Raw genomic sequence first — 44,971 nt, forward strand, 5'->3', positions numbered from 1 at the left:
TTTCCGTCCACGTCGCTCTTCGGATCTTTGGTTGCGTCTGACGCACCCAAGGCGGCCTTCGGTGCGTTGAACGCACCGAAGGCCACCTTGGGGCGCTTGCCTGGCCGGCCGAGGAGCGGTCAGGAACCGCCGGCGAGCAGGTCGCCGAGCCCGCCGCGGGCGTCTTCGAGCACAAGCGCTTCGGCCTGCGCCGAATCGCCGGCCCGCAGCGCGCGCACGAGCGCGCGGTGGGTCGTGTAGCGGTCCAGGCCGAACGTCTCGTCCACGCTGACGCGTTCGATCACCCGCGAGCGCCGTTCCGGGTAGGAGAACACCCGGGTCTGGTCGAGCAGGCGGACGAGCACGGGGTTGCCGGCGCACAACTCGACGAGCCCGTTGAACCGCTGCATCGCGTCGAAGAGCCGGCCGACGTGCTTCGCCACGTCCTGGCCGGACTCGTGGCGCTGCTTGATGAGGATCAGCAGGTCGTCGGCCTCGTCGAGGATCAGGTCGAGCCCGTCGAGCTGCTCGGGCGTCGCATGCCGGGCGGCGAAGCGGGCCACCATGCCGCGCAGGCCCACTTCGACCTCGGCGAGGTCCTGGATGGCGACGCCGCCGAACATCGCCACCTTGACCGTCCGCGGGCCGGACCGCTCGATGAGGCCGTCCTGTTCGAGGCGCCGGATGGCCTCGCGCACCGGCGTCGGGCTGACCGACAGCTGCTCGGCGAACCCGCGTTCGGTGACCTTCTGACCCGGGCGCAGCTCGCCGGTCGTGATCGCGTCGCGCATCGCGCGGTACACGCGGTCGGCCAGCGTGTCGGTCTGCAGTGCTTCGCCCATCATGGGCCCAGCCTACTGGCCAGGGCAAAACCAATTTGCAACTATTGACCATCTTGCTATAGCAAAAGTACGATAGCCGTCACCATGGAGGGAAGGTGCCGACGATGACGTTGACCACCCCGCGCGTCCGGACCGGACGCATCACGTTCTTCGTGGCTCTGGCGGTCTTCGCGCAGGAGTCGACGTGGAACCTCTACGACTCCCAGGTCCCGCCGCTGCTGCGCGAGCACGTCGGCAGCGCCGCGCTCATCGGCGCGCTGATGGGCATGGACAACCTGCTCGGCATCTTCATCCAGCCGTGGATGGGCAACCGCTCGGACGGCACCCGCACGGCGTGGGGCCGCCGCATCCCGTACCTCGTCGTCGGCATGCCGGTGGCGGCGCTGCTGTTCGTCCTCATCCCGCACGCCGCGGTCTCGCTGCCACTGCTCGTCCTGGTGATGTTCGGCTACGCGCTCGTCGCGAACTCGTTCAAGCCGATCGCCGAGTCGCTGCTCCCGGACTTCATCGCCCCCGAACGCCGCAGCCGGGCCAACGCGGCGGTCAAGATCGCCTCCAGCATCACGGTGATCGTCGCCGCGCTGATCAGCCTCTTCCTGATCGACGACTTCCCGAAGCTGTCCTTCGCGATCCCGGCGGTGCTGATGCTGGTGTCCGTGGGCGTCCTCGCCTGGCGGGTGCGCGACAGCAAGTCCCCGGCCTACCAGGCCGCGCTCGAAGAGGACCGCTCCGAACCGGACGCTCAACCCCGCGTGCGGATGCGGGACGTGCTGATCGACATCGGGCGCGACGCCGACCGCAGCCGGCTGCTGGTCATCGCGGCCGTCTTCGCTTTCGGCGGCGCGTGGTTCGCGTCGCGCTCGCTCGTCACCAACTACGGGATCGAGACGCTCGGCATGTCCCGCGGCGACGCCGGCGGCCTCACCCTGCCCAGTGGCCTGGCGTTCCTCGTGGCCGCCTACCCGGTCGCGCTGCTCGCCGAACGCTTCGGGCGGCTGCGGCTGATTTTGATCGGGATGGCCGTGTTCGCCGCGGCCATGGTGCTCGGCACGATCGTGCGGACGCCCACCGGCACGGTCGTCGCCATGTGCGTGGCGGCCGCGGGCGCGGCGGCGTTCATGGTCAACATGGCGGTCGTCCTCTGGAACCTCGCGCCCTCGGCCCGCGTGCTCGGCACCTACACCGGCCTCTACACCGTCGGCTGGTCGGGCGGCGGGTTCCTCGGACCGGCGCTGGTCGGCGGCATGGTCGACGTGACCGGGTGGCCGTTCATGCTCCTCGACGTCGGGGTCGTCACGGCGATCGCGGTGCTCCTGGTGGCCCGCGTCGCCGTGCTGCAGCGGCGCCGGACCGACGGGCGGGTGCTGTGAGCCGCGTCCTGATCACCACCGACTACCCGCGCCCCGGCGACGAGGTGGACGAGTACCTGCGCGGCGCGGAGCCGAAGAACTGGTCGCGGCCCTCGAAGGCCGGCCCCGATTCGTGGTGAACGGAGAGAAATGAGGGACATGGACAAGGTGCGAGTACTGGCGCCGAGCGGGATGCTCGGCGCGGGCTGGGACCACGCGACGGTCGAGCGCGGCATCGCCCTGGGCGCCGACGTCATCAGCATCGACGGCGGGTCGACCGACTCCGGCCCGTTTTACCTCGGCGCAGCGAAGGCCAAGACGACCGCCAAAGCCGTGGCGCGCGACCTGCGCAGCCTGTTCACCGCCGCCGCGGGCGCCGGGATCCCGGTGATCGTGGGCTCGTGCGGGACGAGCGGGACCGACACCGGCGTCGACTGGGTCGCCGGGATCGCCGCCGAGGTCCTCGCGGAGGAGGGTTTGGACCTGAAGGTCGCGAAGATCTACAGCGAGCAGGACGCGGCCGAGCTGAAGGAACACCTCGACGCGGGCCGGGTGCATCCGTTGCCTCCCTTGGGGGAACTCGACGCCGAGACCCTGGAGAGCTGCACGCACATCGTCGGCGCGATGGGGCACGAGCCGATCGTCGAGGCGTTGCGCGCGGGGGCCCAGGTCGTGCTCGCCGGCCGCGCGACGGACACGGCGGTGGCGGCCGCCTACCCGCTGATGAGGGGGATGCCGGCCGGACCGACGTGGCACGCGGCCAAGATCGTCGAGTGCGGCGGCCAGTGCACCGACAACCCACGCACGGGTGGCGTCCTGGCGACGATCGACGCCGCCGGCTTCACGATCGAGCCGCTCGACCCGAGCGCGGCGTGCACGCCGATCCTGGTGGCGGCGCACATGCTGTACGAGACGGCGAACCCGTTCGAGATGCGCGAACCCGACGGCACGCTCGACGTCCGTGAAGCGGAGTACACGGCCGTCGACGACCGGATCGTCCGGGTCACCGGATCGAAGTTCCACGTCGCGGACCAGTACACGATCAAGCTCGAAGGCGCGCGGATCACCGGGTACGAGACGATGTCGTTCTCGGCGATCCGCGACCCGCTGGTGCTCGCCGACATCGAAGAGTGGGCCGCGCTGATGCGCGCGCTGATCACGCAGCGGGTGGGCCAGACGCTGGGCCTGGCCGACGACGAGTACGCGTTCGACCTGCGGCTGTACGGCCACAACGCGGTGCTGGGCGCGCTCGAACCGGAGAGCGGGCCGCCGCGCGAGGTGGGCGTGATGCTGCTGGTCAACGCCCCCGACCAGGCGACGGCGACGGCGGTGGCGAAGATCGCCAACCCGCTGATGCTGCACCTGCCGACCCCGGCGATGGACTACCTGCCGAGCTTCGCGTTCGCGTCGTCCCCGGCCGAGGTCGAGCGCGGCGCGGCGTACGAGTTCGTGCTGAACCACGTCGTCGACTGCGCGCCGGCGGATCTGTTCCGGCTCGAGTTCGAGGAGAAGACCCATGCCTGACACGACTTTGGCGGAGCTGGCCCACGAGGTCCGGTCGAAGAACGCGGGCCCGTTCTGGGTGACGATGGAACTGTTCCTGCGCGATGCCGACGGCTATCGGGTGGCGGCGGATGAGACGTTCCTGAACGAGCGCGTGGTGGCTTCGCTCTACCGGGTGGACGAAGAGACGATCCAGATCTTCCGGATCCCTTCGCTGAACGTCGTCAAGATCTCGTTCCCGCGGCCGGTGAGCCAGGGATCGCTGCGGGACCGGGACATGCACGCGGGGCAGCACCACGTGCCGCTGGCGCGGATGGTGGTCCCGCTCAGCTGACGAGGCGGGGCAGCAGCTTGCGAACACCGCGCCGCAGGTCGTCGAGCGCGTCCTCGGCGCCGACGAGGTGCCGCTGCAACGCCTGCTGGAACAGCCCGTCGAAGAGGGCGTACGCCTCCGGCGGCGTGCACGTCGGCTCGACCCCGCTCAAGTCCGCGTAGGCGCGGACGTTGCGCCAGATCATGTCCTGCAGGCTCTCGTCGATCTCGGCGACGTCGTCGCGGAAGGCTTCCTCGAACAGGGACTGCGAGCGCAGGTCGTACCAGAGCCGGTGCATGAGCGGCGCCTCTTCGAGCGCCGCCGCCAGCCCGTCCGCGCACGCTTCAGCCAGCGCGGGCGGGGTGGCCGCCTCGCCCACTCCGCCCTCGTAGCGCTTCACGCACGCTTCCTTGTAGCGGCGCACGCAGTACGTGATCAGCTCGACCTTGTCGGCGAAGTAGTAGTGCAGCAGCCCGTGCGAGAACTTGGTGTGCTCGGCGATCGTGCGCAGGCTCGTGCGGGCGTAGCCGAGGTCGGCGAGGGCGAGCAGGGCCGCGTCGGCGAGTTCGCGGCGGCGGTCCTCGAACTTGTCGACCTTGGTCCGGCGCCGCACGGCGGCTGGGCTGGTCACCGGCCGAAGATACCACCGAGCGGTTCTCTGACCAATCGTCCAAGAAAATCTTGACATTCGTCCAAACGGCGGCCAAGGTCGTGTCCAGCGACCGACGCGGCTCGGGAGGGACGACGATGTCTCTGTACTTCTACCTGGAAAAAGGCGCCTCCCTGGACCCGGACGCGCCCTGCCTGACCCTTGACGGGAGTTCCGTCTCCTACGGCCAAGTGGTCGAACTCGCCGAGACCGTCGCCCGCGCGCTGCGACGCTCCGGCGTGCGGCCCGGGGACAAGGTCGGCATCCTCTCGGCCAACGACCCGACCGCCTTCACGTGCGTCTTCGGCATCGCCCGCGCGGGTGCCGTGTGGTGCCCGATCAACCCGCGCAACGCCGCCGGCGAGAACGCCGAACTCCTGGACCTCTTCGACTGCGCCACGCTGATCTTCCAGCCCGGCTTCGAGGAGCTGGTCCGCCAGATCGCGCCGAAGCTGCCCAAGCTGATCACCCTCGTCCGGCTCGGCGACGGCGACGACTTCGCGCCCGGCTTCCCGGAATGGCTCGACGCCGCCCGCGACGATCCCCCGGCGGAAGCGGCGCAGCCCGAAGACGTCGTCGCCCTCGTCGGCACCGGGGGCACCACCGGGCGCCCCAAGGGCGTCATGCTCACCGGCCGCAACCTCGAAGCGATGTCGGCCATCACGCTGATGAGCTACCCCTTCGACGGCCGCCCGGTCTACCTCGCCCTGGCGCCGCTGACCCACGCGGCGGGCGTCCTCTGCTTCCCGATCCTCGCCCGCGGCGGCGAGATCGTGATCATGGCCAAGCCCGACGTCGGCCGGTTCCTGGAGCTGATCGAACGCCACCGCGTCACCCACACGTTCCTGCCCCCGACGCTGATCTACATGGTGCTCGGCCACGACGCGCTCGATCGCACGGACCTGTCGTCCCTGCAGTGCTTCTGGTACGGCGCGGCCCCGATGTCGACGGCCCGGCTCACCGAAGCCCTCGCCCGCATCGGCCCGATGGCGCAGCTGTTCGGCCAGTCCGAAGCCCCGATGATGATCTCGACGATGTCGCCCGCCGAGCACCGCCGACCCGACGGCACCGTCCACACGGGACGGCTGGCGTCCGCCGGGCGGCCCTCGCCGCTGGTCACGGTGGCGATCCTCGACGAGGACGGGCGGGCCGTCCCGCAGGGGGAGCGCGGGGAGATCTGCGTGCGCGGCTCGCTGGTGATGGCCGGCTACTACCGCGACCCCGAGGCGACGGCGGAGGCGTCCGCCCACGGCTGGCACCACACCGGCGACATCGGCTTCCTCGACGACGAGGGCTTCCTCCACATCGTCGACCGCGCCAAGGACATGGTCATCACCGGCGGCTTCAACGTCTACTCCGCCGAGGTCGAGCAGGCGGTGATGGCCCACGACGCCGTCCGCGACTGCGCGGTCATCGGGCTGCCCGACGACAAGTGGGGCGAACGCGTCACCGCCGTCGTCCAGCTACAGCCCGGCCGGGAGCTGGACACCGGCGAGCTGATCGCGTTCGTCAAGGACCGCATCGGCAGCGTCAAGGCACCGAAGCAGATCGAGATCTGGCCGGAGCTGCCGCGCTCAGGAGTCGGCAAAGTGCTCAAAGCCGACATCCGTTCCACCTTCACTCACCGAAGCAAGGAGGCTATCCGACCATGAAACTCGCGCTCTACCTGCCGAACTTCCGGGACAAGGTGACCGTCCGGGAGCTCGAAGACCTCACCGCGCTGGCCGAAGACCTCGACTTCGACTCCGTCTGGACGCTCGACCGGATCATCGTCCCCGAGACGTCGGACACCGAAGAGATGCAGCACGCCTTCGGCATGATCGAGGGGTTCCCCAAGGGCCTCCCGGTGAGCTCGCGGGGCGAGTTCCTGCAGGGCATGCCGCTGATCCCGTGGCTCGCGGCGAAGACGTCGAAGGTGCGGATCGGCATGAGCATCATCGACACGCCCTACCGCTCGCCCGGCGTTCTCGCCGCGGAACTGGCCACGATCGACCACCTCTCGGGCGGCCGGCTCAACGTCGCCGTCGGCTCCGGCTGGATGCCCGAGGAGTTCGCCGCCGCGAGCGCGTCGCACATCTATCCCAAGCGGCACAAGCACGTCCGCGAAACCCTGGAGATCATGCAGGGCATCTGGACCAACGACCTCTTCGAGTACCACGGCGAATTCGCCGACTTCGACCGCGCCGGGTTCGGGGCCAAGCCGGTCCAGAAGCCGCACCCGCCGATCTTCTTCAGCGGGCTCAAGGACGCGAAGCGCTCGGCGAGCCGCATCGCCAAGTACAACCTGTCCGGCTGGATCGGGATCCAGGACTCGCCCGACGACATCGCGCGGTGGCGCACCGAGATCCAGCGCGAGCTCGAACAACTCGACACCCCGCGTTCGGTCGACGACCTCGAGATCTCCAGCATGATCTGGTTCGTCCTCACCGACCAGGACATGGACCAGTCGTTCATGGGCAAGGGCACCAACCTGCTCGTCGGGTCGGAAGCGCAGATCACCGACCAGCTGAAGCGGTACCGGGAAGCCGGGCTGACGATGCCGTTCCTGTGGCCGCCGTTCCAGGACGTCCCGGTTGCGAAGACGCTCGACGACATGAAGCGTCTCAAGGAAGAGATCCTGCCCAAGATCGAAGCGATGTGAGAGGAACCAGCATGTCCGAACTCGAGGGAAAGCGCGTCTTCGTCACCGGGTCCGGCGCCGGCATCGGCAAGGCGATCGCGGCGCTGTTCACCGAACGCGGCGCCCGGGTCGTGATCAGCGACCGAGATGCCGACGCGGCCAAGCAGGCGGCCGAGGAGATCGGCGCCGCCGGCGTCGCCAACTGCGACGTCACCGACGAGGCCCAGGTCCAGTCGGCCATCCAGCAGGCCGTCGACCTCCTCGGCGGCCTCGACGTCCTGGTCAACAACGCCGGGATCGAGGTGGCGTCGCCGCTGCTGCAGCAGTCCACGGAGAGCTTCGACAAGATCTTCGCGGTCAACGTGCGCGGCACGTTCGTGACGATGAAGGCGGCGACGCCGCACCTGATGGAGTCCAAGGGGAACATCGTCAACATCGCGTCGATCGCCGGCATCGGCGGCAGCCCGCTGCTCGGCTCCTACTGCGCGACGAAGGCGGCGGTCATCCAGCTGACCCGGGTCGCCGCGGTGGAGATGCGCCCGGCCGGCATCCGCGTCAACGCGGTCTGCCCGGGCTTCGCCGACACGGCGATGGTCGAGCGCCTGGTCCCCGACTTCGAGGCGGCGACCCAGGTCCCGTTCGGCGACCTCGTCGCGGCGAAGCAGGGCCGGCTCGGCACGCCGCGGGACATCGCGGAGGTGGCGGCGTTCCTGGCGTCCGACCGGGCGACGTGGATCACCGGCAGCCACTACGTCCTCGACGGCGGGCTGACCGCTTCGCTGGTGTGACTTCGCGGCCGGTGGGCCCGCGTTCGGGCCCGCCGGTCAGAAGCGGCAGAGCAGCGCGTCGGGCGTGCGGTTCGAGCCGACGCGGCCCGTGTACGCCACGCCGGCGACGTACTCGCCCGGCGCGCACTGTCCCTTGTAGTTGCCCGCAGCGAAGTCTCCACCCGGGTCGCCGGCCGGGCGGTTGTCGCCGCGGTCGAACCAGACCGTCCGGCCGTGGTGGCCGAGCGGCGTGGGGGAGCGGCCGCACAACACGGCCGAGACCGCCGCGCCTCGAACGCTGTAGCCGACCACCGCGTGGTCGGGCGGGCACTGCGCCTTCGTGTAGCCGGACGCCCAGTCTGTGTCCACATAGGACTCGTCGCGGACCACCGGGTAGGAGGCCGGCGTCGGCAGCGTGCCGGTGCAGAGCCCCCGGCCGCCGGTGTGCGCCAGGCCGATGAGGCGCTGGCCGTCGGGGCACGCACCCTTGCGCGCGCCCGAATCCCAGTCGCCGAGTGCGCGGATCGTGCGTGACTCCTGGAAGTCGGCGTAGTCGAGGTCGAGCATCGACCAGTGCTCGGCCGGCGCGCTCGGCCCGGTGCGCGACGGCGCGTTCACCAGCCGCTGCCAGGCCGGGCCACGCCAGTCGGTCCCGTCGAGGACGTCGATGCGGTGGCCGGCCGCGTCCCAGGCGAGCAGCGACCACCCGTCGCCCGAGCCGTTCGTCTGGAAGCCCACCGCGGGCCAGTAGGCGAAGTCGGTGTCGGTCTGGGCCAAGTAATCCACGAAGTTCTCGAACCAGGCGCGGGAAGCGGCGTCGGTCGTGCCACGGCCCTCGCCGAACTCGCTGATCCACAGCGGCGCGGTGTAGTGCTTCCCGGTGTCCTGCTCGACGAAGAACGCCTGCCGATACAGGGTGTCGCGCAGCTCCTGGGGCGAGAGGTCGCGGTAGCGCGGGTCGTGGGTCTCGCCGATGCCGGTCGCGCCGGAGTGGTTCGGGCCGGTGTACCCGTAGAAGTGCGCGGAGTAGACGAGCTTCCCGGAGTCGACGAGCGTGTGCGACAGCGTGCGGGCCGGTTCCAGGGTGGGCCGTCCGTGGGCGAAGCCGTCGACGGGCAGGCCGGTCCAGTTGATGCCCTCGACGATGATCAGCAGGTCGCGGTTCGCCTCGGTGAGGATGCGGTCGGCGACCTGCCGGCTCGCGCGCTGCCAGTCCGTGCCGTTGCCCCAGCCCCAGTTCGGGTCGTCGAAGGTGTTCCGGCGGACTTCGTTGTACAGGTCGGCGCCGACGACGCGCTTGTTCGCGGCGTAGCGGCGGGCCATGAACAGCCAGTCGTCCTGCCACTGCTGCTCGGACTGCGCGGTGTTCCAGCGTTCGTTGCCGTCGAGCCCGCAGCACCAGCGCGACGTCGTGGTGTGGTTGTTGAGGATCACCGCGAAGCCGCGCGCGGTGAGCCGCTCGACGACGCGGTCGTACACCTGCAGCGGCGTCAAGCCGTGCAGGCCGGGGTTGGCCGGCAGGTCGGGCACCGGGTTCGGGTCGTGGATCATCGCGTTGGAGAACTGCAGCCGCACGCTGTTGAGGCCGAGCTGCGCGAGCCCGTCGATGACCGTGTCGATCGACGCGCGGTCCAGCCCGAGCGGGGTCTGGTAGGCGATCTCGCCGGCGTGGTGGTTCGCCGGGTCGTTCCCGTCGCCCGACCCGGTCCACGTGCCGCTCGCGCCGTGCCAGTTGGCGGCCTTCAGCTTGAAGCGGTCGCCGTTCGCGTCGACGATGTAGCGGCCGCGGGTGCTGAGCGGTCCCACGAAGGCCGGCGGGTCGGTCGCGGCCGACGCGGAGGGGGCGGGAACGACCACGAAACCGATGGTGGACAGCACGGTGAGCACAGCACCCAGGAACCTCACGGGCGGAGGTTAACCACCCCACCCACGAGTTGCATACGGCCAGGTGGATCAACCCGGCGGTGGACAGGACCACGCGGACGTGTTGGGCTGGGGGTGACTTTCCGCCCTGCGACGCCCGAGGAGCGCGGCTCTGAGCCTGTTCGAGTACCTCCGCGAGAACTGGATCGACGTCGTCAACGACGCGATCCTCCACGTGGACCTCACCCTCGCGGCGGTGGCGCTGGCGGTGCTGGTCGGCATGAGCATCGGCCTGCTCACCTACCGGCGGCGGTGGCTCGGCTCCCTGGCGACCACCACGACCGCGGCGTTCCTCACCATCCCCTCGATCGCGCTGCTGGGCATCCTGATCGGCCCGTTCGGACTCGGGCTGACGAACGTCCTGTTCGCACTCGTGCTCTACGCGCTCCTGCCGATCACGCGCAACACGATCGTCGGCCTGCGCGGCGTCGACCCGGCCGTGGTGGACGCCGCGCACGGCATGGGCCTCGGCCGCGCGCGGGTGCTGTGGCGCGTGCGCGTCCCGCTGGCCTGGCCGGTGATCCTCTCCGGCATCCGCGTCTCGACGCAGATCACGATCGGGATCGCCGCCATCGGCGCGTACGTCAAGGGCCCCGGGCTCGGCAACGAGATCTTCGACGGGCTCGGCCGGTTCGGCGCGGTCAACTCGCTGAACCAGGTGCTGACCGGGACGCTGGGGATCGTCGTGCTGGCGCTGCTGTTCGACCTGGCCTTCGTGGTGGTCGGCCAGCTCACCACCCGACGGCGCCCACGCTCCCTGCCCGACGTCGCGGCGGAGCGGGCCGTCGGCACCGCGGGCGAGACGATCGAGCTCGAGAACGTCAGCAAGCACTATCCCGGGCAGGCGTTGCCCGCGGTCGACCGCCTGACGATGCGGATCCCCGCCGGCGAGATCGTCGTGCTGACCGGCCCGTCCGGCTGCGGCAAGACGACGACCATGCGGATGATCAACCGGCTCGTCGAACCCACCTCAGGTGCCGTCACGATCGGCGGCACCGACGTGACGGCGCTCGACGTCGACGAGCACCGGCGCCACACGGGGTACGTCATCCAGCAGGTCGGGCTGTTCCCGCACCTGCGCGTGGACGCCAACATCGGCGTGGTGCCGCGAGTGCTCGGCTGGACCCGGCGCCGGGTCGCCGGCCGCGTGCGGGAGCTGCTCGACGTCGTCGGCCTGACCCGCGAGCACGGCCTGCGCTACCCGCGGGAGCTGTCCGGCGGCCAGCAGCAGCGCGTCGGCGTGGCGCGGGCGATGGCCGCGGACCCGCCGGTGATGCTGATGGACGAGCCGTTCGGCTCCACCGACCCGATCACCCGCGCCCGGCTGCAGGACGAATTCCTGCGCCTGCAACGGGAAGTGCGCAAGACGATCGTCTTCGTCACGCACGACTTCGACGAGGCGCTGAAGATGGGCGACCGGATCGCCGTGCTGCGCCCGCGTTCGGAGATCGCGCAGTACGACACGCCTCAGGCGATCCTCGCGGCGCCGGCCGACGACTACGTCGCTTCCTTCGTCGGCTCGCAGCGAAACTTGAAGCGGCTCGCGCTGATCCCGGTGGCCGATCTCGACCTCGGGCCGGCGGCCGACGGGCTGCCGTCGATCCCGCGCGAGGCCACTTTGCGGGACGCCCTGGACACGATGGTGCGCACCGGAAGCACCGCGGTCGCGGTGAACGGGCGGACGCTCGACGTCCCACGCCTGGTCGCGGCACTCCAGCCCGCTGGGGAAACGCCGCCGGCCGTAGCGGAAACCGTGCCGGCAACGGCATCAGCGCCGACACGGCCGCGCCGACGCCGGCTCGGGCTGCTGGTCCGCCCGGTGCTGATCGCCCTCGCCCTGCTGGCGCTCTTCCTGATCGTGCGCGCGCAGCCGATCGACTCGATCGAACAGCGGTACCTCAACGCTGGCGAGATCTTCGCCGAGCTGGGCGCGCACCTGCGGCTCACGCTGATCTCGACGGTGTGCACCATCACCATCGCCCTCCCGCTCGGCATCCTGCTCACCCGCCCCGGCGCGCGGTGGGTCCGCCCGATCGGCCTGGGCCTGGGCAACCTCGGCCAGGCGATCCCGTCGATCGGGCTCGTCGTGCTGCTCGCGCTCTGGACCGGCACGGGCACCGGGACAGCGGTGGCGGCGCTGGTCGTCTACGCGACCTTGCCGGTGCTGCGCAACACGATGGTCGGGCTCGACGGCGTCGACCCGACGCTCGTCGACGCCGCGCGCGGCATGGGCATGACGAAGACGGCGATCCTGTGGCGGATCGAACTGCCGCTGGCCGTCCCGGTGATCCTCGCCGGGATCCGCACGGCGCTGGTGCTCACCGTCGCGAGCGCGACGCTCGCGACGTTCATCGACGGCGGCGGTCTCGGCGGCGGGCTCGTCGCCGGGATCGGGCTGTACCGCCCGATCCTCAGCCTGACCTTCGGCATCGTCGTCGCCGCGCTGGCGCTCTTCGCCGACTGGCTGGGCCTGGTCGCGGAGGAGGTCCTGCACCCGCGCGGCAGGTAACCCGGCCACAATCTCAGGAGGACGACCATGCGACGCACGACAGCCGCTGTTCTCGCGCTCGTCGCGGTGCTTGCCGCGGGGTGCACGATCGGCAAGGACGAGACCGGTGCCCAGGTGGGCCAGGGATCCATCAAGAAGATCGACGCGCTGAGCGGCGCCCAGATCCGCGTCAGCTCCAAGGAGTTCGACGAGCAGCTGCTGCTCGGCCAGATCGCGCTCGTCGCGCTGCAGGCGGCCGGGGCGAGCCCGCAGGACAAGACCAACATCACCGGCTCGAGCAACGTCCGCCAGGCGCTCACCAGCGGCGCGGTCGACCTGTACTGGGAGTACACCGGCACCGCCTGGATCAGCTACCTCCACCAGACGAAGCCGATCGCCGACCCGCAGGCGCAGTACGACGCGGTCAAGCAGGCCGACGCCGCCAACGGCGTCACGTGGTGGGCCCGCTCGCCGGCCAACGACACGTACGCCATCGCGGGCAACCCGGCGGTGGTGGCCCGGACCGGCGTGAAGACGGTGTCAGACTACGCGGCCCTGGTGAAGAAGGACCCGGCCGCGGCGTCCACCTGCATGGGCCCGGAATTCCGGAGCCGCGACGACGGGTTCCCCGGGTTGGCCAAGACCTACGGGTTCACCCTGCCGGACCCGCAGGTGCACCTGCTCAACGACGCCGTCGTCTACCCCAGCGTCGGCAAGGGCGACCCCTGCGGTTTCGGCTCGGTCGCCTCCACCGACGGGCGCGTGGCCGGGCAGAAGCTGACCGTGCTGGACGACGACAAGCACTTCTTCCCGACGTACAACCCGGCCATCGCGATCGCGTCCGGCGTCGCCGGGAAGTACCCGCAGCTGGAGCAGGTGTTCACGCCGATCGCGGCGAAGCTCGACACCGCGACCCTCACGGAGCTGAACAAGAAGGTGAGCGTGGACGGCCAGAAGCCGGCCACGGTCGCCGGCGACTGGCTCAAGTCGGCGGGCTTCATCAGCTGAGCGGCCCGGCGGGGTGCGTGGCTCGGGCGAGGTCGCGAATGAGTCATCGGGGACCTCCCACGCCGCGAATGAGTCATTCGCGGCACCCACCACCGGCCGACCGCCGCCCGGCCGTTCTTCGCATTCCGCCGAAATGCCGCGGTGACGAAGCGGATCTGTCATGATCCGGCCAAGCCCCCGTACCGCGAAGGAAGTGACCATGTCGGCCGAAATGGACCAGCTGATCGCCCAGTTCGAGACCTTCCAGTCGAAGGTCCGCCAGGCCGAAGCCCGGTTCGCCGGTGTCGGCGACATGCAGGAGCGGATCGCCCAGGTCGGCACCTCCGTGACCTCGCCGGACGGCACGGTGACGGTCACCGCGGGGGCCGGCGGGACCGTCACCGACCTGCGGCTCACCGCCGGCGCGATGCACCTGGAAGCGGGCCAGCTCGCCCAGCGGATCATGAGCACGCTGCGCCAGGCCGTGGCGGGGGCCGCCCAGCAGCAGGCCGCCATCGTCGACGACGCGTTCGGTGACCAGCTCGGCGTCGACGTCAGCGGGCAGGTGCGGGAGGCCCAGGCCGAAGCGTTCGGAACCACGGCGCCGGAACCCGCGTCGGAGCCGCAGGCGCCGCGGCCGCGGCGCCGGCCCGCTCCGGGGGACGACGACGACTTCGACCAGGGCCCGATCCTCCGCCGCTCCTGAAACCGACCGAGGGAACTTCCGCGATGTCAGACGGAATCCAGACCAACATCGGCGCGATCTCCGGATACGCGCGCCAGCTGCCGTTCTACGAGCAGGAAGCGGACAAGTTCGGCGCCAAGATCGACGCCGCCGACGTGACCGACACCGCCTGGGGCGTCGTCGGGATCTGGGCCAAGCAGGGCTACACCGACCGCCTTGGCGAGCTGCGGTCGCTGCTGGGCGAGCTGAAGGACGGCGTCGACGGGCTCACCACCAAGATGACCAAGGCCGCCGAGATGTACCGCGGCACCGAAGAAGCGGGCGTGATCGCCTTCGGCCGGTACGAGGCGGAGATCGACGCGATCGGGGGGCAGGGCAAGTGACCGAGCCGAAGAAGAGCATCGCGGACGCGCTGGACGTCCAGCCGTACGACGAGAGCATGAGCGCGAACCTCGACCGCGCGGCGGAGGCCACGCCGGTGGTCGGCACGCTGTACAAGTCCGGCAAGTCGATCGCCGAGCACGCCCAGCAGGCCGCCTCGGCGGACGGCGCGGGGGAGCTGGCTTCGGCGGGCAAGGCGCTGGTCGGCGACGGCGCGGGGTTCGTCGCCAGTGCCGCGACCGACATGGTCACCTTCGCGATGGACCCCATCGGCTGGCTGGTGAGCCACGGGCTAAACATGCTGCTCGAGCTGGTCCAGCCGCTGCAGGACGCGCTGCACGCGGTCACCGGCGACGGCCCGGCCATCGGGCACGCGTCGGAGAACTTCGCCTCGATCGCGCACGGCTTCGTCGCGCTCGCCGAGGACTTCGAGCAGACCGGCGACACGGCGCTGGCCGAGTGGGTCGACGAAGCCGGCAAGGCGGCCAAGGAGGCGCTCGGCGACTTCTCCTCGGGCATCCGCGGCGTCGGCTCGGCGGCCGGGTCGGTCGCCGAGGTGCTGCAGATGTGGTCGATGGTCATGCAGGTCATCGAAGAGGTGATCAAGGCGATCATCACCGAGCTGGTGTCCTGGCTGATCACCATCTGGCTGCCGGCGCTGGCCGCGTCGGTGATCAGCTTCGGCAGCTCGGTCGCCGCCGCGATGACGGCGTCCATCGCCAAGGCCGCGAGCGTCCTGCAGAAGGTCACCCGCTACCTCGGCAAGTTCGGCAAGCTGCTCGACACGTTCATCGAGTTCCTCGCGAAGTACTCGACGAAGGTCGTGGAGATGACCCGGAAGTTCCGGCTCGGCCGGTACGCCGGGGAGTCGCGGTTCGGCCTGGACACGCTGGAGAACACCGCGCGGGTGCCGTTCACGCCCGGCAACCGCGCGCTGACCACGATGTTCGGCACCTCGGTCGGCGCCAGCCCGCTGGTCGCGGGCGCGAGCGTGAAGGCCGGGATCGCGGCAGGCAAGACGGCGTTCACCGAAGGCAAGGAAGCCGTCACCCCGGAGGAGGACGAACCGTGGTTCGACAAGAGCGGGATCGGCGGGGACCAGAGTCCGGAGGAGACCCGGCGGAACTTGGACATCTAGAACGCAAGGCCGTCGAGTTCGGCGACCGCATGGAGTCGGTGAAGGACGCCGCGCTCGTGCGCCCCGGGTTCCGGGAGCGCGTCGAGGCGCTGATGCGCGACCACTGGCGGGAACCGGTGATCGTGCTGCGGCTGGGGGACGCGGACCTGCGGTTCGCCGTCCCCGGCCGCCGCGAGGACGGCACGGTCGAGGGTACGCAGCCCGTCCTGCGAGCCATCGGGAACGTCGCGCGCGGGATCGGCGCGGCGGTGGGGTACGTCGCGTACCTGGCGAGCGCGGCCGGCAGCGGCGGCGGCAAGGGCGAGCGGGCGGTCCACGTGACCGGCCCGGCGGACGCCCAGGTCCTCGAGCCGCTGGATCTGCTCCGGCGGGCGAAGGGCCCGTGGCTGGTGTGCTCGCCGTCGTCGGTCGCGCTGGTGGAGACGGGGTCGACGTACGTGGACCCGGCCGACGCGCCCGAACCACGCATCCTGTGGGAGGCGCGGGGAACGGACGCCCCGGAGGTCAGCTTCCGGAAGCGCACCCTGACCTGGCCGGACGGCTCGCGGTTCACGTTCCCGCTGCAGAGCCGCACCGAGGATCGGCACCTGCGGCAGTTCCACGAGTACCCGGACGTCGTCCGCTGGCCGGAAGCACCGTGAGGGAGGGGCCCGCGCACCCGCGCGAGCCCCTCCGCCGGTTCAGTTGTCCCCGCGCACGATGACCGCTTCCTCGCGCCGCTGCGGCCTCATCCCGCCCGGCCCCGCGTAGAATCGGCCCGGTGATCGAGCTGGTGCTCGGAACGCTCGACCTGGCGCGAGTGCGGTTCGCCCGCTCGCCCATGGAAGAGCTCCGCGGCAGCGTCTACGTCCTGGCGGGCCGCCGCGGCGTGGACCTGCACCGCCCGTGGGTGTCGATGGCCCGGAGCCGGCTGGCCGGCCTCGACCTCACGGTTCTCTTCACCCTCCTGTCGATCGACCACGGCTTCCCGGGGTTCCTGAATCCGCTCACCGAAGCCGCCGACACGTTCGACGACCAGCTCGAACGCGTGCGGGCCACCGACGATGCCGGTGTCCGGTGCTACTTCGACGAATGCTGGGCTCCGCAAGAGATCCCGCCGGTGCTGCGGCCGCTGCACGACGACCCCGGGCGCGCGCTCGGGCCGTTCTGCGACCTGCTCGCCGCCTACTGGCGGGCGGCGATCGAGCCGGTGTGGCCGCGGCTGTGCTCGCTGCACGAGGCCGACTTCGCCCACCGCGCGGCGATGCTGACCGGCGGCGGGCTCACCCGGCTCTTCGACGACCTGCACCCGCAGATCGAGTACGCGGGCGACCGGCTGCGCATCCTGCTGCCCCGCCACGACGTCCGGCACGTCGTCAACGGCGTGGGCGTGCTGCTCAAGCCGAGCGCGTTCATCTGGCCGCGGCTCAGCGTCTGCGACGGCCACGACCAGGTGTCGATCGGCTATCCCGCGCGCGGGATCGGCCGGCTCTGGGAGCAGGCGCCGCCGGTCGCGCGGGCTCCGCTGGCGGATCTCGTCGGCCGCAGCCGGGCGGCGCTGCTCGCCCTGCTCGACCTGCCCCGGTCGACCACGGAGCTGGCGGAACACCTCGGCGTCACGCCCGCCACGGTCAGCGAACACCTCGCCGTGCTGCGGCTGAACAACCTCGTCCGGTCCCGCCGCGCCGGCCGGGTCGTGCTCTACGAACGCACCCCGCGCGGTGCCGGCCTGGTGCACGACGATTCGGCCGTGCCCTGATCGTCGCGCCCCTCGCGGCCGCGCGGCGACCATGGGAGCACGGATCGGGGTGGGGAGGCCGGGGATGCGCGGGACGGACGTGGCGGACGCGGTGGTGCGGATCATCGTGCGGGACGGGCTGGCGGCGGTGACCGCGCCGGCCGTCGCCGCCGAGGCCCGGCGGTCACCCGAGTGGGGGGCCCGCCACGCCGCCGCCGAAGAACTGTTGCTGCGCCTGACCCTCACGAACACCGTCGACGCCGTCGACCGCCGGATCGCCGCCGCGCGGCACGAGCCCGGTCTGCTCGGCACCCTGGCCGGGCAGGCGGCGCCGGACCTCGCCGCGCACCGGCCGTGGCTGGGCCTGCTCGTCCGCTCGGCGGCGGGCCCGGACCTCGCCGATCCGCTGCGCCTGCGCTTCGGCGCCGCCCACCGGGAGCTCCGCGCCCGCCTCGCCACCACCGATCCGGCCCGCGGCCACGAGGCCCGCACGACCTCGGCGCTGGTCGACGGCCTCACCGCCCACGTGCTGGCCGGCGCGTGCACGCCGCGCGAAGCGGCCGAAGCGCTGGCCGTCCACTTGGAGAAGTAGGCCTCAGCGGGCCGGGAAGTCCGGCAGCGTGAGCGCCGAATGCTCGGGGTGCGGCTCGCGTGCCGGTGCCTCGGTGATCTGCCGGAGCGCGGCGTTCCGTTGTTCGAGAGCCTCCGCCGTGGTCGGGAACAGCGTGGCCTTGCCTTCGCTCACCAGGGCCTGGTTGCCTTCGACGAAGTCCCGCAACCGGCTCTCGTAAGCGGCGAAAGCCGCCGCGTGATCCGGGATCGTGGCCAGGGCGTGCCCGAGCACGTAGGCGCCGACGAGGGCGAGACTGGTGCCCTGCCCGGTCATGAAGGACGGGGCGTAACCCGCGTCGCCGACGAGGGCGACGCGGCCTTCCGACCAGCGTGGCAGGTGGATCTGGCTGACCACGTCGAAGAACAGGTCGTCGGCCTCGCGCATCGCCTCGACCATGCGCGGGATTTCCCAGCCCTCGCCGGCGAACGTGGCGGCGACGAGATCCCGTTGTGCCTCCGGGGCCCGGAACGCCTCGATCGGCGCGTCCGGCCGGGCGAAGACCAGGAATCCGTGGATCTCCTTGCTTTCGAGGACCGCGTAGAGCGCCGCGCCCTTGCCCGGGGTGCTCCACGTGAGCCCCTCGCGGTAGAGGCCGAAGTCGTTGGGCATGGTGAACCCGGCGAAGCTGTAGCCGAGGTAGTGGTGGAACCGCTCTTCGGCGCCGAAGACCAGCCCGCGGGTGTTCGAGTGCAGGCCGTCGGCGCCGATCACCAGGTCGAAGGTTTCCCGCCGGCCGCTGCGGAAGGTGACGTCGACGCCGTCTTCGTGCTGCACAAGGGTTTCGATCGTCTCGCCGAACCGGATGTCGACGTCGTCGCGCACGAGGTCGTACAGCGTGCGCGTCAGGTCTCCCCGGCGGATCTCGACGTCTTCGCCGTCGACGCCGCCGATGATCGCGTTGGGTTCGAGCGAAGCCAGTTCGCTGCCGTCGGTGTCGAGGAAGACCAGCCGGCGGGTGGAGATGTGCAGGTCCCGCAGGCGGGGCAGGATCCCCATCCGCCGGACGGCGTCCAGGGCCGTGCCGCGGACGTCGATCGGGTAGCCGCCGTCCCGGAGCTCGGCGGACTTCTCCACGATGGTGACCGCGAAGCCGGCTTTCCGCAGCCAGAAAGCGAGCGCCGGGCCGGCGATGCTCGCGCCCGAGATCAGGACGGAGCGTGGTGTGGTGTTCATGGTGACCCCCGATAGCTAAGTTAGGTATCCATATCGCGAGTGCGACAATGCCGGGGAGTGCTTCCGGCATGACGCAACTATATACCTAAGTTAGCTATCTAAGAGGTGTGATGGCCGCCACTGAACCCGGCGACGGGTCCGACCTGCGTTCCGTGCTGCCGCGGCTCATGCAGCTGGGCAACCTGATGAACCGCAGCGGCCTGGGGGAGCGGGCGATGAAGCAGGCCGGGGCCGACCTCGACCGGCCGGGCCTGTCGATCATCCTCGCCCTGCACATGACGGGGAAGGCGATGCGCGTCGGCGAGATCGCGGATCGGATGCAGGTCGCCGGCCCGCACGTCACGCGGCACCTGCACGTGCTCGAACGACGCCGGCTCGTGCACGGCCTCGCCGACCCCGACGACCGGCGCGCCCGCCTGGTCGAGCTGACCCCGGACGGCGCCGAGCTGGCCGACCGGTACGTCACCACGCTCCTCGGCTGGTTCGGCGAGGCGCTGTCCGGGTGGTCCTCGAAGGACCGTCAGGCGTTTTACGACCTGCTGCTGCGGTTCACCGACGACCTCGCGGCGTTCCTGGCGGCGACCACCGACGAGGACTGATCCCGCCTCGGGCTTCTTCGCTGTGAGCGAAACGCGGTAACGCATTCCGTGCAAGAGCATTTCGTGCGGTTTTCTGATATTCTTGCCGTGTTCGAACCATCGGTTCCGGTGAAATCCCGCCCCCTCGATTCTCCTGCTTGGCGAGATCCCTCTACCTGACGCTTCACTTGTCCAGTGTGACACCAGAAGCCGCTGTTCCACGCGTGTGTGCGCGTGGGCCGATGTGAAGGGGAAAGTCCATGAACGACGCTGTTCTGGCCCAGACCACCAACATCAACCCCGGCCTCGCCGCGATCGGCTACGGCCTGGGCGCAATCGGCCCGGGAATCGGGGTCGGCCTGATTTTCGCGGCCGTCATCAATGGTACCGCGCGCCAGCCGGAAGCGCGAGGAAAACTGCAGACGATCGGTTACTCGACCTTCGTGCTGACGGAAGTTCTCGCGTTGATCGGCATTGTCGTGTACTTCATCGCATCCACCAAGTGAGTTCGGCGCCTGCGCGCGGGGACGCCGCGCGCAGGCGCCGTCTTTCGCGTTAGATCGGTTACAGTACTTGACTGTAACGAAACGTCAGACTAGCGTCGATCGCAGACCGGGTGGCATCGGCGCCCTCCGGTGGTGGAGCCACAGAAAGGTGACTCGCTCGATGGTGGAGACCTACGTCCTCGTCCCGGGTGCCTGGCACGGCGCCTGGTCCTGGCGCCCCGTCGCGCAGCGGCTGCGCGCTCTCGGCCACCGGGTCTTCGCGCTCACCCTGCCCGGCCTGAACGACGGTGACGACCCCCGGCGGTTCGAGCTCGCCGACACCATCGACTTCGTGGCCGGCTTCCTCGCCGCGAACGACCTGACCGACGTCACCCTGGTCGGTCACAGCTGGGGTGGTTACCCGATCTTCGGCGCGGCCCACCGGGTTCCGCGCCGACTGCGCCGGCTCGTGTTTTACAGCGCCTTTGTCCCCGAGGACGGCGTCGCCCTCGTGGACGACGTGCCGCCCGGGCACGCCGCGCTGTTCCGGCAGCTCGCCCGGGAGTCCGCCGACCACTCGGTCGTTCTCCCTTACCCGGTGTGGCAGAACGCTTTCGCCCAAGACACGCCCGAGCCCGCCCGGAAGCTCCTGTACGACCTGCTCGTGCCCCAGCCGATGAGCTACTTCGAGCAGCCCATGGACGCGCCCGCGCTCGGGGTGCCCGTCAGCTACCTGGCGGGTGAAGCCGATCTCGCCATGCCGCCGGGGGAATACGCTTGGTGCCCGCGGTTCCCCGATCGGCTCGGGGTCGAGCCGGTGACCGTGCCCGGGGATCACGAGGCGTTCCTGACCCGTCCCGACGCACTCGTCGCACTACTCGAAGAGGAAAGGCGAAAATCATGACCGAGGTCATCGCCGGTCTGGAGGTCCCCGACACCGCGGCCGTCGCCGAAGCGACGCGGCACCTCCAGGAGACGACCAGCCCGCTCGTCTACCACCACTCCCGCCGGGTCTACTTCTTCGGCCGGCTCCACGCCGAGCGGCTCGGCGTGGAGCCGGACCCCGAGCTGCTCTACCTGGCCGCCCTGTTCCACGACACCGGCCTCGCGACGCCGTTTTCCGATGTGGAGCAGCGCTTCGAGGTCGACGGCGCCGACCACGGGCGCAAGTTCCTGCTCGAGCGCGGCTTCTCCGCCGCGGCCGCGGAAACCGTGTGGACGGCGATCGCGCTGCACACGACGCCCGGCATCCCCGGCCGCATGGGCCCGGAGATCGCCGGCACGCACTTCGGCGTGCTGACCGACATCGTCGGGTTCGGGCTCGGCGAGCTGGACACCGACCGGGTGGAGGAGATCCTCGCTGTGCACCCGCGGGGCGACTTCAAGAACGAGTTCCTGGCCGCCTACTTCGAGGGGCAGAAGAACCGCCCGGACACCACCAACGGCACCGTCAACGCCGACGTGATCGAACACTTCCTCCCCGGCTTCCGGCGCACGACGACCGTCGAGCGCGTTCTCGGGTCCGCCTGGCCGAGCTGAAACGGAGCAGCCATGAAAGCCATCACGGTGAAAGACCGGGACGCGGGCGTCGGCGGGTTCACCGTCACCGATCTGCCCTACCCGCACGCCGCCGAGAACGACGTCGTCGTCCGGGTCCACGCCGCCGGGTTCACCCCCGGCGAGCTCACCTGGCCCGCCAGCTGGACCGACCGCGCCGGCCGCGACCGCACGCCCAGCGTGCCCGGGCACGAACTGTCCGGCGTCGTCGCCGAGCTGGGCTACGGCACCACCGGCCTGACCGTCGGCCAGCGGGTCTTCGGCCTGGCCGACTGGACGCGCAACGGTTCCCTGGCCGAATACACCGCCGTCGAGGCGCGCAACCTCGCGCCGCTGGCGGCCGACATCGACCACACGGTGGCCGCGGCACTGCCGATCTCGGGACTGACCGCGTGGCAGGGACTGTTCGACCACGCGGGGCTCACCACCGGCCAGACCGTGCTGGTCCACGGCGCCGCCGGCGGGGTGGGGTCGATCGCCGTCCAGCTCGCCCGGGCGGCCGGCGCCCGGGTGATCGGCACCGGCCGGGCCGGCGACCGCGACCTGGTGCTCGGCCTCGGCGCCCACGCCTTCCAGGCACCGGACGCCGATCCGGGCGAGCAGGCCGACGTGGTCTTCGACGTCATCGGCGGCGACATCCTCGCGAAGTCGGCCGAGCTGGTGCGCCCCGGCGGCACCCTGGTGACGATCGCCGAGCCGCCGACGGTCCGCCCGAAAGACGCGCGCGCGGTCTTCTTCGTCGTCGAACCCGACCGTGCCCGGCTGGCGGATCTGGCCCAGCGGGTGCGGGACGGACGCCTCAAGCCCCTCGTCGGCGAGGTGCGCCCGCTCGAGGAGGCGGCCGACGCGTTCGCCGGCCGCCGGCGCGTCCCCGGCAAGACGATCATCCGGGTGGCGGACTGACCCGGCCGTCGAAGCGAGAGCCGGAGCCGCGCCGCGAGCGGGTGTGCTCGCGACGCGGCCGGCCACCGGTCAGGGCGTTTCCGCCGCGCAGAACACGTCGTGCGCCGGGTGCGACCCCGTTACCAGGAACCCCGTCACCGCGCTGTTGGCGCACTGGTTCGGCCCGAACAGGTAAGCCCCGTGCCCGCCCTGGTCGGCGGTCACCAGCCGGGCGCGGTCGCCGAACGCCGCCCGCAGCTTGCGGGCGTTCGCCAGCGGCGTCCCCGGGTCACGCTCGTTCTGCACCATCAGCACGTTCGCCGGGCCCCGGCCGGTGATCCGCACCTTCGGCTCGACCGGTGCCGACGGCCAGAACGCGCACGCCCCGATGTTCGCCGAGCCCGCGCCGATCAGCGGGTACCGGATCCGGTCGACCGCCACGTCCACCTGGTAGCTCGCCACCGACCGCGGCCAGGCGGAATCCCCGCACAGCACGGCGAGCCGGGCCGCGAAGAGGTTCTCCGGCGGTGCCGCGAGCGTGGCCGCCGACTTCGGCTTCCGGCCCTGGTCCAGGGCCTGCCAGTCCTCGGCCAGCGGCGTCAGGTCGGTGGCGTACAGCAGCTCGAACGTGAAGCCGCGGAACAGCGACCCGGTGAGGCCCTCGACCGGGTTGCGGTCCAGCCGCGCGGCCAGCTCGTGGAACTTGGCGGTCACCTGCGCCGGCGTGGCGCCGAGCCCGTACTCCGGGTGGGCCGCGGCGAACTTCGCGAAGTCCGGGAAGCGGTCCTCCATCCCGCGGCCGAAGCCGCGCATCGCGTCGATGTCGTAGCCGCCCGGCCCCAGGTTGCTGTCCAGCACGAACCGGTCGCTGCGCTCGGGGAACATCGTCGTGTACACCGCGCCCAGGTAGGTGCCGTACGACGCGCCCAGATAGGACACCGTGGACTCGCCGAGCGCGGCACGAATTTCGTCCATGTCCCGCGCGGTGTTCGCCGTCGTGACGTACGGCAGCATCGACGCGGTCGAGGCGGCGGCGCACTGCCGCGCCTCCGTCTTCGCGAGCTCCGCCTGCTTCACGACGTCGGCCGGGCCCTTCGCGTACGGCAGGTTGCCGACGGCCATCTGGTCCGTGGTCAGGTCGCAGGTCACCGGGGTGCTGTGCCCGACGCCGCGCGGGTCGAAGCCGATCAAGTCGTACTCGTCGAGCACGCTCTGCGGCAGCTTCACCAGCTTGAGCAGCTGCGGGTAGTCCAGGCCTTCGCCGCCGGGTCCTCCCGGGTTCGTCAGCAGCACGCCCCGTCGCTTGGCCGGATTCTTGCTCGGCAGCCGCGACACCGCGACGTCGATCTTCCGGCCGTCCGGGGCCCGGTAGTCCAGCGGGACTTTCATCGTCGTGCACTGGAGGTCCGGCGTTGGGAAAGCCCCGGCCGGGCACGGGCCCCAGTTCAGCTGGTTCGGAGCCGCGGACGCGGACGGCACCACCACCGTCGCGCCGAGTACGGCGATCGCCGCGGCCAGCAAGGTTTTGCGCATCGGATTTCCCTCTCTCGTACGCACCGCGGTCAGCGGCGCGGTTCCCAGCGGAAGAGCCGCGTGGCCAGCGCGACGGCGATGACGACCCAGGCCAGGGTGGGTCCGAAGAGGACCAGCGAGTCGCCGAGCGGCTTGCCGCCGTTCCAGGCGTTCAGCACCAGCTCGGTCGCCGAACCGCCGGGCAGCAGGCGCTTGAGCAGCGTGAGGTCCCCGGTGCCGGTGACGCCGACCCAGCCGGACACGGCGATCACGCCGAGGCTGACCGGCAGCGTGGTGACCTGCGCGTGCTCGGGGGAGTTCGTGAGGCCCGCGGTGGCCAGGCCGAGCGCCAGCATCATGGCCACGACCGAGACCACGGCCACGACCAGCAGCAGCGGGTCGGCCGGCGTCCCGGCGACCACGGCCAGCGCGCTCAGGATGACGGCGATCTGGAGCACCGAGAGCAGGGTGATCGGCAGCAGCAGCCCGCCGAGGATGCCGGTGTCGCCCGCCGCGGTGGAGCGCAGGCGCTTGAGGAACAGGTTCTGACGGCGGGAGGCCAGCGTGGTGACCGTCGTCGTGTAGAGCCCGATGCCGGCCACGAAGAACAGCGCCAGGGTGGCGATGTAGCCGAGACTGCCGATTTCGGTGAAGAGGTCGTGCTTGGCGATGAAGAACGCGCTGAGCGCGGCCGGCAGCACGAGGGCGGTGACCAGCACCAAGCGGTTCCGGAAGAGCTGGATCAGCTCGCCGCGAGCGATCGTCCACATGGGAGTGCCCTCTTTCTCAGGAGTGTTCGATGGCGCGGAAGACGTCGTCGAGCCGGGTTGGCCCGGCGCGCAGGTCGTGCAGTTCCACGGCGTGGTCCTGCGCCCAGCCGAGCAGCGTGTGGAGGTCCTTCTGCAGGCCGAAGGTCTCGACGAGGAACTGGCCGCCGGCCTGGCGTACGGCGTGCAACGGCGGGTGGGGCGACCCCGGCGGCAGGCCGAAGTGGATGGTGGCCGGCAGGGTCCGCGTCAGCTCGGCGACGGTCCCTTCCCGGTGGAACGCGCCCTGGTGCATCAGCCCGATGCGGTCGGCGCGCTGCTGGGCCTCTTCGAGGTAGTGCGTGGTGAGCACGATCGTCGAGCCGTCCTCGCGCAGCCGGTCCACCGCGTCCCACAGCGCGTCCCGCGACTGGATGTCCAGTCCGGTGGTGGGCTCGTCGAGGAAGACCAGTTCGGGTGTCCCGTACACGGCGGTGGCGAAGTCGAGCCGCCGTTTCTCGCCCCCCGAGAGCCGGCCGACCTTTGTCGCGGCCTTGCGAGTCAGGTCGACGACGCCGAGCACGCGGGCGACGTCGTCGGTGCGTTCGGTGAGCGCCCCGACCAGCCCGATGGTCTCCCGCACGGTCAGGTCCGGGGCGAACCCGCTCTCCTGCAGCATGATCCCCATCCGCGGCCGCACGGCGGCGCGGTCGCGGGGGTCCTTCCCGAACACCCGCACGGCCCCCGAGTCCGGCGCGCGGTGGCCTTCGACCGTTTCCAGGGTCGAGGTCTTCCCGGCGCCGTTCGTGCCGAGCAGCGCGTACAGCTCCCCGCGTTCCACCTGGAACGAAAGGTCTTTCACGGCGGGGAAACCGTCGTAGGTGAGGTTCAGGCGATCGACGTCGATGACCGGTGTCGTGGACATGCTCCGATTCCAGCGGGATCGACGCCGGTGCGGCAGTGCGCTGACGTCATCCCGACGTATGACGCAGTGTCACTGGTGCGACCCGCCCGGCCCGATACGCTCGGTTCATGGAGGTGCCCACGATCGCGCGCAGGACGTCCTGGACCGGTGGGGCGGTCCAGGACCGGCTGCGCCGGCTCAACCTGATCACGACGGTCCCGCCGCTCGCGTTCGTCGGCGTGCTGCTGCTGGTGTTCACCGCCCGGACGTGGTGGCACGTCGTCATCCAGGTCGTGGGACTGATCGCGGCCCTGGCGACGGCCGAACGCTGGACCGCGGGCGACTTCCTCCGCGTCGCGCGGCCCAGCCTGGTCGTGACCTCGCTGGTCTGGCTGGCCGGGGCGCTGACCGACGACCCCTCCTCGTTCTACGGCCTGTCCCTCGTGGGGTCGTTCCTCATTCCGCCGCTCCCGCGCCGCCGGATCCCGGCACTGGCCGGGCTCGCCGTGCTGGTCGCCGTCCTGGGCGCGACGAACGTGCTGGTGCACGACGACCGCGTCGGAGCCCGGCTGATCCAGTTCGCCGCCATTCCCGCGGCGGCGGTGCTGATCTCGACCGTGTTCATGTTCGCCAGCCAGCGGTTCTTCGACCTGATCGCGGAGCTCGAGCAGTCGCGCGAGCGGGAGGCGGAGCTGGCCGTGATCCGGGAGCGCGTGCGCTTCGCCGGCGACCTGCACGACATCCAGGGCCACACGCTGCACGTGGTCAAGCTGAAGGTGGCGCTCGCCGAGAAGCTGCTGGACAGCGACGTCGACCGGGCGCGCGCGGAGCTGGCGGAGGTGCGCAGCTTGGTCGGCGACACCATCGTGCAGACCAAGGAGCTCGCCTACGCCCAGCGGAGGCTCAACCTCTCCGCCGAGCTGGAGAACGCGAAGAACCTGTTCGAGGCCGCGGGCATCCACGTGCGCGTCGAGCGGGAGTCCGAAGTGGACGCTCGCGTGGGCGAGCTGCTCGGCCAGGTGCTGCGCGAGACGACGACCAACATCCTGCGCCACGCCCAGGCGCGGCAGGTGCGGATCACGCTTTCGCGGTGCGGGATCGCCATCGTCAACGACGGCGCGGCCGACAACGGCCCGCCGGAGCTCAGCGGGCTTTCGGCGTTGCGGCACCGCTTGGGGGAGAACGGCGGCGAGCTGGAGGTGTCGCGTTCGGACGGCCGGTTCCGGACGGCGGCGGCGTTTCCCTCGAAGTCCCGGGAGGGGGGCCGATGACCACCGTGGTGCTCGCCGACGACGAAGCCCTGCTCCGCAAGGCGCTGGCGGCGCTGCTGCCGCTGGAGGGCGAGATCACCGTGCTCGCCGAGGCCGAAGACGGCGAAGAGGCGGTGGCGGCCACGCTGCGGCACCGCCCGGACGTGCTCGTCATCGACCTGGAGATGCCCACGGTGGACGGTCTCGGCGCGGTCGCGGAGATCCGGCGCGCGCGGCCGGAGCAGGTGATCCTGATGCTGACCCGGCACGCGCGCCCGGGCGTGCTCCGGAAGGCGCTGAAGCTGGGGGTGCAGGGGTTCGTCAGCAAGTCGGCGGAACCGGCGCACATCACGTCGGTGATCCGGACGCTGCACGCGGGCAAGCGCTGGATCGACCCGGACGTCTCGGCGCTCGCGGTCGTCGACGATTGCCCGCTGACCGACCGCGAGCTCGACGTCCTGCGCGCGACGCGGGAGGGGTTTTCGGTGGCCGACATCGCCGGGCAGCTGCACCTGGCGGAGGGCACGGTGCGGAACTACCTGTCGAACGCGATGCAGAAGACCCAGACCCGCACCCGCCACGAGGCGGCGCGCTACGCCCGCGAGCACGACTGGCTTTAGCCGGCTGCTCGCTGACGTGGCGCCGGCCTTGCTCCGAGGACGTCAGCCGACCGGGAACTTGACCGCCGTCAGCTCCTCCGAAATCGCCCACAGGCGCCGCTGGATGCCCACGTCGTACGACTGCGGGGTGGACGCCACCACCTGCGGGCGCCCGCGGTAGCCGCCCGGGCCGGCGGGGCCGTAGTACTGGCCGCCGAGGGCCGCGGGGTCCGTCGCCGCCCGGAGGGTCGGGAGCGCGCCGCGCTCCGAGCTCTGCGTGAACAGCGGGGCGACCAGCGGGAAGAGGGCGCGGGCGATCGCGGGGGAGTTGCGCATCAGCTCCGTGCGGGCCACGCCCGGGTGGGCGGCGATCGACGTCGTCGTGCCGTGCGGGGCGAGGCGGCGCTGCAGCTCGTAGGCGAACATCAGGTTCGCGAGCTTGGCCTGCCCGTACGCCGCGACGCGGTCGTAGGAGTTCTCCCACTGCAGGTCGTCGAAGTGGATCGCGGCGCGGATGCGGTGGGCGATGCTCGCGACCGTCACCACCCGGGAGCCCTCGACCGGCAGCAGCAGGTCGAGCAGCAGGCCGGTGAACGCGAAGTGCCCGAGGTGGTTCGTGCCGAACTGCAGCTCGAAGCCGTCCCGCGTGGTCTGCTTCGGCGGGTACATGACGCCGGCGTTGTTGACCAGCAGGTCGATCTTCGGCAGCGTCCCGTGCAGCTCGGCCGCGGCGGCCCGGACGGAGTCCAGCGACCCCAGGTCGAGCTCCTGCACGGTGACGTCGGCGTTCGCGCCGAGGCGGGCGGCGGCCTGCTTCCCCTTTTCGACGTCGCGGACGGCCAGCACGACCGTCGCGCCGCGCTCGGCCAGCACCTTCGCGGTGTCGAACCCGAGCCCGGTGTTGGCGCCGGTGATGACGGCGACGCGGCCTTGCTGACTCGGGACGTCGCGTTCGGTCCAGTTCTCGCTCATGGCGTTCCCTCCGTGGCGGCCCTTTCGGACCGGCGGTCTGTTATGAGAACGACGCTAAGGAACCGACGGTCTGTTGTCAAGAGACTGCCGGTCTTCAATTTCGCGCGCCGGGCGTTACGCTGGGTGGCATGACGTTCCAGAGGGCCCGCAGCGCGGAGCAGCGGGAGGAGCGGCGCCGCACGATCCTCGACACGGCGCTGGCGATGCTCGACGAGATGCCGGTGGCCGACGTGAGCCTCAACGAGCTCAGCCGGCGGGTCGGGCTCGCGAAGTCCAATGTGTTGCGCTACTTCGAATCCCGCGAAGCGGTGCTGCTCGAACTGCTCGACCGGGCCCTGCGCGACTGGCTGGCCGAAGTGGCGGACGAACTGGCCGGCGGCGTCGACCTCGACGGGCCGGCGGGGGAGCGCGGCGAGCGGTTCGCGGCGGTCGTCGCCCATTCGCTGGCGCGACACACCGTGTTGTGCGACCTCATCGGCGCGCAGGCGGGTGTCCTGGAACACAACGTGTCCACCGACGCCGTCGTGCGCTTCAAGCGGTCCGCCCTCGCCGGGCTGGGCTCGATGGCGGAGCTGATGCGCCGGTACGTGCCGGAGGTGGAGGAGGAGGCGGCGTCGGTGTGCCTGCTGGCGATGATCCTGACCGGCGGTCTGTGGACGCATTGCCGGCCGTCGCCGAGTGCTCTCGCCGCGTACGAGGTGGATCCGGCGCTGGCCGCGCTGCACCTGGACTTGGCTCCCGCGCTGCAGAACGGCCTGGCGTTGCTGATCGCCGGCGCCGTGGCGCGCACCAGAAGCTGACCGGCCCTCGAACGGGACCAGGCATGCGGGCATGCCCATTTGCTAGCATGTGGGCATGCCCGAACCCGCCAAGCGGCAGTTCAGCGTCTACCTGCCGGTCGAGCTCATCCGGCGGGTGAAGCACGCCTCCGTCGATGCCGACGAGTCCCTTTCGGCCTACGTCGAGCGCGTTCTCGAGGACCACCTGCGACAGAGCGAGGAACGCCCGTGATGCGAGTGATGCCGATCCGCTACAGCTCCGACGTCGAGGCCATGACGCGCTTCTACGAGGTACTCGGCCTTCGGGTCGGCTCGGTGTCGCGGCCCGGGGGCTGGGTCGAGATGCCCGCCGGCGACGGCATGCTGGCCCTGCACCAGGGCGACGCCGGACGGTGCGAACTGGCTTTCGAGACCGACGAACTCCTCGAAGACGTCGCGGAACGGCTGCGGGCCGCCGGGTACGAGCCGGGGCCCGTGATCGACGAAGGGTTCGGGCGCTCGCTGCGCGTCCCGGACCCCGACGGCGTCGCGGTGCAGATCAACGCCTACGACCGAGAGCTTTACACATGACCGTGCTGCCGCGGGGAACGCTGGTCCTCGCGGTGGGCATCGTCGCGCTCGAGTTCGCGGCGGCGGTCACCAGCTTCGTCGCTTCGACGCTGCTGCCCGTCGTCGCCGATGACCTCGACGCGGGGGACCGGCTCGGGCTGCTGATCGCCGGTTCGACGCTCGGGTTGTTCGTCGCGCTTCCGCTGGCGAGCCGGGTGCTGGGCCGGCTGGGTACGCGGGGCACCCTCGCCGCCGGGATGGTCGCCTACGTCGGCGGGCTCGTCGGGGCGGCCGGCGCCCGAAGCGCGTGGATGTTCGCCCTGGGGCAGCTCTCCACCGGGCTCGCCAGTGGCCTGCTCGCGGTGTTCGGCGTCAGCTCCGCGATCCGGCACCTCGACGAGCGGGTGCGCCTGCGGGTGGTGGCGGCGTCGTCGGCGATGTGGATCGTGCCCGCCCTGGTCGGTCCGGCCGCGACGCTGGGGCTGGAACACCTGGTGGGCTGGCGCTGGACCCTGCTGGTGCCGGTGCCCTTCGTCCTCTTCGGACGGTTGCTGGTCGTGCGCGCCGTCCGCGACGACCCGCCCGCGGACGCCGCGCCACGCCCGCTCGGACGGACGTTGCTGGTGCCCTTGGGCGCGGCGGGGGTCGTGCTGAGCGCGGGGTGGTGGCCGCTCGCGATCGCCGGCGCGGGGGTCGCCGCGGCCGGGATGGTCGCGATCCTGCCGGCCGGCACCGCGCGCCTGCGCCCGGGGACGCCCGCCGCGCTCGCGGCGATGGTGTTGTTCGCGGTCGGCTACTTCGGCGCCGACAGCCTGATCACCGTCCTGCTGACCACGGGGTTCGGCGTGAGCCTCGGCCAGGCGGCGATCGTCCTCGGCGCGGCGCCGCTGGCCTGGGCGGTGACGAGCCTGTCCGGACGACGTCTTCCCGCGACCGGCTTGAGCTTGACCGCGCTCGGCACGGCGGTCTTGGCCGTCGGTGGTCCGTTCTTCGTGCTGCTCGCCGCGTGGACGGTGGCCGGGATCGGCGTCGGGCTCGCCTATCCCGGCCTGTACGTCCGGGCGACCACCGCGGGCTCGAGCGGGTTCACCGCGACGGAGCTGGCCACCGCGGTGATCACGGCCGAGTGCGTCGGGCAGCTCCTGGGCCGCGCGATCGGCGGCACCCTGAGCTCGGCCGGCGGATTGTTCGCCGCCTACGGGGTGTTCGCGGTCGCGCTGGCCGCGGCCGCCGTGGTCAGTCGAAGGTGACCCACTGGGACGTCAGCAGCACGAGCCCGAGTGAGCACGCCGCCACCACGACCAGCCCGAGTGCCGCGACGACGAGCGGCCGGAACCCGCTGCGGGCCATCTGCCGCAGGTCGAAGTTCAGGCCGACACCGGCGAAGCACAGCAGGAACGCCCACTTCGACAGGTTGCCGAGACTGGTCACCTCGGCCTTGGTGAACACGTGCGCGGTGGCGAGCGCCGACACGGCGAGGAAACCGAGCACGAACTTGGGGAACGTGCGCCACACGAAAGCCGCGCGCTCCCTCGGTCCACTTGCGACGGACTTGCCGCCCCGGGTCGACCAGTAGGCCGCGTACCCGAGCACGACCAGCCCGATCAACGCGTTGCGGGTGCTCTTCACCGCGACGGCGACGTCCTGGGCGTGCGGGGAGTAGGCCGCGCCGGTCGCCGTCGTCTCCGCGGTGTTGTCCACCGCCAGTCCCGCCCACAGCCCGAACTGCGTGTCGGACAGGTTCAGCGCGTGCCCGATCAGCGGGAACGTGAACAGCGCGACCGCGCCGAGCGCGAGGATCGCGGCGATGGCGTAACCGGAGTCTTCGTCGTCGGCGTCGATGGAGCCCCGGCCCGCGATGATCGCCGAAACCCCGCAGATGGACGTGCCGATCGCCAGCAGCGACGACAGCTTCCCGCCGAGCCCGAAGAGCTTGCCCACCAAGAGGATCACGGTCGTCGCGACGGCCATGTCGATGAGGATCAGGCCGAGGCTCAGTCCGCCGAGCTTGAGCAGGTCGCCCAGCACGAACCGGGCGCCGAGCAGGACGATGCCGATCTTCAGCCAGAACTCGTAGGTGGCCACGCCCGGCCGGAACACCGCCGGGACGCCGATCGTGTTGCGGATGACCAGCCCGAGGATGATCGCCCACAGCACGTATTCGAGGTCGGGCAGCGCGGTGCCGGTCGCCTTGCCGATGGCGCGCACCTCGTTCTGCGCCAGCGTTCCCACGATCCCGACGGCGGCGAGCAGCAGCAGGCCGGGCACGTACCGCAGGACCGGGATGGTCGTCGGCCCACCGTCGCGGGTCGTCGTGTCCGTGCTCATTTGACGAGGAAGGTGATCGCCGGCAGCAAGCCGAACGCGGCCAGCAGGACGAGCACGGCCGCGACCGCCACCGCGGCCCAGTCGGCGGTCGGCTTGGTCATGCGACTTCGTCCAGCTTGCCGGTGGCGACGTCGAACACGAAGCCCCGCACGGAATCCTTCTTGGGGATGAAGGGACTGTTCTTGATCCGCGCGATGGATTGGCGGACGTCTTCGTCGAGGTCGCTGAACGCTTCGGCGGCCCAAGCGGGTTTGACGCCGACGTCTTCCTGGATCGACTTCTTGAAGTCGTCGTCGGTGAAGGTGAGCATGCCGCAGTCGGTGTGGTGGATGAGGATGATCTCCTCGGTGCCGAGCAGCCGCTGGCTGATGGCCAGCGAGCGGATCTCGTCCTCGGTGACCACGCCGCCGGCGTTGCGGATCACGTGGGCTTCGCCTTCGTTCAAGCCGAGCACGCCGTAGACGTTGATGCGCGCGTCCATGCACGCGAGCACGGCGACGTGCTTGGCGGGCGGCAGCGGGAGCGGCCCGGTGAACCGGGCGGCGTAACCGGCGTTGTTGGCCAGGAGCTCGTCGGTGACCGACATGGTGATCCTTCCGGCGGAGAAGCGGGTGCGCCGAGTGGACCGCTCCTCGCCCCCGAAGGCAATCGTGCCCAGGAACTGGGACGTCGACGACGACAAGGCGTTACGGCGTCCGGAACGCCCGCCGGTAGGCGCCCGGAGTCGTGCCCACCCGAGCGCGGAACCGGCGCCGCAGGTTGACCGCCGAGGTCAGGCCGACCCGGGCCGCGATCGCCTCCACCGGCAGGTCCGTCTCCTCCAAGAGCGTGCGGGCCTCCGTCACCCGGCGGGCCAGCAGCCACGCGCCGGGGCTCGTGCCGAGCTGGTCGGCGAACCGCCGGGCCAGCGTGCGGGGCGAGACGCCGGCGTGGGCGGCCAGCTCGCCCACCGACAACGACGTCCCGAGCCGGCCGGCCGCCCAGCCGAGGAGGCCGTCCAGCGCGTCCGGCGGCGGGGGAGGCGGGGCGAACTGCGCCTGGCCGCCCTCGCGGTGGGGCGGCATCACCATGTGCCGCGCGACGAGGGCGGCGTGCGCGGCCCCGTGGTCCCGCCGGACGAGGTGCAGGCACAGGTCGATCCCCGCGCCCGCACCGGCGCTCGTCGCGACGTCGCCGTGGTCGACGTACAGCACGTCCGGCTCCACACGCACGCGGGGGAACTCGCGCCGCAGCTGCTCGGCGCGGCCCCAGTGGGTCGTCGCGGACCGGCCGTCCAGCAGGCCGGTGCGGGCGAGCGCGAAGACCCCGGAGCAGATGGTGACGAGCCGCGCGCCCCGCGCGTGGGCCCGCAGCAGCGCGCGGCGGACGCGCGGGGGCAGCGGCGCCTCCACCGGCGCCCAGCCGGGGATGATCACGGTGTCGGCGGAGTTCAGCGCCGCCAGGCCGCGCGAGACGGACATCGCGTACCCGGCCGTCGTCGGCACCGGGCCGGGCGTCTCCGCGCACACCTCGAACTCGTAGTGCCGGGGCACGCCGGCCCGTGGCGTGCCGAAGACTTCGGCGGCGCAGCCCAGCTCGAACGTCGACTGCACCGGCCGCACCAGGGCCACCACGCGATGCATGGCAAGAAAGTACCCCAAGGTGTCTTCCCGGACACTGGTCCGGTCCCTCCCGCCGGGGCACCGTGGCGGTCATGCACCCCGAGATCCTCGAACAGGACGGCTACACCTGGGCCACCGTCCGGGAAGCGCCCGTCCGTGAACTCTTCCCCGGCATCCGGCTGCGTCCACTGTGGACCGGACCGACCGGCGCGCACGCAGGAGTCCTGGAGATGGACGCCGGCACGTCGTGGCCGCGCAAGGACGTCCACGAACCCGGTCCGGAGGAGGTCTACGTCGTCGCGGGCACGTTCAACGACGGCGCGCGCGACCACCCGGCGGGCACGTTCCTGCACGCGCCGGCCGGCACGTGGCACGTGCCCGCGAGCACGACCGGCTGCACGCTCTTCCTCTTCTACCCGGAGGGCTGAGCGCCCCCCTGCCAGTCCACGACCCGCGGGTGGCGGCCGAGCCTATCGGGCGGCGGCTCTGGTGCGGAGCGAGTCACTGCGGTACAACCGGAGGCGTGGCCGAGCGCGTACGGCGCCTTGACCAGCATGCCGCGGTGGAGCGGGACGTGCTGGTGCGGTACCTCGACGCGTGGACGGCGAAGGCGCTGCGGTCCCAGCGCGGCGGCACGTACGTCGAGTGCGGCGGGTTCGCGGCCGACGCGCTCCGGGTGTTCGGCGAGTTCTCCGACCGGCTCGAGGGACACCACCTGGAGCTGGTGATCGTCGGCTCGGCCGTGCCCGGCGAAGTGCCGCCAGGCCTTTCGGTGCGGGTCGCCGAAGATCCCCGTGACCTCGGGCTCACCGGGCCGGTACTGACCCATTTGGACGGTCCGGAGGCGTGGCCGCTGGTCGAGCCGATGGCCCGCGGCAAGGGGCACGAGGTGCTCGTCACGGCGCCGGCGGGGGACCACCCCGTGGAGCACGGGTGCTCGGTCGAGCTCGTCGACGAGGACGGCGAGGCGCGCCTGCTGGTGTTTTCGACAGCGGACCTCAAGCACCTCGCGACGTTCAAGAGCGAGCTGTGGGCGGTGGACGAGTTCGCGGGCATCCGCTACCGCGACCCGCGCGACGCCGAGGGCATTCTGGTCGACATCTCGCTGACGCCGCAGCTGCTGCCGCTGCGACGGGCCCTGCTGGCGGAACTGGCGCGCCGGGGGAGCCGCACGGTCGCGGAGCTGCAGCGGTTCACGCTGCTGGAGACGATCTACCGCCCGGAGGACGCGGCCGGGGCGTTGACGTCCGCGGTCACGGCGGGGGAGGTCACGCGGGAGCCCGGGAAGGGGCGGCTCACGCCGCGAACCGTGATCGGCCTCCCGTAGCCGCCGGCCGCCGAGCGTCGCGAATGACTCATTCGGGACCTCCGGCGCCCCCAATGAGTCATTCGCGACGTTCGGCTACGGGCGGGCATCCGTCTCGAGGGCGGCTTCGCGCAGTGCCGCGGCGACGTGCGCCGCCGGTTCGGGCAGCGGGCCGGGGAGGTGCGCGAGCAAGACCCGCCGCTGCTCCCCGGGACCACCGCGAACCTCCAGCACGCGCACCCCGGGTGGCACCACCGCGCCCAGGGAACCGGGCACCGTCGTGATGCCGCAGCCGGCCGCGACCAGCTGCAGCTTCGCCAGCCAGTCGCGGGCGGTGTGGGCGATCTCAGGCCGCTCGTCCAGGCCGGGCCACACGCCCAGCACGCGGTCGTCGCCCGAGCCCCCGATCCAGCGCCGGCCGCGCAGGTCGGCGACGTCGACGAACTCCCGGCGCGCCAGCGGGTCGCCGGCCGGGACCGCCACGCGCAAGCTGCGGTCGGCGAGCGTCCGCACGGCCAGCGCCGGGGTTTCGGTGTCGAGGGGGCGGAACGGCGGCGCCGACGCCACCAGCGCGAGGTCCAGGGTGCCGGCGCGCAGGGCGCGGACCAGCGCCGGCGTGCCGCCTTCCCGGCTGAGCACGGTGATCGCCGGGTGCGTGCGCCGCAGGGCGGCCAACGCGCGGGGCAGCAGGTCGGCCCCGGCGGTCGGGAACCAGCCCAGCCGGACCGTCCCCTGCTCGCCGGGCAGCCCGGCCAGTTCGCGCGCGGTGGCGTCGAGCTGGTCGAGGACGCCGGCGGCGCGGCGCACCACGATCCGCCCGGCCGACGTGAGCCGCACGCCGTCGTGGCGCCGTTCGAGCAACGGCGTGCCCGCCGCCCGCTCCAGCGACGCGATCTGCCGGGAGATCGCGGACTGGGTGTAGCCGAGCGCGGTGGCCGCGGCGGTGAGCGTGCCCCGCTCGGCCACCTCGCGGAACACCCGCAGGGCGGTCAGGGACGCGTCGGCGAAGGTCATGACTTCCACGCATACCAGGTGTGCGGTTCTTTCGCTGTTCGCATGGCCCCAGCCGACCTAGCGTGCAGGGATGACCCCGAAAACCGCACTCGTCACCGGCGCCACCCAAGGCCTGGGACTCGCCCTGGTCGAAGGGCTCGCGGCCCGCCTGTCCACCGAGGACACCGTCTACCTGACCGGCCGTGACACCGGGCGCGTCGCCCGGGCCGTCGAAGCCGTGCCCGCCGGCGGCGCCGAAGTCCGCGGCGAGGTCCTCGACGTCGCGGAACCCGGCGCGCCCGGCCGGCTCGCCGCGCGGCTGGCGGAGCGGCACGGCGGCGTCGACGTCGTGATCGGCAACGCCGTCATGCGGGTCGGCCCCGACGATGACCCGCGCAAGATCGTGCGGGAATACGCCGAGGTCAACAACTTCGGCACCACCAGCTTGCTCCGCGCGTTCGCGCCGCTGCTGCGGGACGACGGCCGGTTCCTCGTCGTGGCCAGCTCCTTCGGCACGCTGAACCACCTCGCGCCCGCGCTGCACGACCGGTTCGCCGGACTGTCCTCATTGGACGAGGTGGACAAGCAAGTGGCCGCCTGGCGTGACGCGGTCGAGGACGGCAGCGCCCGCGCCGGCGACTGGCCGGGCTTCGTCAACATCCCGTCCAAGATCGGCCAGGTCGCGGCCGTGCGAGCGCTCGCCGCCCAGCGCCGTGAGGACGACCTGGCGCGCGGGATCCTGCTCGCCGCCGTCTGCCCCGGGATGATGAACACGCCGACGTCCGCCCTGTGGTGGGACGTCAGCGACGCGCCGAGTCCCGCTCGCGCGGCGGAGGCGTTGCTGGACCTCGTGTTCCGCCCGGTCGAGCCGGCGCAGTACGGCGAACTGATCCGCGATGGCGTCGTCCTGCCCTGGGGTGCTCAGCCGAGCGTGGCGTCCAGCGAGCGGGACAGGACGGCGTCCAGGGCGGCCGGCGTCTCGCCGTCGAGCACGATCTCGCCCGCGGAGACGTTGCCCGCCAGGTGATCCGCGTTCGCGGTGCCCGGGATGAGGTGGACGTTCGGCGCGTGGTTCAGCAGCCAGGCCAGCCCGACCTGCGCCGGCGTGCGGCCCAGCTCCCGGGCGGCCGCCTGCACCGCCGGTTCGTCGGTCACCTTGGGCAGGCCGGGGAAAGCGCCGCCGAGCGGGAAGAACGGCACCCAGGCGATGTTCTCCGCGAGGCAGAGCTCGAGCGCGTCTTCGTCTTCGCGGCTGACGAGGCTGTAAGCGTTCTGCACACACGCGATGCCGGCCGGGAGCGCACGGCGCAGGACGTCGAGGGTCACGTGGCTGAGCCCGATCGCGCCGATCTTGCCCTCCTCGCGCAGGGCCGTCATGACCGCGAGCTGATCGTCGAGGCCGACCAGCTGGTCGCCCTCGGCCACCAGTCCGGGGCCCCGGTCCGCGCGGCGCAGGTTGACCAGCGGGATCCGGTCGAGGCCGAGCGCCCGCAGGTTGTCCTCGACGCTCGCCCGCAGCTGTTCGGGCCGTTGCGCCAAGCGGAGCGGGATGGGGCCGCCGGGATCGGGGTCGGCGCCGACCTTGCTGGCGACCAGGATGTCGTCCCCGGGCCGGACGGCCTCGCGGATGACGTCGTTGACGAAGCCGTTGCCGTAGAACTGCGCGGTGTCGACGTGGTCGACGCCGAGGTCGAAGGCCCGGCGCAGCAGCGTGACGGCCGCGTCGCGGTCGTCGCGGAGCCGTTCGAGCTGCATCGCGCCGTACCCGACGCGGGAGACGGTCCGGCCGGCGAGCGCACCGGTGCCACCCGGCCGCGGGGCGTTTTCGAGGGAAGGCATGCGTTGTCCCGTCTTCGTGCGATGATGGGGAAGCGGAGGAACCTCCGCTAAGCCGACAGTAGCACAACCGGAGGTGCCTCCGTTTTGTCCTCGCCCGAACCTCACCGCCCGGTGCGCTCCGACGCGCGGCGCAACCGGGAAAAGCTCGTCGCGGTCGCGCGGGCCGCGTTCGCCGCCGCCGACGGCACCGTCGCGCTGGAAGCGATCGCCCGCGAGGCCGGCGTCGGGATCGGCACGCTCTACCGCCACTTCCCGACCCGCGAGGAGCTCGTCGAAGCTGTTTACGCGGCCGAGCTCGACGACGTCACCGCGAGTGCCCCGGCGCTGCTCGGGGAGCTTCCGCCCGAGGCCGCCCTCCGCGCGTGGATGGACCGCTACTCGGCTTTCGTGGAAACCAAGCGCGGAATGGCGGACAGCCTGCGCGCGAGCCTGGCTTCGGGCCGCATCGCGACCCCGGCAACGCGCCGGCGCATCACGGCGGCGATCGGCTCGATCCTCGACGCGGGGGCGCTCGCGGGCACGCTGCGCGCCGGCGTCGACCCGGAAGACGTCACCGTGATGCTGCTCGGCGTGTTCCTGTCCACCTCGGCCGGCAAGGACGCGGAACGGATCGGCCGGCTGCTGGACCTGATCGTCGACGCCCTGCGCCCGGACCTGACGACCGCGCGGTGACTAGTCCGGCTGTGGGGTGGACGGCTTCGCCGGTCCACAATGCGCCGCGCGAACGGGGTTCCGGAAACGCACAGTATTCGGACCGGCGGCATTGATCCGCCATGCGGACCCTCACAAATCCCGTTTCGTGTTGCATGATGATTACTCCCCCCGATCGCGGGGCGTGTCGTGAGGGAGGACCTGATATGGGACAGGCTCGGGGCGAAGTCACCACGAGGATGGTCGATCTGAGCACGTTCCCCTTGGCCGAACTGCGCGCGAGCGACGACCCGGCGCTCCTCCGGTCGCTCGAGCAGCTCGCCGGGCGGGCCGAGTGCGGCCGGACCGGGGTGCTCCAGAACCAGGCGCCGGACGTCCGCTGAGCAGCGAGTAGGGAACCCGCGACCCGATGCTGGACACCCACCGGGTGTCACTGACGAACCTCGACGCGATGGCCGCGGGGCGAAGTGACGCGGCCGTCGTCGGGCAGCTCGGGCAAGCCGACCGCAGCCGGCGGCTGACGCTGCTGCGCGCGGTCCTCGACGGCGCCGCCGAGCTGAAGCCCGCGATGTCCCCGTTGCCGCCGCTGGACGAAGCGTGGACGTTGCTGATCGAGGCGCAGCAACGCGATCCGGCCGCGACCGACCGCGTCCTCGCCCATCCGCACACCGGCCTGTGGGCGGCGAACGTCCGGCAGCGGCTGGCGAAAGGCGGGCTCGACGACCCGCCGCTGTGGGCCGATCTCGGCGGCCTCCACCGCCTCGCCACCGCCGCGGCGATCCGCGCCGGGCACGACTTCCGGTCCCGGGTCCCGGTGTGGCGCGGCCGGCTCATGCTGCCCACCCTCGGCCTCGCCGACGTCCGCGGCCGCCGGGAGTGGGATTTCGCGCAGGTGCACGCCGAACGCGGGCACGTCCTCGTGCGAGGCCCGTTCGGCAGTGTGCAGCTGCCCGACGACCACGCGTCCGACGGCGCGGGCTGGTTCGCCCTGCGCACCCTGCGCGCCGGCGACGGCGAGTTCTTCCTCGACGACATCGACCCGTACCGCGAATTCGACGGGCCCGTCCCGCCGCAGCGGCTCGACGCCGGCGAAGTCGCGCGCTGGGCGGAAATCCTGGAAGACACCTGGCAGCTGCTGACCGAGCACCACCCCGCGATCGCGGCGGAGCTCGCGGCCGGGCTCACCACTCTGGTGCCGAGAGCGGCGGTCGACCGGCACACCCCCTACAGCGCGTCCCACAGTGACGTCTTCGGCTCGCTCGTGCTGTCGAGGCCGCCGGACGCGACGACGTTCGCCGCGACCCTGGTGCACGAGTTCCAGCACAGCAAGCTCGGCGTGCTCCTGGTCCTCGTCGATCTGCTCGATCCCGCCGGGGACAACGACTCCCCGCGGCTCTACGCACCCTGGCGCGACGATCCGCGGCCGTCCGCCGGCCTGCTCCACGGCGCGTATTCCTTCCTGGGCGTGACCGCGTTCTACCGCGGGCACTACCCACTGGAAAAGGGGCTGGCGGCCCGGGCCGCGCAATTCGAGTTCGCTTACCGGCGCGAGCAGACGGCGCACGCCGTCGGCACGCTGCTCGCCGACGCGGTCCCGTCGGCGCTGGGCCGCCGGTTCCTGGCGATCGCGCGGGAACGGCTCCACGAGTGGGGCACCGAGCCGCTGCCGGACGACATCGGGCACGCGGCCGCGCGGGCGAACCTGGACCACCGCCTGTCCTGGCGGCTGCGGCACCTGCGGGTCGCGGACCGGGTCGTGGAAGAGCTGGCCGAGGCCTGGCTGCGGAACCGGCCGTGCCCGCTCGTCCCGGCCGCGGCGCCGACCCTGCTGCCGGCGACGGGTCCCGCCGGGCAGGCGCGGCTCACGCTCACGCGAACCTGGCTGACCGACCCCGACCTCTTCGAGATCTACCGCGCCGAACCGGACCTGGCGATGGCGGAGATCAGCGGGATGTCGGCCGCGGACCTGGCCCTCGTCGACGGCGACACCGCGACCGCCGCCGAGCTCTACCGGCGGCAGCTCACGACCACGCCCGACTCGCCGGCGGCCTGGGCCGGCTTCGCGCTGGCGACCCGGCACCCGGTGCTGCTGCGCCGGCCGGAACTGGTCTACGCGGTCCACCGTGAAGTCCGCCGGCAGCGCGGGGCGACGCCGAACCCGGACCGGCTGACGCGCTGGCTCGGCTGACTCCGGAACGGAAAAAGCCTCCGGTCGAGGGAAATGATCCCCTCGACCGGAGGCCTTCGTGTCCGGCTCCCGGAGCTAGATCTGCATCGGGTCGATGTCGCAGTTGGCGCGGTGGTTGAACTGCGCGTCCGCGGTCGCCGGGTGCTCCGAACCGAGGACCTGGCGCAGCCGCTGGACCGCGTTCAGCTGGAGGCCGTCCGCTTCTTCGCCGCGGCCGAGGCCCCGCAGGTCGAGCGCCTGGTTGACCAGGAGCGCCAACGTGGACGGGTGGTCCGCGCCGAGCATGCGCTCCGAGCGTTCGAGGGTCGCCTGATCGAGTGCGTACGCGCCTTCGTAGTCACCCGAAGCGGCGAGGTCGCTCGCGTGGTTCGTCGCGCAGACCAACGTGAACGGGTGGTCTTCGCCGAGGGCTTCGGTCATGTCGGCCAGCGCTCGTTCGCCCAGTTCCCGCGCCTGCTCGACCGAACCGAGCAGGCGCAGCGTGACCGCGAGGTTGGTCGCGGCGGCCACCGTGAAGGGGTGCTTCTCGCCCCAGCTCGCCTCGTAGAGGCCCTTGACGTGGTCGCCGAGCCGCCGCGCCTCGGCGAGGTTGCCGTCCTGACGGTGCTCGATCGAAAGGTCCATCGTCGCGGACATCGCGTCGGGGTGGGATTCCCCGTACTTGGTGACCAGCCCGTCGGTGGCCTCCATGGCCAGGGTGAGCGCCTTCTTGTCGCGGTGCAGACCGGCCTTGCGGTAGGCGATCGCGAGGTTCTTGATGGCCGCCAGGGTCATCGGGTGCCGCCCGCCCAGCTGTGACCGCATCCGGCGGACGGTGTCCTCCTGCTCGGTGCGCGCCCGCAGGTAGTCGCCCGTCTCGCGCAGGTCCACCGACCAGTTGTCCAGGGTCAGCAGGGTGTGCCGGTGGTCCGCGCCCAGGACGGTCTGCTTGCGCTGGGCCGTCCGCTCGTCGAGGTCGCGGGCCGCGGCGAAGTCGCCGACCAGCCGGAGACTGAGCGCGTAGTTGTTGGCCGCGGCCAACGTGTCCGGGTCTTCGTCGCCGAAGCGGTCCAGCGCGCTCAGGTAAGCGAACTCGTTCATCTGGCGGGCCCGCTCGAAGTCGCCCTTGGCCCGCAGGTCCGAGGCGACGCCGTGCATGGTGAGCAGGGTTTCTTCGTGCGTTTCGCCCAGCGTTTCCTGCATCAGCGCCAACGTCCGCTCCGCGACGGTGCGGCCTTCTTCGAAGTGGCCGAGCGCCCGGAGCATGCGTCCCCACCACCGGGAGACGACGAGCGTGTCGGGGTGCTTTTCGCCGAGCTTTTCGTTCCAGAACTGCGCGTAGTCCGAAGCCATCTCCAGCGCGCCCGCCGGGTCGCCGAACGCGAAGAGGTAGTTGACCGCGTTGATCGCCATCCGGCGCACCCAGCGGTCGGTGCAGTTGCGGGCCTCGACGGCCCGGATGTGCGGGAGCAGTTCGGCGTAGCGCGACCAGTACTCGACCGAGTCGGGCTGCTTCGGGTCGCGGTTGGCGAGCAGCAGGTGGGCGGTGTGGCGCACCCGCTCCTGGTCGTCCGGCCCCAGTTTGTTGCGCAGCACCAGCTGCACGAGGCGGTGCAGCTGGAGCGTGTCGCTGCGGTGGTCGATCTTGGCGAGGCTGTAGCGGTTGATCTCGCGGATCGCGCGGCCCAGCTGGATGGGGTCGCCCAGGGTCTGCTCGAGCGCCTCGGTGGTCGGGACGTTGCGGACACCGCTGAACATCGCCCGCGGAATGGGCTCCGGCGAAAAGAAGGCGCACACTTCGAGCAGTTCGAGTGCGCCGGGGTTCTCTTCGCGCAGCCTGTCCAGCGAAACGTTCCACGCGGCTTCGACCGCGACGTCGTAGTCCGCCGGCGGCCGGGACTGGAGCAGTTCGGTGCGTTTGTTCTCGAACAGTTCCAGGTATTCGTCGGTCGCCATGCCGGTTTCGGCGCGCCAGGCCGCGGCCTGTTCGACGGCCAGCGGCAGGTCGCCCAGCACGGTGGCCAACCGATCGGCGTCCTCGTCGGCGAGGTCGTGGTTGCGCCGCTGGAGCAGTTCCCGGCTTTCCGAACGCCGGAAGACGTCCACCTCGACCGCCTGCGAAACCTCGGACCACTGCGGGTTCCGGGACGTCACGAGGATGTGGCCCTCACCGCGCCGCGGCCAGAACCGGCGGACGTCCTCGGGCCGGTCGGCGTTGTCGAACACCAGCAGCCAGCGGCGGTAGGGCTCGCCGCCGCCCAGTGCTTCCAGCACGGCGGGAACGGCGGTGTCCACGGACTGCTCCACCGGAAGGTCGAGCCGCTTCGCCAGTTTCACCAGCGACGCTTGGATTTCCGAGGGGTTCTCCGAAGGGATCCACCAGATCAGGTCGTATTCTTCGGCGTGCCGGTACACGTATTCGACCGCGATCTGGGATTTGCCGATACCGCCCATCCCGTGCAGCGCACCGGGCAGTACGGCGGTACGGGTCGACTTGGAGAGTTCACCGTGCAACGCCTGCAGGATGTCGCCGCGGCCGATGAAATTGACGTTGCGCAGCGGAACGCCGCCCCAGACGGTGGGCTGCTGGCCGGAGTGGCGGACCTCAGTGCCCGGCTCCGAAGTCGTGGTGGTCACTGAGATCCCTCGAGGCTTGATCGGTTCAGCTTGCGAATCGGATGCGGCGGACCTTACATCACCGTCAATCGCGCGCGGCGCGAGGTCGTTACGGGTGTTTCGGAACCGGTCCAAGGCTTCACCCAATCGGTTCGCCCTCCGGGTGTACGGTCCTGAGAGGGCTCTCAAAGTGTCACGCTGAACAGTCAACAAGGGTTCAGTGTGCGATGTAACCGCCGGTAGGTTTACTTCATCGGGCCTGCTCAAGACGTCTCGCAGATTCGCCAACACGGGCTCTTGCGAACCCAGGACGTCCTGGACCACCCGCTGGACCCGGGCGGTGTCCGCGCGTGACACGAGGGCCAGCAACCGCCGCCGCAGTCCGGGTGCGAAGTCGTACTCGACCGGGCTCGCGCCGTCCGGGTTCGCCGGGACGCGGTGCAGCAGCCGGCTCAGCTGGATCTCTGCCAGGTGGGCAGGCCGAGCCTGGGGCATCAGGGTGCCGTGCACCGCCTGCATCACCCGCAGGGTGAGCGGTGCCGACGCGAGCAACCCCGCCAACCGGATCGCGGGAGAGGTGCCCGTGGCGAGGAACTGTTCGAGCCTTTCCGTCGGGGAAGGTGGTTCTTCAGTATGCTCCGCGCGGTCCGCGATGTCTTCGTTCGTAGGGGGGACCAGTACGGGGAGCCGCACTTCGGGAGTACCGGAGACCAGCTGGGCCCAGCGGTGGACGTGCCGGGGTTCCAGTTCCAGCACGGGAATCGGGTTCGCCGTACCGGGGCGGACACCTCGCAACGTCTGTGACACCACGCGCACGCCTGTCCAGCTCCAGCGTTCACCCGGCAGGAGGTGGAACAGGGTGACCTGGCACGTTTTGGCCCACAGCGACAGAAGCCCGAACATCGAACCGCTGCGCCACGCCGGCCCGACGCCGTCGCTGAGCACGACGATGACGCGCCGCCCCGTTGGATCGGCCAGTTGCGCCGGCTCGCAGCCGGTGCCCGGTGCGGTTTCCACGGACCGCACGACGGAATCGTCGGTGTCCACCGAAACCGTCTTGACGTCGGAAAACGCGCCCTGTCGTTCCAGCAGGGCGCGAAAGGCGCGGGAAGTGCGTTCCCAGAGCGCCATCGAAGAACCGCGGTCGACGACCAGCACGACCTCGAAAGGGTGACCTCGAGAGGGTCGGTGCACCGGCAGCCAGACTTTGGTTTCCGCCGCGGCGATGGCGGTCTCTTCTTCGTCCAGTTCGGTTCGGTGTTTCAGGCGGACGACGCGGTTCAACGGCCGCAGCGCTTTCGCCAGTCCCTTGGGCAGGCTCGGGGGGACCACGCGGGCCGGGGGGACCGCCGGGGGTTTCCGCGCCCGCGGCCGCGCCGGCACCGGTTCGACGGGGAGCGGGGCCGGTTCCGGGTGGCCGCCCGGCCGCGCCGGCTCCGGACGGCTCGGCGGCGGGTGGTCGGCGTGGGGCTCCGGCGGCGGCGCGGGCGCCGGCTCGGGTTCCGGGTCGCGCCGGGGCGGCGGGCGTTC

Annotated in this window: 46 protein-coding genes; 32 read left to right on the forward strand and 14 right to left on the reverse strand. The window is 71.4% G+C overall.

The window, feature by feature from the left end; genetic code table 11:
- Positions 1-119: 119 nt before the first annotated feature.
- Positions 120-824 carry a GntR family transcriptional regulator gene (locus tag AB0N03_RS46790; RefSeq protein WP_364386999.1) on the reverse strand — a complete coding sequence of 235 codons (705 nt, stop codon included), beginning with the start codon at positions 822-824 and terminating at the stop codon, positions 120-122.
- A gap of 101 nt (positions 825-925) precedes the next feature.
- Between AB0N03_RS46790 and AB0N03_RS46795 the strand changes: the two genes are divergently transcribed.
- The 4 genes from AB0N03_RS46795 to AB0N03_RS46810 are packed head-to-tail and all read left to right on the forward strand — an operon-like array spanning position 926 to position 4,007.
- Positions 926-2,191 (forward strand): MFS transporter, encoded by a 1,266-nt coding sequence (locus tag AB0N03_RS46795; RefSeq protein ID WP_364387001.1) that lies wholly within the window; start codon positions 926-928, stop codon positions 2,189-2,191.
- Entirely contained in the window at positions 2,188-2,310 is a 123-nt protein-coding gene (locus AB0N03_RS46800) for a hypothetical protein (RefSeq protein WP_364387003.1), read from the forward strand. Before AB0N03_RS46795 ends, AB0N03_RS46800 begins: the two co-directional genes overlap by 4 nt.
- A gap of 19 nt (positions 2,311-2,329) precedes the next feature.
- Positions 2,330-3,694 carry an acyclic terpene utilization AtuA family protein gene (locus tag AB0N03_RS46805; protein ID WP_364387005.1) on the forward strand — a complete coding sequence of 455 codons (1,365 nt, stop codon included), beginning with the start codon at positions 2,330-2,332 and terminating at the stop codon, positions 3,692-3,694.
- On the forward strand, positions 3,687-4,007 hold the full coding sequence (locus AB0N03_RS46810; protein ID WP_364387007.1) for a DUF4387 domain-containing protein: 321 nt from the start codon (positions 3,687-3,689) through the stop codon (positions 4,005-4,007). Before AB0N03_RS46805 ends, AB0N03_RS46810 begins: the two co-directional genes overlap by 8 nt.
- Here AB0N03_RS46810 and AB0N03_RS46815 read toward each other — a convergent pair.
- Complete coding sequence (locus AB0N03_RS46815; RefSeq protein ID WP_364387009.1) at positions 4,000-4,617, reverse strand: TetR/AcrR family transcriptional regulator; 618 nt, start codon at positions 4,615-4,617, stop codon at positions 4,000-4,002. The genes AB0N03_RS46810 and AB0N03_RS46815 overlap by 8 nt on opposite strands.
- 116 nt (positions 4,618-4,733) lie before the next feature.
- On the opposite strand from AB0N03_RS46815, the gene AB0N03_RS46820 reads away from it, so the two are divergent.
- The 3 genes from AB0N03_RS46820 to AB0N03_RS46830 are packed head-to-tail and all read left to right on the forward strand — an operon-like array spanning position 4,734 to position 8,043.
- Positions 4,734-6,287 (forward strand): long-chain fatty acid--CoA ligase, encoded by a 1,554-nt coding sequence (locus AB0N03_RS46820; RefSeq protein ID WP_364387011.1) that lies wholly within the window; start codon positions 4,734-4,736, stop codon positions 6,285-6,287.
- Positions 6,284-7,276 (forward strand): LLM class flavin-dependent oxidoreductase, encoded by a 993-nt coding sequence (locus AB0N03_RS46825; protein WP_364387012.1) that lies wholly within the window; start codon positions 6,284-6,286, stop codon positions 7,274-7,276. Before AB0N03_RS46820 ends, AB0N03_RS46825 begins: the two co-directional genes overlap by 4 nt.
- Positions 7,277-7,287: 11 nt before the next feature.
- Entirely contained in the window at positions 7,288-8,043 is a 756-nt protein-coding gene (locus AB0N03_RS46830) for an SDR family oxidoreductase (protein WP_364387014.1), read from the forward strand.
- Between the two features lie 36 nt (positions 8,044-8,079).
- On the opposite strand, the gene AB0N03_RS46835 is transcribed toward AB0N03_RS46830, so the two are convergent.
- Positions 8,080-9,927, reverse strand: a complete 1,848-nt coding sequence (locus AB0N03_RS46835) for a cellulase family glycosylhydrolase (RefSeq protein ID WP_364387016.1) — start codon at positions 9,925-9,927, stop codon at positions 8,080-8,082.
- A 193-nt stretch (positions 9,928-10,120) separates the two neighbouring features.
- Between AB0N03_RS46835 and AB0N03_RS46840 the strand changes: the two genes are divergently transcribed.
- The 8 genes from AB0N03_RS46840 to AB0N03_RS46875 all read left to right on the forward strand — a co-directional run bounded on the left by AB0N03_RS46840 (position 10,121) and on the right by AB0N03_RS46875 (position 17,933).
- On the forward strand, positions 10,121-12,454 hold the full coding sequence (locus AB0N03_RS46840; protein ID WP_364387018.1) for an ABC transporter permease subunit: 2,334 nt from the start codon (positions 10,121-10,123) through the stop codon (positions 12,452-12,454).
- A gap of 27 nt (positions 12,455-12,481) precedes the next feature.
- Positions 12,482-13,441, forward strand: coding sequence for a glycine betaine ABC transporter substrate-binding protein (locus AB0N03_RS46845; RefSeq protein ID WP_364387020.1), 960 nt, complete (start codon positions 12,482-12,484; stop codon positions 13,439-13,441).
- A 199-nt stretch (positions 13,442-13,640) separates the two neighbouring features.
- Positions 13,641-14,126: a YbaB/EbfC family nucleoid-associated protein gene (locus AB0N03_RS46850; protein WP_364387022.1), complete on the forward strand. Its 486-nt coding sequence runs from the start codon at positions 13,641-13,643 to the stop codon at positions 14,124-14,126.
- 23 nt (positions 14,127-14,149) lie between these two features.
- Positions 14,150-14,488, forward strand: a complete 339-nt coding sequence (locus AB0N03_RS46855) for a hypothetical protein (RefSeq protein ID WP_364387024.1) — start codon at positions 14,150-14,152, stop codon at positions 14,486-14,488.
- Positions 14,485-15,624 (forward strand): hypothetical protein, encoded by a 1,140-nt coding sequence (locus tag AB0N03_RS46860; RefSeq protein WP_364387026.1) that lies wholly within the window; start codon positions 14,485-14,487, stop codon positions 15,622-15,624. The genes AB0N03_RS46855 and AB0N03_RS46860 overlap by 4 nt, the downstream gene beginning before the upstream one ends.
- Positions 15,625-15,653: 29 nt before the next feature.
- A complete protein-coding gene (locus tag AB0N03_RS46865) occupies positions 15,654-16,265 on the forward strand; it encodes a hypothetical protein (RefSeq protein WP_364387028.1) in 612 nt (203 codons plus the stop codon).
- Positions 16,266-16,384: 119 nt separating this feature from the next.
- Complete coding sequence (locus tag AB0N03_RS46870) at positions 16,385-17,362, forward strand: helix-turn-helix domain-containing protein (protein ID WP_364387030.1); 978 nt, start codon at positions 16,385-16,387, stop codon at positions 17,360-17,362.
- A gap of 64 nt (positions 17,363-17,426) precedes the next feature.
- Entirely contained in the window at positions 17,427-17,933 is a 507-nt protein-coding gene (locus tag AB0N03_RS46875; protein WP_364387032.1) for a hypothetical protein, read from the forward strand.
- A gap of 3 nt (positions 17,934-17,936) precedes the next feature.
- Here AB0N03_RS46875 and AB0N03_RS46880 read toward each other — a convergent pair whose 3' ends face one another.
- Positions 17,937-19,127 (reverse strand): FAD-dependent monooxygenase, encoded by a 1,191-nt coding sequence (locus AB0N03_RS46880; protein ID WP_364387034.1) that lies wholly within the window; start codon positions 19,125-19,127, stop codon positions 17,937-17,939.
- Between the two features lie 110 nt (positions 19,128-19,237).
- Between AB0N03_RS46880 and AB0N03_RS46885 the strand changes: the two genes are divergently transcribed.
- The 5 genes from AB0N03_RS46885 to AB0N03_RS46905 all read left to right on the forward strand — a co-directional run bounded on the left by AB0N03_RS46885 (position 19,238) and on the right by AB0N03_RS46905 (position 22,650).
- Positions 19,238-19,726 carry a MarR family transcriptional regulator gene (locus tag AB0N03_RS46885; RefSeq protein ID WP_364387036.1) on the forward strand — a complete coding sequence of 163 codons (489 nt, stop codon included), beginning with the start codon at positions 19,238-19,240 and terminating at the stop codon, positions 19,724-19,726.
- Positions 19,727-19,965: 239 nt separating this feature from the next.
- Positions 19,966-20,211, forward strand: coding sequence for an ATP F0F1 synthase subunit C (locus AB0N03_RS46890; protein ID WP_285479013.1), 246 nt, complete (start codon positions 19,966-19,968; stop codon positions 20,209-20,211).
- A gap of 160 nt (positions 20,212-20,371) precedes the next feature.
- Positions 20,372-21,094, forward strand: coding sequence for an alpha/beta fold hydrolase (locus AB0N03_RS46895; RefSeq protein ID WP_364387038.1), 723 nt, complete (start codon positions 20,372-20,374; stop codon positions 21,092-21,094).
- Positions 21,091-21,729: an HD domain-containing protein gene (locus tag AB0N03_RS46900; RefSeq protein WP_364387040.1), complete on the forward strand. Its 639-nt coding sequence runs from the start codon at positions 21,091-21,093 to the stop codon at positions 21,727-21,729. The genes AB0N03_RS46895 and AB0N03_RS46900 overlap by 4 nt, the downstream gene beginning before the upstream one ends.
- Before the next feature lie 12 nt (positions 21,730-21,741).
- Positions 21,742-22,650: an NADP-dependent oxidoreductase gene (locus AB0N03_RS46905; protein WP_364387042.1), complete on the forward strand. Its 909-nt coding sequence runs from the start codon at positions 21,742-21,744 to the stop codon at positions 22,648-22,650.
- 69 nt (positions 22,651-22,719) lie between these two features.
- On the opposite strand, the gene AB0N03_RS46910 is transcribed toward AB0N03_RS46905, so the two are convergent.
- From AB0N03_RS46910 to AB0N03_RS46920, 3 genes are read right to left on the reverse strand one after another with little or no spacing between them, the layout of a single operon-like run.
- Positions 22,720-24,162 carry an alpha/beta hydrolase gene (locus AB0N03_RS46910; protein WP_364387044.1) on the reverse strand — a complete coding sequence of 481 codons (1,443 nt, stop codon included), beginning with the start codon at positions 24,160-24,162 and terminating at the stop codon, positions 22,720-22,722.
- Between the two features lie 29 nt (positions 24,163-24,191).
- Positions 24,192-24,911 carry an ABC transporter permease gene (locus AB0N03_RS46915; protein WP_364387045.1) on the reverse strand — a complete coding sequence of 240 codons (720 nt, stop codon included), beginning with the start codon at positions 24,909-24,911 and terminating at the stop codon, positions 24,192-24,194.
- A 16-nt stretch (positions 24,912-24,927) separates the two neighbouring features.
- Positions 24,928-25,812, reverse strand: coding sequence for an ABC transporter ATP-binding protein (locus AB0N03_RS46920; protein ID WP_364387047.1), 885 nt, complete (start codon positions 25,810-25,812; stop codon positions 24,928-24,930).
- 107 nt (positions 25,813-25,919) lie between these two features.
- Here AB0N03_RS46920 and AB0N03_RS46925 point away from each other — a divergent pair, with 107 nt between their 5' ends.
- On the forward strand, positions 25,920-27,062 hold the full coding sequence (locus tag AB0N03_RS46925; protein ID WP_364387049.1) for a histidine kinase: 1,143 nt from the start codon (positions 25,920-25,922) through the stop codon (positions 27,060-27,062).
- Positions 27,059-27,661 (forward strand): response regulator transcription factor, encoded by a 603-nt coding sequence (locus AB0N03_RS46930; RefSeq protein WP_284740782.1) that lies wholly within the window; start codon positions 27,059-27,061, stop codon positions 27,659-27,661. The genes AB0N03_RS46925 and AB0N03_RS46930 overlap by 4 nt, the downstream gene beginning before the upstream one ends.
- A 42-nt stretch (positions 27,662-27,703) precedes the next feature.
- On the opposite strand, the gene AB0N03_RS46935 is transcribed toward AB0N03_RS46930, so the two are convergent.
- Positions 27,704-28,612: an SDR family NAD(P)-dependent oxidoreductase gene (locus AB0N03_RS46935; protein WP_364387051.1), complete on the reverse strand. Its 909-nt coding sequence runs from the start codon at positions 28,610-28,612 to the stop codon at positions 27,704-27,706.
- 128 nt (positions 28,613-28,740) lie between these two features.
- On the opposite strand from AB0N03_RS46935, the gene AB0N03_RS46940 reads away from it, so the two are divergent.
- From AB0N03_RS46940 to AB0N03_RS46955, 4 genes are read left to right on the forward strand one after another with little or no spacing between them, the layout of a single operon-like run.
- Positions 28,741-29,412 (forward strand): TetR family transcriptional regulator, encoded by a 672-nt coding sequence (locus AB0N03_RS46940; RefSeq protein WP_364387053.1) that lies wholly within the window; start codon positions 28,741-28,743, stop codon positions 29,410-29,412.
- 55 nt (positions 29,413-29,467) lie between these two features.
- Complete coding sequence (locus tag AB0N03_RS46945) at positions 29,468-29,623, forward strand: CopG family transcriptional regulator (protein ID WP_364387055.1); 156 nt, start codon at positions 29,468-29,470, stop codon at positions 29,621-29,623.
- Positions 29,623-29,961 carry a VOC family protein gene (locus tag AB0N03_RS46950; protein WP_364387083.1) on the forward strand — a complete coding sequence of 113 codons (339 nt, stop codon included), beginning with the start codon at positions 29,623-29,625 and terminating at the stop codon, positions 29,959-29,961. The genes AB0N03_RS46945 and AB0N03_RS46950 overlap by 1 nt, the downstream gene beginning before the upstream one ends.
- Positions 29,958-31,190 (forward strand): MFS transporter, encoded by a 1,233-nt coding sequence (locus tag AB0N03_RS46955; RefSeq protein ID WP_364387057.1) that lies wholly within the window; start codon positions 29,958-29,960, stop codon positions 31,188-31,190. Before AB0N03_RS46950 ends, AB0N03_RS46955 begins: the two co-directional genes overlap by 4 nt.
- On the opposite strand, the gene AB0N03_RS46960 is transcribed toward AB0N03_RS46955, so the two are convergent.
- The 3 genes from AB0N03_RS46960 to AB0N03_RS46970 form a co-directional block, all read right to left on the reverse strand.
- Positions 31,177-32,268, reverse strand: a complete 1,092-nt coding sequence (locus AB0N03_RS46960; RefSeq protein WP_364387059.1) for a putative sulfate exporter family transporter — start codon at positions 32,266-32,268, stop codon at positions 31,177-31,179. The two genes, AB0N03_RS46955 and AB0N03_RS46960, sit on opposite strands and share 14 nt — an antisense overlap.
- Positions 32,269-32,365: 97 nt before the next feature.
- Positions 32,366-32,854, reverse strand: a complete 489-nt coding sequence (locus AB0N03_RS46965) for a carbonic anhydrase (protein ID WP_364387061.1) — start codon at positions 32,852-32,854, stop codon at positions 32,366-32,368.
- 100 nt (positions 32,855-32,954) lie between these two features.
- Entirely contained in the window at positions 32,955-33,890 is a 936-nt protein-coding gene (locus AB0N03_RS46970; RefSeq protein ID WP_364387063.1) for a helix-turn-helix domain-containing protein, read from the reverse strand.
- Positions 33,891-33,961: 71 nt separating this feature from the next.
- Here AB0N03_RS46970 and AB0N03_RS46975 point away from each other — a divergent pair, with 71 nt between their 5' ends.
- Positions 33,962-34,297 carry a cupin domain-containing protein gene (locus tag AB0N03_RS46975; RefSeq protein WP_364387065.1) on the forward strand — a complete coding sequence of 112 codons (336 nt, stop codon included), beginning with the start codon at positions 33,962-33,964 and terminating at the stop codon, positions 34,295-34,297.
- 134 nt (positions 34,298-34,431) lie between these two features.
- Positions 34,432-35,196 carry a hypothetical protein gene (locus AB0N03_RS46980; RefSeq protein WP_364387067.1) on the forward strand — a complete coding sequence of 255 codons (765 nt, stop codon included), beginning with the start codon at positions 34,432-34,434 and terminating at the stop codon, positions 35,194-35,196.
- A 75-nt stretch (positions 35,197-35,271) separates the two neighbouring features.
- Here AB0N03_RS46980 and AB0N03_RS46985 read toward each other — a convergent pair whose 3' ends face one another.
- Entirely contained in the window at positions 35,272-36,189 is a 918-nt protein-coding gene (locus tag AB0N03_RS46985) for a LysR family transcriptional regulator (protein WP_364387069.1), read from the reverse strand.
- A gap of 70 nt (positions 36,190-36,259) precedes the next feature.
- On the opposite strand from AB0N03_RS46985, the gene AB0N03_RS46990 reads away from it, so the two are divergent.
- Positions 36,260-37,195 (forward strand): SDR family NAD(P)-dependent oxidoreductase, encoded by a 936-nt coding sequence (locus AB0N03_RS46990; protein ID WP_364387071.1) that lies wholly within the window; start codon positions 36,260-36,262, stop codon positions 37,193-37,195.
- Here AB0N03_RS46990 and AB0N03_RS46995 read toward each other — a convergent pair.
- Positions 37,090-38,007: an aldo/keto reductase gene (locus AB0N03_RS46995; RefSeq protein WP_364387073.1), complete on the reverse strand. Its 918-nt coding sequence runs from the start codon at positions 38,005-38,007 to the stop codon at positions 37,090-37,092. The genes AB0N03_RS46990 and AB0N03_RS46995 overlap by 106 nt on opposite strands.
- 84 nt (positions 38,008-38,091) lie before the next feature.
- Here AB0N03_RS46995 and AB0N03_RS47000 point away from each other — a divergent pair, with 84 nt between their 5' ends.
- The 3 genes from AB0N03_RS47000 to AB0N03_RS47010 all read left to right on the forward strand — a co-directional run bounded on the left by AB0N03_RS47000 (position 38,092) and on the right by AB0N03_RS47010 (position 40,846).
- A complete protein-coding gene (locus AB0N03_RS47000) occupies positions 38,092-38,679 on the forward strand; it encodes a TetR/AcrR family transcriptional regulator (protein WP_364387075.1) in 588 nt (195 codons plus the stop codon).
- A gap of 185 nt (positions 38,680-38,864) precedes the next feature.
- Positions 38,865-39,041 carry a hypothetical protein gene (locus AB0N03_RS47005; RefSeq protein ID WP_364387077.1) on the forward strand — a complete coding sequence of 59 codons (177 nt, stop codon included), beginning with the start codon at positions 38,865-38,867 and terminating at the stop codon, positions 39,039-39,041.
- A 26-nt stretch (positions 39,042-39,067) separates the two neighbouring features.
- The gene (locus tag AB0N03_RS47010; RefSeq protein ID WP_364387079.1) at positions 39,068-40,846 is read left to right on the forward strand and encodes an HEXXH motif domain-containing protein; all 1,779 of its coding nucleotides are present in this window, start codon (positions 39,068-39,070) and stop codon (positions 40,844-40,846) included.
- 75 nt (positions 40,847-40,921) lie between these two features.
- On the opposite strand, the gene fxsT is transcribed toward AB0N03_RS47010, so the two are convergent.
- Positions 40,922-44,971, reverse strand: a 4,050-nt coding sequence (gene fxsT / locus AB0N03_RS47015; RefSeq protein ID WP_364387081.1) for an FxSxx-COOH system tetratricopeptide repeat protein, incomplete at its 5' end; no start/stop codon positions are given.

The organism is Amycolatopsis sp. NPDC051061, from assembly GCF_040682935.1.
Taxonomy (GTDB): domain Bacteria; phylum Actinomycetota; class Actinomycetes; order Mycobacteriales; family Pseudonocardiaceae; genus Amycolatopsis.

Excerpts from the sequence above, each read along its gene's own strand:
- AB0N03_RS46790 (WP_364386999.1), bottom strand. The coding sequence starts at position 824 with ATGATGGGCGAAGCACTGCAGACCGACACGCTGGCCGACCGCGTGTAC.
- AB0N03_RS46795 (WP_364387001.1), top strand. The coding sequence starts at position 926 with ATGACGTTGACCACCCCGCGCGTCCGGACCGGACGCATCACGTTCTTC.
- AB0N03_RS46805 (WP_364387005.1), top strand. The coding sequence starts at position 2,330 with ATGGACAAGGTGCGAGTACTGGCGCCGAGCGGGATGCTCGGCGCGGGC.
- AB0N03_RS46810 (WP_364387007.1), top strand. The coding sequence starts at position 3,687 with ATGCCTGACACGACTTTGGCGGAGCTGGCCCACGAGGTCCGGTCGAAG.
- AB0N03_RS46820 (WP_364387011.1), top strand. The coding sequence starts at position 4,734 with ATGTCTCTGTACTTCTACCTGGAAAAAGGCGCCTCCCTGGACCCGGAC.
- AB0N03_RS46825 (WP_364387012.1), top strand. The coding sequence starts at position 6,284 with ATGAAACTCGCGCTCTACCTGCCGAACTTCCGGGACAAGGTGACCGTC.
- AB0N03_RS46830 (WP_364387014.1), top strand. The coding sequence starts at position 7,288 with ATGTCCGAACTCGAGGGAAAGCGCGTCTTCGTCACCGGGTCCGGCGCC.
- AB0N03_RS46845 (WP_364387020.1), top strand. The coding sequence starts at position 12,482 with ATGCGACGCACGACAGCCGCTGTTCTCGCGCTCGTCGCGGTGCTTGCC.
- AB0N03_RS46850 (WP_364387022.1), top strand. The coding sequence starts at position 13,641 with ATGTCGGCCGAAATGGACCAGCTGATCGCCCAGTTCGAGACCTTCCAG.
- AB0N03_RS46855 (WP_364387024.1), top strand. The coding sequence starts at position 14,150 with ATGTCAGACGGAATCCAGACCAACATCGGCGCGATCTCCGGATACGCG.
- AB0N03_RS46865 (WP_364387028.1), top strand. The coding sequence starts at position 15,654 with ATGGAGTCGGTGAAGGACGCCGCGCTCGTGCGCCCCGGGTTCCGGGAG.
- AB0N03_RS46875 (WP_364387032.1), top strand. The coding sequence starts at position 17,427 with ATGCGCGGGACGGACGTGGCGGACGCGGTGGTGCGGATCATCGTGCGG.
- AB0N03_RS46880 (WP_364387034.1), bottom strand. The coding sequence starts at position 19,127 with ATGAACACCACACCACGCTCCGTCCTGATCTCGGGCGCGAGCATCGCC.
- AB0N03_RS46885 (WP_364387036.1), top strand. The coding sequence starts at position 19,238 with ATGGCCGCCACTGAACCCGGCGACGGGTCCGACCTGCGTTCCGTGCTG.
- AB0N03_RS46890 (WP_285479013.1), top strand. The coding sequence starts at position 19,966 with ATGAACGACGCTGTTCTGGCCCAGACCACCAACATCAACCCCGGCCTC.
- AB0N03_RS46895 (WP_364387038.1), top strand. The coding sequence starts at position 20,372 with ATGGTGGAGACCTACGTCCTCGTCCCGGGTGCCTGGCACGGCGCCTGG.
- AB0N03_RS46900 (WP_364387040.1), top strand. The coding sequence starts at position 21,091 with ATGACCGAGGTCATCGCCGGTCTGGAGGTCCCCGACACCGCGGCCGTC.
- AB0N03_RS46905 (WP_364387042.1), top strand. The coding sequence starts at position 21,742 with ATGAAAGCCATCACGGTGAAAGACCGGGACGCGGGCGTCGGCGGGTTC.
- AB0N03_RS46910 (WP_364387044.1), bottom strand. The coding sequence starts at position 24,162 with ATGCGCAAAACCTTGCTGGCCGCGGCGATCGCCGTACTCGGCGCGACG.
- AB0N03_RS46915 (WP_364387045.1), bottom strand. The coding sequence starts at position 24,911 with ATGTGGACGATCGCTCGCGGCGAGCTGATCCAGCTCTTCCGGAACCGC.
- AB0N03_RS46920 (WP_364387047.1), bottom strand. The coding sequence starts at position 25,812 with ATGTCCACGACACCGGTCATCGACGTCGATCGCCTGAACCTCACCTAC.
- AB0N03_RS46925 (WP_364387049.1), top strand. The coding sequence starts at position 25,920 with ATGGAGGTGCCCACGATCGCGCGCAGGACGTCCTGGACCGGTGGGGCG.
- AB0N03_RS46930 (WP_284740782.1), top strand. The coding sequence starts at position 27,059 with ATGACCACCGTGGTGCTCGCCGACGACGAAGCCCTGCTCCGCAAGGCG.
- AB0N03_RS46935 (WP_364387051.1), bottom strand. The coding sequence starts at position 28,612 with ATGAGCGAGAACTGGACCGAACGCGACGTCCCGAGTCAGCAAGGCCGC.
- AB0N03_RS46940 (WP_364387053.1), top strand. The coding sequence starts at position 28,741 with ATGACGTTCCAGAGGGCCCGCAGCGCGGAGCAGCGGGAGGAGCGGCGC.
- AB0N03_RS46945 (WP_364387055.1), top strand. The coding sequence starts at position 29,468 with ATGCCCGAACCCGCCAAGCGGCAGTTCAGCGTCTACCTGCCGGTCGAG.
- AB0N03_RS46950 (WP_364387083.1), top strand. The coding sequence starts at position 29,623 with ATGCGAGTGATGCCGATCCGCTACAGCTCCGACGTCGAGGCCATGACG.
- AB0N03_RS46955 (WP_364387057.1), top strand. The coding sequence starts at position 29,958 with ATGACCGTGCTGCCGCGGGGAACGCTGGTCCTCGCGGTGGGCATCGTC.
- AB0N03_RS46960 (WP_364387059.1), bottom strand. The coding sequence starts at position 32,268 with ATGAGCACGGACACGACGACCCGCGACGGTGGGCCGACGACCATCCCG.
- AB0N03_RS46965 (WP_364387061.1), bottom strand. The coding sequence starts at position 32,854 with ATGTCGGTCACCGACGAGCTCCTGGCCAACAACGCCGGTTACGCCGCC.
- AB0N03_RS46970 (WP_364387063.1), bottom strand. The coding sequence starts at position 33,890 with ATGCATCGCGTGGTGGCCCTGGTGCGGCCGGTGCAGTCGACGTTCGAG.
- AB0N03_RS46975 (WP_364387065.1), top strand. The coding sequence starts at position 33,962 with ATGCACCCCGAGATCCTCGAACAGGACGGCTACACCTGGGCCACCGTC.
- AB0N03_RS46985 (WP_364387069.1), bottom strand. The coding sequence starts at position 36,189 with ATGACCTTCGCCGACGCGTCCCTGACCGCCCTGCGGGTGTTCCGCGAG.
- AB0N03_RS46990 (WP_364387071.1), top strand. The coding sequence starts at position 36,260 with ATGACCCCGAAAACCGCACTCGTCACCGGCGCCACCCAAGGCCTGGGA.
- AB0N03_RS46995 (WP_364387073.1), bottom strand. The coding sequence starts at position 38,007 with ATGCCTTCCCTCGAAAACGCCCCGCGGCCGGGTGGCACCGGTGCGCTC.
- AB0N03_RS47005 (WP_364387077.1), top strand. The coding sequence starts at position 38,865 with ATGGGACAGGCTCGGGGCGAAGTCACCACGAGGATGGTCGATCTGAGC.
- AB0N03_RS47010 (WP_364387079.1), top strand. The coding sequence starts at position 39,068 with ATGCTGGACACCCACCGGGTGTCACTGACGAACCTCGACGCGATGGCC.